Raw genomic sequence first — 57,671 nt, 5'->3', positions numbered from 1 at the left:
ATTTACAATGGCACGATGCTAAAGAATGGGTAAATGGCTTGGACAGGCTTATGTTGCGCATTTATGTAGAACATATTGAAGCCTTATACGACGCTTATAAAACTCAAGAAGTTTTTCATGATAACACATCATTAAAAGAAACACCTTGGGGAACAAAAGAGTTTGCTTTTTATGATTTGTATGGAAATGGCTTAACATTTTCTACGACCGTATAGGATTTAATTGTCGTCATCATATTTATCTTTTATTTTCATCCTAATATACTTGGATACCAATCTAATTCCCAATTTGGCAAACAGGATAATGGCAAAAACCATAACTATATTAAGTCCCGATATAAATCAAATATATTTACTTGATGAGTCGATATTAATTGATAAACGTTACAAATAACTTAACCACCATTTGTCTTTATGATTAGCTTTATACTTCATGTATGCATTACAGATAGGATAGAGAATAATAATAACTAGGAGCCACACCACATAGGTTACCCAAAGATCAAATCCGATAGTTAACAAATAACCAGCTTTGAACCGGTCGACGGTTAATATAAGTTCTTGCCAATGCTCTCCAAGAATTACCAGCCCAATCATTCCGATTACATGTATAACATATAAATGAAGAATGTAATAGAAGAAAGGAACGCGGCCAAATACAATCATAATATTCGTGAATCTGTTTTTAATCGATTCTATTCCGTATAGAAACAAGAGTGCAGGTGCAAGCGTCATCAAAGTGTAGATTAACGATGGTGGATATTTTGTTGTATTAAAAAATGACAAAACTGTATAGGTAAAGCTGTGTTGTGAAGACCATGGTTGTAAATCGCCATAAACATTTAGATACCTTAAAACAATAAATAGGGTTAGTGTTCCAATCCCCAATCTAAGCAACCATATTTTTCTAACTTTTACATTAAAACCGCTTTGATAAAAATGACCAAAGCAATAGCCTAATATCATAATGCCGAGCCACGGCAAAAAAGGATAGGCAATAGCGAGCAAGCTTTGACCATTATTAATGACCTGAAAATTAAATTGATGAATATAATACTACAATAGAGATAAGGGTTCGGTCCCTTGTTGCGTCATTCCATCTAATAAATTATGGCCAAAGACAATAATGAGTCCTAGAGCTAAAAGTAGTTTTTTTGGTAAATAAATTAAAGCAGCTAAAAGTGTCATACAAATACCAATAGCCCAAATGACTTGAAAAATATGTACGTTTAGACCAATATCAAAAGTCCAAGAAAAGTTAACGACGGTTAGCTCAATAAAAACTAGCCAAAGCCCTCTACTAAATAAAAAAATGGCAAGTTCGTTTTTAGATTTCTTTTTACAACCATAGAGAAATGCTGATGTTCCGGCAAGAAAGACAAAAACTGGAGCGCAAAAATGGGTAATCCATCGTGTAAAAAATAAAAAGGGCGTGGTTGTTTCTAAGTTGGTTGGGTCATCAAACATATATCCTGTATATGTATAATCCCTTACATGGTCTAAAGCCATAATGACCATAACTAGACCTCTAAGAATATCTATGGATTCAATTCTGGTTGATTTGATTGATGTCATGAGTCTTAATTGTTGAAATTAAAAGACTTAGGGAGAAGCTAAAGTATTGAAAAAAAAGCTGAACAACTAGATGGATTTGTGTATTAAGGGATCAAATCATGTAATAGTGATAGTTATAAACGATCTTCCGACTGGCTTTCCACAGAACGCCCATATTCTTCTTTATAGATTTTAACCAATGCCATAAAAATACTGATCAGTAAAGGCCCAAAAATTAAGCCGATAAATCCAAAAAGGGGAACACCGACAATAACGCCAATTAAAGTGACCAAAGGATGCACATTGTCCAATTTTTTCAGAACATATAACCGAATGATGTTATCCGTAGATCCAACCACGACAATTCCATAGATTAAGATTCCCCATGCCTGAAAGACATGACCAGTAGATAAGGTTAAGATAAAAACAGGTAGGATACCTACAAAAGTACCAACAAATGGAATCATGGAACCGATGGTGACAATAACAAACCAGAAGAGCGGATCTTCAATTCCAAAAATTATAAAACCAATCAAAGCAATTATACCTTGTGCCAATGCAACGAGAGGAATACCAATGGCATTAGACCTTACCATTGCTTGTATCTCTTTACCGATATCATTGAGGTTATCAGTATCCATGGGAATATAATCGCGTAAAGATTGGCGTAATTCTTTACGATTAGTCAGCATATAATACAACATAAAATACATTAAACCAATGGCGATGAATAGGTTAAAGGTATCGCCAGCCATACTTTGTACTCCGTTCGTTAACCAAGATGTTATACCTTGTGTGTCAATTTGCGAATTGATATCCACGCCAGTTTGGTTTTCAAGACGCCCTATTTGATCCTTAAAAGCATTTATTACTTTTTTACTATTACTTGCGGTATTGGAAATTTTATTGCCCAACATTAACCCGAAACCAGAAAGGGGAACAAGAATAATTATAAACGATCCTAACATCAGCGTTATTGCTGCCAAAGTTGGTTTCCATTGGTGTTTAGTGACCAGTTTTTTCATTAAATTCCTAAGTAAGATATAAAATGTAATGGCACCTAATACGCCACTTAAATAAGGTATCACTTCACGAAAAATCAAACTTCCAATGAGTACGATTAAAAGTAAAACAAAAATTTGACGTATTATTTTAGGCGCAATTTGTTTCATAAGTGTTCAATAAAGCTTCTTCAAAGATAATTGTAAACCTTATTCGAACGTACTTTAATCCAGCAAATAATTAACGCAGTTAGAAATAATTTAAATGGAATTATAAATTCACTTCAACCTGATTATTCATAAATCATAATGAAAAATTCGCGTTTTCTAATAAGATACGCTTTACATTCATTTTATTTTCGAATTGTATTTAGACTATCAATGGATTCTATTCTGTTATTTTTGATTGATGGCATGAGTCTTAAGTTTTGAAAATAAAAGACCTGAGAAATCATCAATATAGATATTTACATTGTAGAGATTCTTAATTTTTAATCTTTAATAATATGAGGTGTAACTAGAACTTTATTGAAAATTTTAAAGCTATCTACTTTTATCCTGTGTTTGGTAAAACTGATAAATTGCATCATAACACCCATTATAAATGGAAGTACAGCTATAAAGAGAAACACCTGGTCCCAACTAAAACTGGTTTTTAATACCCCTAATAATGTTGCTCCTGCCGCTCTTCCCATGTTAGAAATCGCCATATACAACGTGAATTGTGTCGCAGCTACTGTTTTCCAACACAGATGCATCGCTGAAGCAAAAATAGCAATGCATAAAAAGGTATACAAGGTTAAGTAGATTACTATAAATCCGTACATCACAGTAATACTGCTCCATAAATTAGTTGAAAATGCAAATACGGCAATAAGAATGGTTATAAGTGCCAAATAAAGCATTAACATTTTTAGCTTCCCGAAAAAATCTACTAAGTAGCCACCAATAAACATGCCTAAAAAGCCGGCTATAATTGAAGTAATGGAATACACCTGAGAAAAGGAAGTATTGGTCCATCCCAACTCTTGAATCGTGAATATAGGGAGTAGCGTATCCATTAATCCATACATAGTACCGATTATAAAAGAAGCTATGCAAAAAATGATACTGGATCTTAGTTTAACAACGCGATATAAACTTTTCAATATTTGCGACCAACTTCTTAATTGCGTTTGTTTCGATTCTTCAGCGGCCTGTCCTTTTGACCAAGGCATTATTTTTTCGCCAGGCCGTTCAGTAAAGCAAACTGGAACCAGCATAATTAATGCGACGACTATGGATAACGAGGCGATGGCCAATGTAAATCCAATACTGTTTATTAAGGCCGTACCTATTACTAATGATAAGGAAATTCCAATAGTTTTACTTCCCCACATTAATCCGTTGGCCCTAGCTTGTTCAACAGCAGGAATCACATCAACAGCCATGCCGTCTGTGGCAACGTCCTGAAAAGCTCCAAAAAAACTAATTAAAAAACCAGTAATCATAAGACCTGACTGATTATTTAATGGATCAGAAACAAAACCGATACTTAAGAAACTTAATATCAGACCGAGTTGCCCAAAAATCACCCAAGGTCGCTTTCTTCCCATATCGAGAAATGTAAAACGATCCATTAGAGGCGCAATAAATATTTTAAAACTCCAAGGAATACCAATAACACCAACGAAAGCTGCGATTTCTAAAGGCGATTTACCGTTCATGGCCAACCAGGCAGGAATAGCAAAAAAAGTTATACCCTCTGGAATACCTTGTGCTGTATATAGCGCAGAAAATGAAAAATACCGGGTTAAAACATTAGAGGTAAGGCTACTTTTGGCTTTTCGGTTGAACATGAGATTTGTTGATTTAAAATACGTTGTTGAAATTTTGTAGAGTAGGTCTAATGGGCATAAAAGATTCTAATCTTTTATAAAACGTAATATCAAATGGTTTTTAATGTAAGAAGCGCAGATGTTAATATGAAAGCATATGATATGAAATAATAAACAGGCAGATCAGTAATAACGATTTCCCTAATTAATAGCAAAGACTCTAAAACCTTTTAAAGTAATTGTTGTTATTACTGATACTATCTCCACATAGTGCCTGTTTATAAATTTATTGTAATTCTGGCATGTAGCCTAATTGCTGAAAAAGTGTTAGATTATCATAATACGCATCTTCTCTTGATGCTCTGCCATCTTTTTCAATCGTCCAAATGCTTAAGCCATGTGTTTTTATGGGTTTGTTGGTTGATTTGCCTTGAAAAGTTCCTGTGTTAGTGCCAGTACAAGTCCAATTAATAATGGCTTTGTTTCCAATAATTTTATAGTCATCTAATGTTACTTTAAAATCTGGGAAACCAGTAAAGAATACATCCATTAAATTTGAACCGTATTCTGCGGGACTTTTTGCAACTACAGTTCCGTTTGCTGTTCTCACCATATCATCAGTCATTAATGTAGCCATAGTCTTTTGGTCATTTGCATTCCATGCCTTGACTACAGCATCTATTGTAGATTTTATTGTTTTTTCATCTACAGACATCGCTTTTTCCGCTTCAATTTCCTGTAGCCCCAAAATAACTTCGGTAGGATCCCACATACCAACTTGTCTTACAATTTTACCATCAGCAAATCTATAGGTCAAATGTACAGGCATGTCTATAACTTTACCACTACCTTTAAGCGTAGCTTGCCAATCTAACCAAGCATTTACCCAAGTTTCGCCATCGTCAGTAACTACCATTTCGTATTCTGGGTCTTCCCCTGTAAATCCTCTTTTGGAATAATTAGCATCATTGGCTTTATGGTAGGCCACAAGTTCTGTCTTTGACATCGGATTCTTTTTGTTATTGAAAAACGTTTTGCTTGTGTCAGCTATAACATTCATATTATAATCTTTAGAGTTATAGTCTTCAATAACTTTTTTTACCATGTCAATTTCCGGCGAATTCTGTGTATATCGTGTGTCTTTTTGTTCACATGCTGCAAAGAGCAATATAACAAGACCTAATAAAAATAATTTTTTCATCTTTGGCTTTTTTTAATTCGATTATATTCCTAAATCTGGTCGTATATTACCTTCAAGTTCTTCTATTCTTGAGACCTTTTCAAATAATTCTGACATCAACTTTTTTCTTTCGTCACCTAATAGATCGTCATTTGCTGTTGCTTTGGCAGCCATATGGGATTCGTCTTTAGAAGCTACAGAAACCAAATAATATTCAGATTCAGTACCAAATCCACTCTTATAGACCCTGTAATGAAGCTTAGAATCTTTATCTGAATAAAGTTTTTTAACGGCTGTCAACTTTTCCTTTACAATAGTTCTGTTTTCTGGAGTAATATAAATTTTATATTGCTCTCTGTAGTTTTCACCTTCAGGTGTCTGTGTCATACCATTTGGCATATATGAAAGTTCTTCATCTAAGGTAATGATGTAATCTTTTTCAATATCATAGCACTTATCCATTCGGGTCAAAAGTGGTCTTACTTTTTCGGCACCTGCTTTTTTGTAGAGTTGAGCAATAGGTCCCGGTTTATCTAAATCTGCCATTGAACTGACTGGGCTTAAAAAATAATAATGATTATTATTGTTGCGCAGAACTAACAGATTAATATCATCTAGTGGATATTCTTTAATAAGTTCTCCAAATTCTTTTAAAACGGCTTCGTATTCCGCAGTCATAGCTGGTTTTACAACGTCTTCATGCACATGAAACTTTTGTTGTGCCGTCATACTTTTTGGTGCTAATAGCAACACTAGTGCTAGAAGCAGCATAGGTTTAAATATCTTCATAATTATAGCTTTTAAGGAATTATTTTGAACTCATACTCAAGTCAGTTTCTAATGTGTAGGTGTAGCTCCATTGCTCATCAATAACAGTCTTAAATTTTTCTTTTAAATCTTGGGCTTTAGCTTTACCATGTGCATCTTCATACAGTTTCCAAATACCTTCTCTATCGGTATCTAAATCCGCAAAATCCTTAAAAGGTGTAGACACAAAATAATCAGCACCTTCTCCACCCATAACACGATACCAGTAACCACGATTGTCGCCTTCTTTTTTGCTTATTGCAGAGCTCATTTCTTTCACAGCTTCTCTAAAAAGCTCGCCATCATTTACATCAAAATTGGTAACCCAAACAATCGTGTTATCTCCTAATCCCTCTTTACGACTAAACTCTGGCATAGAACGTGTTGTGTTTACCTCGGTACTTTCAATATAAGGTAGTATGAATTCCATAGCCATTGAACGACACGCTTTTCCTGCCGCATCACTTTCATCCATTTCTGCCCAATTTTTTAAACTCGAGGCCAAAACATATACATTACCTTTTCCTTGTAAACGATGCCAAACATTCCAAGTGTTAGTTCCCTCATTGTCTTTGTAACATTTATTCCATTTTTTTACCCCTTCAGTAAATTTTGAATTTTCCCCAAATTTAATAGTGTACTCAGTTAGCTCCATGATGAAACTTTCGTCTTCTTGAGCTTGTGTTGTTGTTGGTAGCAATAGAGCAAAACATGCTACGAACAAAATTGTTTTTAAGATCTTCATAATTAATAGCTTTAAATGATTAGATAAAACGAATTCCTACTTAGGATTCGACACAAGTAAGTGATAATCAATGAGAAATAAAACTGATATAGGACGAGTCTCTATTTATCTTACCCGAATGATACGAATTGTTTACCGAAGCCTATTTTGAAGATATATAGCCAACTAAATGGCTTGTAAATGCATCATAAATAGAAATCACTTTTTCTAAATAACGATAGGAGACGTTGCGATTTCATTGATTTGAGATCCTAAAGAATGAATGAGTAAAATACTCATAAGACATAGTCATTGCAATATTCATTTCTTTCTTATTAATATTTTGGTTTGGGGTTGGTTATGCTGCAGCACCAATTAAAAAGTCAAACTCTAAGAAGGTACCATTTTTATTAAGTTCTATCATTTTTCCGTTGAGTTGTTGGGTCAATAAACTGACTAGTTGGGTGCCAAATCCTGTTCCTTTTGGTACCAGTCCATCAATTTTTCCTATGCCATTATCAGATACTTTCAATTTTAAATGATTATCCTGCGTTTTTTCTAAACTTATAGAAATTAAACCTTTTTTATCGTCTGGGAAGGCATATTTCAATGCGTTGGTCAATAATTCATTTACAATTAAACCTATCGGAACAGCAGTATCCACATCCAAGTCTAAGTTGTTCATAGCACATTCAATTTTCACTTTGTCATCAGCATCAAACGTATCCAAAATGCCTTCGCTAAGGTTTAAGAAATAATCTTTCATTTCTATACTTCCTAAATTTGTGCCTTGATATAATTTCTGATGTATAATTCCCATAGATTGCACTCTGTTTTGACTCGCAATCATAGCATCTCTACTCGCTGAATCCTCCATTTGGGCAGATTGTAATGAGATGAGGCTTTTTACCATTTCGAGATTATTTTTAACACGATGATGAATTTCCTTCAACAACAATTCATTTTCAGCATTCTTTGCTTGAATGATTCTAGTGGCTTTTTTGTTTTTATTGAAGAAATAGAGTAGCGATAAAAGTAATAGTCCCAATAACACTGTTATGGCAATAATTAAATTTTGGGTTTTACTTTTTTGCTCAAGTAAAAGCGCTTGTGAGGCTAATGCTTCATCTTTCTTACCAGTTTCATATTTAATAACGGCTTCAGTTTCAAGATTGGCAACTTTGTCCTCAAGAATTTTTGTCGAATTCATTGTTGCTTTATCCTTATAGCGCATGGCATTTTCAAAATCACCAAGTTTCGCATAGGTGGCAGATAAATCTTCATAGGGTTTTATAATTCCGTCTTGACCTTTTGTTTCGTAAGCTTTCACACCAGCAGAAAGATGATTTAAAGCTTCATTATAGTCAGTGAGATGTAAATATACCTGTCCAATTTCGGTACGGTAAGTGGCGCAACGTTCTTCGCCAATATTAACTTTGCACAGTTCCCAAGCCTTAATGTAATCTTTTAATGCATTGGTGTAATCTTTAACTTTTAGGTAAATGTCCCCTCTGTAAGAATGTGCTCTCACAGGAATAAAGACTTCTTCCGGTACTTTCGTTTTTACAAGTTCTAAACAATAATCGGTGGCTTTATAGGCTTTTTCATAGTCTCCAAGTTCGCCATAACCGAGTATAAGACTAAACTGAGCAATGGCAGTGGCAGCATAATTTTCGGTCTTTTCTAAAATTGGAATGGCTTTGAGGGTGTATGCAATGGATTTTTCAAAATCTTCCGTTACACGATAGAGGACACCCAAAGATCGGTAAGCATTTCCTAAACCTTCTTGGCTTTTTAGTTCTTCGTAAATTGCAATGGATTTAAACAGCACATCTTGTGCTTTGTCTAATGCTTGCACATTCATATAATCTATGGATAGGGTTCTGTAAGTGTCCGCAATTTTAATTTTATCATCGCCTTTTAGGTAGTAGTCTAATGCTTTTTCGGTATGATGCACTACAGAATCTGGCGAAAATGTACCATTATATCCATGCCAATTGGCTAATTCTTCATGTACTTCTGCAATGGTTTTTATGTCTGATTCGTTTCGACTTCGCTTAAGCGTTTGTAATCCTATGCTATGAAAAATATCTAAATCCTTACCTATAAAAGTATTTTGGCGCATCCAAGATAAACAGGAGTCTATAGAAACTGTTTTGAAATCTTCTGAACTTGATATATTTGATTGTGAAAAACTAAGGCATGTTGAAAAACATACAATTAGACATGTGGATATGGTTTTATTCATAAGTCTTTAATGGTTGAATAAAAAGACTTAGGGTAATGCTAAAGGTATAAAAAAAAGCGTTGTGAATTACAACGCTCTGGTTTTTATAAAGATAGTTCCACTTGATTACTTAAAATATCGTCAAAAGTTTCACGTTTTCTAATGAGATGGGCATTGCCTTTATACAGTAAGACTTCTGCAGGTCGGTATCGTGAATTATAATTGCTAGCCATAGAATAACAATAGGCACCAGCATTTTTAAAGCAAAGAATGTCACCTTCGTTTATTTCCGAAATACGTCTGTTGTTTGCAAAGGTGTCTGTTTCACAGATATAACCAACTACTGAGTAAAAACGCTCCCGACCTTTTGGATTGGAAATATTAAGAATGTCGTGCTGAGAACCATATAACATCGGTCTAATTAGATGGTTAAATCCTGAGTCAATTTGTGCAAAAACCGTTGAGGTGGTTTGTTTCACTACATTCACTTTGGCCAAAAACACACCGGCTTCGCTGACTAAAAACTTTCCAGGTTCAAAAGCTAAGGTTAAATCTTTGCCATATTCTTTACAAAATTCATTGAAACGTTGAGATAGTTTTTCGCCCAATTCCTCAATATTAGTTTCAATATCACCTTTTTTATAGGGTACTTTAAATCCAGAACCAAAATCTATAAATTCAAGTGTTTTAAAGTTTTTAGCCGTTTCAAAAAGTATTTCACTTGCATATAAAAAGACATCAATATCGAGAATATCACTTCCCGTATGCATGTGAATTCCGTTGATATTCATTTTTGTATTCTCCACAATACGAAGCAATAAAGGAATCTGATGAATCGAAATCCCAAATTTACTATCAATATGTCCAACGGAAATATTAGTATTTCCACCAGCCATAACGTGCGGATTTATACGAATACAAACAGGAACTTTAGGATGTTTAGTACCAAATTGTTCTAATATGGAAAGATTATCAATATTAATTTGAACACCTAATTTTGCGGCCTCTTCGATCTCTTCAAGCGATACGCCATTTGGTGTAAAAATGATATCTTCTGGTTTAAAACCTGCTTTCAAGCCTAATTTTAATTCCTGAATGGAAACCGTATCAATGCCAGACCCCAATTTGTTAAATAATTTTAAGACTGAAATGTTCGACAATGCCTTTACAGCGTAATTTAGTTTCAACTGCTTTACCTTACTGAATGCTTTATTTAAACGTTTGTACTGAGATTCAATTTTTTCAGCATCGTAGACGTATACAGGACTTCCAAAATCCTTCGCAATTTGTAATAAGGTGTTATCTTTCATCTATTGTAATTCTTGAGATTCGATTTATTTGAAGTGACGAAAGTAAATGTAATCCCAAGAATAAACATAAAAATGATAAAATATTGCTATTTTTGCACAAATTGTTAAATAATTAACAATTTAAACGAGTATTAAAAAGTTGATTTTTTTTTCATGTCATGTATATGGTTAATTTTCCAAAGGGAAAGGTAGCATTTCGTTTTACCCTCAATGAATTTTGTCACGAATACACGAATTCACTCGTTCTTGGAAATTAAGACTAAATAATGGACTATCTATTTCACAAATGAAACAAACTATAGTCTGCTAAAAATTTTACAGACTTTCAGTCTATTACAATTTAAGATTCGTGGATTCGTGGCGAAAAAAACATTCGCTTCAAAATTAGTCATGTACTTATCTATTAAAATTTTAAATCTATGAAAACCATAGCCTCCTGTGTTCAAGATATTATCGTGGCAAGTCCTTTTCTAGAAGAAGGCTTATCACGCGAGATTATTAATTTTTCGGCCTTAGCTAAGGATTTAAATGAACCTATTTCCAAAATGCTGCGCAAACCTGTAAAAGATGGTGCTATTATGATGGCATTACGACGGTATCAACAGCCAGTGAATCTTGAAAATTCAAACAGTGTAAAAAAAGCCTTTAATCAAATAGGCGATATTACGGTGCGTTCCAATTTAAGTGATTTTACATTTCAGAATTCAAAAACACTCATCCACAGCCATTCGCGAATATTAGAAAAGATTAGTGAAAATCATCAAATATTCTATGCTTTTACGCGTGGTATGTTTGAAAGCAACATCATTATTTCAACCTCTGAAAAAGAAAGTATATTAAAAGCATTCAAGAATGAAACGCAAATAGGATTGCAGGAAGAATTGTCTGCCATTAGTATTTATTTACCAAAAGGAAATTCTAAAATAGTAGGTTTATATTATCAAATATTTAAGCGTTTGGCTTGGGAAAATATTACCTTATATGAAGTGGTTTCTACAACCAATGAATTTACGATTGTGGTTGAAGATTACTTGGTGGACAAAGCGTTTTCAGCGATAAAACGTTTAATAGACTGAAAAAACAAATCAATTTTAAAAACAATTGGTAGAAACTTTAAGTATGCTTATTTTTGTCCGACTAATAAACTTGAAGGATTTCCTTTTTCAAGGAAACTTTAAATTGAATATTTAATATGAATTTACACGAATACCAAGGAAAAGAATTATTAAGCAGTTTTGGAGTACGAATCCAACGTGGAATTGTGGCTCAAAGCGCTAAAGATGCTGTGGATGCAGCAAAGCAATTAACAGCGGAAACTGGTACAAGTTGGCATGTTATTAAGGCACAGGTTCATGCTGGTGGACGTGGAAAAGGTGGCGGTGTAAAATTGGCTAAAAACCTTAAAGACGTTGAAGATATTGCAGGACAAATCATAGGTATGGATTTGGTTACACCACAAACCTCTGCGGAAGGAAAACGAGTACACCAAGTTTTGGTCGCAGAAGATGTGTATTATCCAGGCAAAAATGAACCAGACGAATATTATATGTCGGTTTTATTAAATCGTGCTACAGGTAGAAATATGATTGTATATTCTACGGAAGGAGGTATGGACATTGAAACGGTTGCAGAAGAAACACCAGATTTAATTCATAATGAAGAAATCGACCCTGCGACTGGTATTTTGCCTTTTCAAGCACGTAGAATAGCTTTTAACTTAGGTTTATCTGGTACGGCTTTTAAAGAAATGACAAAATTTGTTACCGCATTATATACGGCTTACGATAAATCGGATGCGTCTTTATTTGAAATCAATCCTGTTTTAAAAACCAGTGATGATAAAATAATGGCTGTTGACGCCAAGGTTACTTTAGATGCCAATGCCTTGTATAGACATAGAGATTTAGCACAGTTGCGTGATTTACGTGAGGAAAACCAAATTGAAGTTGAAGCTGGCGCTTTAGGTTTAAATTATGTGGACTTAGACGGAAACGTTGGCTGTATGGTGAATGGTGCAGGTCTTGCCATGGCAACTATGGATTTAATTAAGCAAGCAGGTGGTGAGCCAGCGAACTTTTTAGATGTTGGTGGAACGGCTGATGCGGCTAGAGTAGAAGCGGCTTTTAAAATTATATTGAAAGATCCTGCTGTAAAAGCAATTTTAATCAACATATTTGGTGGTATTGTAAGATGTGACCGTGTTGCGCAAGGTGTTATTGATGCCTATAAAAATATGGGTAACATTTCCGTGCCAATCATTGTACGTCTGCAAGGAACCAATGCAGACATTGCCAAAGACTTAATTGATAACTCTGGATTAGATGTGATGAGTGCAACTGAATTCCAAGAAGCGGCTGATAAAGTTCAGGAGGTTTTATCTTAACGATATTTTCTGTCAGGTTTTCAAAACCTGACAGGTATATATATTATATGAAAGAGCAACAATTATTTGTTGCTCTTTTTTTGTTCTGGCTTATTTGGTTTTTCTCCTTTTTTCGGCATAGGTCCTCTTAAATGAATAATTAATCCATTCAAAAAGTTCCTAAGGATTTGGTCACCACATTCCATATATTTCGGATGGTCTTCTTTTCTAAAGAATGCATTCAGCTCGCTTTTAGAAATTCTGAAATCAACTAGTTCTAAAATTTTTACAATATCATCGTCTCTTAATTTGTGAGCGACTCTTAGTTTTTTGAATATATCGTTGTTTGTCATTGAAAACTTTTTTTTCTATTCCCATGATAATGGGAATCTGTTAATTATTAGTCGTTAAATAGTCATAGGCTTTTCCAAAATGTTCTCCCCAAAATTTTTCGTTATGTTTTCCGCCTTCAATGCTATGCATTTCAAATTGCGATTCATTTACGCCTTTAGATTGCAGTAATTTAATCATTTCTTTTAACTTAGGAATCATAGTTTCCCCTTCATCGGTTCCTGCTAAAAAATAAAACTTTGAAGTTACTGGAATTTCAGTTGATTGTACCAATTCAAAGATTTCGGGATTAATCCAAAAGGCAGGAGAGAACACACCAGCTTTACCAAAAGTTTCGGGATATTTAATAGCTGCGTAAAATGATAATAAACCGCCTAGCGACGAACCGAATATTGTAGTATTTTCTGCTTCAGGTTTTGTTCTGTAGGTGACATCGATATGCGGTTTTAAGGTATTCTTTATAAAAGTTAAATAGGCATCTCCTTTTCCACCACCGTATTTTTCATGTTTATATAGTGTAAGTTCTTCAATTCGTTTTTCGTTTCCGTGTTCTATTCCAATAATTATACTTTCATTATCATTTAACGAATCCATATATTCATCAATTTCCCATTCGCCTACATAAGAGGTTTCAGAATCGAATAAATTTTGAGCATCGTGCATATAAATGACAGGATAATCTTTTTTAGAGTTTTTGTATTTTGTAGGTAAATACACCCAAATAGTTTTAAGTGTATCCAATTGCGGAGCTGCGATAATAAATTTTGTAACTTGCTCTGAAGCAGTGCTTTGGGCTATTGCTTTGTTTAGAATAAATGCTAGAATTAGCCAGTATAAATGCTTAAATTTCATACAGAATAGATGACTCACGTTGATAAACGTTTAAAAAAATCGACTAAATACGTTCAATTTTTCGACAAGATACATTATATCAACGACAATAAAATAAACTACCTCTGTAACTTTACAGTATTAAATAATTCCCTCTCATATATGATAAATCGTGCTGAAAAACTGAGCTTACTTTCCGAGATGATTGCGTTTGCTCAAACAGATGAAAACATAAGATCTATTGAATATAACTTTTTATTCAGTATTGCGAAACAATTGGATATTTCAAAAGAAGACTTCGAATATTTATTTGAACATCCTGTAACCTATGTGCATTTAAAAACACACAGTGAACGTATTGTGCAGTTCCATAGGTTAGTATTACTTATGAATTTAGATCATAAAGTCGCTCCTAAGCAATTGGTGAAAATCCATAATTTTGGATTGCGAATGGGTTTAAGTCATGAATCTATTAATCGTGTTTTGGATTTAATGGATAGTTTCCCAAATAAGATTGTTCCTCCAGATTTTCTGATTGATATATTTAAAGTACAATACAACTAAAAGCCCCTTTGTCCTGCGGACATTCTCCAAGAAGGGGAAAAACGTGAGAGTTAAATAATAGGTTACTCAAAGAAATGATCTTATTATGTCTTTACGACTCTACGACATTGAAAGAGAAAACTACTTTACCTTCAGCTTCTCAAGTTTACTTTGGTAAGCCGTAATCTCATCCCTAAAACGCGCTGCTTCCAAAAAGTCTAAAGCTTTTGCAGCTTGTTCCATAAGTTTACGTCGTTCCCTTATTTTCTTTTCGAGTTCCACTTTTGTTAAATACTCGCTTTCTGGTTCGGCCGCAATCTGTGCGTCCAATTCTGTTCTATAGGTACTCACGGAATTTTTTGCTAAAACACTATCCAAACTTTTATTTAAGGCTTTCGGAACTAAATTATGTTCGGTGTTGTAAGCAATTTGTTTTTCACGACGGTATTCAGTTTCATCAATCGTTTTCTGCATGCTATTGGTAATTTTATCGGCATACATAATCGCTTTTCCGTTCAGGTTTCTGGCAGCTCTACCAACGGTTTGTGTTAGTGAACGATTGGAACGCAAAAACCCTTCTTTGTCGGCATCGAGTATCGCAACAAGTGAAACTTCAGGTAAATCCAGACCTTCTCGTAATAAATTCACACCGACCAAAACATCAAAAATACCTTTTCTTAAATCTTGCATGATCTCAACACGTTCCAAAGTATCCACATCACTATGAATATAGCGACAGCGGATAGAAATTCGGGTTAAGTATTTTACCAACTCTTCTGCCATTCGTTTAGTAAGCGTAGTGACCAAAGTACGTTCGTCTTTTTCAACCCGATTCTGGATTTCCTCTATTAAATCATCAATTTGGTTTAAACTTGGCCTGACTTCAATTACAGGATCCAATAAACCTGTTGGTCTGATGACTTGTTCCACATAAATGCCGTCCGTTTTTTCCATTTCATAATCTGCAGGTGTTGCAGAAACATAGATGACTTGATTTTGAAGGGCTTCAAATTCTTCAAACTTTAAAGGTCTGTTATCCATGGCTGCTGGTAATCGGAAACCATAATCCACTAAATTCACTTTTCGGCTTCTGTCGCCTCCATACATGGCATGGACTTGAGAAATGGTGACATGACTTTCGTCAACCACCATTAAATAATCCTTAGGAAAATAATCCAATAAGCAGAAGGGACGCGTGCCTGGCAGTCTTCCATCTAAATATCTCGAATAATTTTCAATTCCAGAACAATAACCCAATTCCCGAATCATTTCTAGATCGAATTCCGTGCGTTCCTTGAGACGTTTAGCTTCCAAATGTTTTCCTATGTCTTTAAAATAATCGTGTTGTTTAACCAAATCATCTTGAATATCCCTTATGGCACCATTCAACACATCTGGTGACGTCACGAACATATTTGCCGGATAAATATTCAGCCGGTCGTAACGTTCTATGATTTCATTTGTTCTGGCATCAAAAGCTTCAATCTCTTCAATTTCATCTCCAAAAAAGTGAATTCTAAAGGCGTGATCAGCATAGCCAGGAAAGACATCAACCGTATCCCCTTTTATTCTGAAGTTTCCATTTTTGAATTCGGCTTCAGTCCTGGAATACAAACTTTGCACCAATTGATGTAATAATTTGGTACGTGAAATAACTTGATCGCGTTCAATGGAAATCACATTTTTCTGAAATTCCACGGGATTTCCAATACCATATAGACATGACACCGAAGCTACGACAATGACATCACGACGACCAGAAAGTAGAGACGAGGTGGTGCTTAAACGCATCTTTTCAATTTCCTCGTTAATGGATAAATCTTTTTCTATATAAACACCAGAAACAGGAATGTAGGCTTCAGGTTGGTAATAATCGTAATAAGACACAAAATACTCAACCGCATTATCTGGAAAAAATTGTTTAAACTCAGAATAAAGTTGGGCTGCCAATGTTTTATTATGTGCCAAAACCAGAGTTGGTCGCTGGACTTCTTCAATCACGTTGGCCACAGTAAAAGTTTTACCAGAGCCTGTGACACCTAATAGGGTTTGGTATTTGTCTTGGTTTTCAATACCATTTGCCAATTGTTTTATGGCTTGTGGTTGATCTCCTGTGGGTTTAAATTCGGATTTTATTTTGAATCGCATTATTTCAGTGCCTAAAGTTTGGAAGTATTTAAAGTGTCTAAAGTTACAAAGTACTTAAAGTATTTGAAGTTAAAAAGTACTTAAAGTATCAAAAGTAGAAAAGTATATTATAAACTATGGTATGATAAAGCATGAGTCAATCTATGCGTGAAGATGGATTTAAATTATTTTTTTTATCTCGAGTATTTTTATCTCCTTAGTGCAAAATGACCAGTGTAAGTTTCGCCATTAATAAACTGCGTAAAAAACCAATAATCATCACTTGGAAGTGATTTTCCGTTTAGCGTTCCGTCCCAACCACCATTTGTTGTATTTTGCTGTGTAATCAATTTTCCATAGCGATTGAAAATCTGAATGGAAGTTATTTGGTTAAATTGTTCTTCTGTACCAATAACTTGCCATGTAGGATTATCATCATCGCCATTAGGAGTAAAGAATTTTGGAAAGCCTAAAACCGAAATGGTTTTTTCGATAGTGCCACAACCATTCTTGTCTTTTATATAAACGGTATGAAAGCCTGGTGCTACATTGGTAAACACAAAACTATCTTGATAAAATCCATTTTCATCGTCTAGAGCAATTTCATAATTGCTTGCATCAGGAATTTCAATTGTAATTACATTATTCGGTGCTACACCAACAACATTTACACTTTCTATTAATGCTGTTCCAGAAGTTATAACTGTTATTGTTCTGCTAGATGAGCAACCATTTGGATCGGTCACAATGACTTTATAAGAGCCAGGTTCTGTAACCTCATAAAATAATGTCGTGATCGCTGTTGTAGTCCCGTTAAATTGCCATTCGTAATAGTAGTTGTTTGGTAAATCGTTAAGCACGCCTCCAAAGATAGTCAGTGGTTCTGGGAATGTATTTAAACAATAAATAAAAGTTTCATCGTCCTTTAACAAAGGTGTATAAAGCACATTTAAGTTGACGGTTGAAATACTAAAACATTGATTATTGCTACTCACTTTTACGTAAATGGTCTGTGTATCTGCTATCGTGTTTTCAAACGTATTAGAAAGTGGATTAATATCATTAAAGGCATCATCTTCCGTTTCATAATAGCGTACAAAGGCATCCATGGGAATTTGATTTATGATAGAAGCTTCAATTTCGGGTAAATCAAACAACGCGAAACCATCTACAACGTCTCCATCACAACCCTTTAAATCTGGAATGTTTACAATATTATTTGAAGTTTGTAATTCTAAAGCGGCAACATCAGTACAATTGTCTTGATTTAAAATTCGTGCAAAAACGGTTTGAAATGGATAGGTGTTTTCAAAAGCTTGAGGATTAGCAATGGGATCAATGTTAGCAATGGCGTTGGATTCGTCTAAGAAAAAGCGATTAATAGAGTTGTTTTGATTTCCATTGGTGAGATCGGTTGTTGCCTCAAACAAATTATACGTGGTTAGACCATCTTGATTAAGATCACATTCAATCAAAACAGAATCAAATCCAACAGGTAAAGGTGCATATTCAATAATAGCTTCGCCATAAGCGATACAGCCATCATCCAATACAACTTCGACGTTGTAAGTTCCAGGTTCTGTAACGGTAAAAGTCCCACAACCAGTGCAACCAGCTGGATCAGATTGTACTAAAAAATTATCCTTAAACCAATTGTAAGCATTTTGGCCATTTTGGTAAGCATTAAGCTCTAGTATTTCGCCTTCACAGAGTGCATTTCCTGTGGCAATGAGTCTATTAGGTCCTATATCCGAAGACAATTCAAAACTGCCAGCTTCTAAAAAAACGGTAGAATCATATCTGTGATTGAATTCATCCGCAATCACTAATTTTACATGATAAGTTTCATTGGGAACTACATTGGCCGTTGCCGTTAAAATAGAAGTTTGTCCATTAAAATTAATAGGAGAATTGGAGTCGTTGAAGCTACCAAAATAAGTTTCATTTTCAGGAGGACAGCTTCCGGGAACGCCAGGTGTTACTGTTGTAACTTTTACAGGCGTGTTTGTGTTAGGTACTAATGCAATATTTTGATATTGTACTTGCCCAGCAGCAGGACGAATTAAAAATCCAAATAAATCTGAAAATTGACATGTATTGGAATTGTTTTCTTGATATTCTTCTGAAGCAAACAGGTATCTAAAACTTACCTGTGACGCTATAGAGGTAAAATCAAATTCTAAAATTGTGGCATTTGTGGTTCCAGTTTCGTTGAGCGCATTTTCCAAATCTGAATCTCCAACCCAATTATTAGCATTATCATCACTTAAACTGTTGTTTGGTCCAGGTACGTTGTTCAGTCTGCCTGTGCTTAAAACTATACCACTTTGAAAAGGAAAAGAAGTCCCTGTGGCATCAAAATAACCATAACTTTGGTCGGCACCACCAAAATCGCCACCAACTACATTAGTAACGGAAATATTGCTGATACACTCACTATCTATTAAAATATCCTCAACGAGCTGCTGAGGCGTATAGGTTTGACTATCTACTGAAATATTTTGTGCATAATCCAATAGGGAAAATAAAAGGGCAAAAGCTAGTAAGGATCTTTTCATTTTCATTTTAAGGGAATGCAAAGATACGTTTCTAACCACAACATAAAATGTAACAATGTGTTAAAAAAGATAACAGGTTCTTATCATCGACGTAGCGCAAAATGACCCTTAACTTCAAAAGCTATACCGCCTTGTTTTATTTCTGCCAAATACCAATAATCAGAAGCTGGCATATTATAGCCGTTATACTTACCATCCCAACCTTGAGAGTTAGTATTTAATTTTGTTATTAGTTTTCCATAGCGATTAAAGATATAAACCGAACTGCCAGGTAAAGTTTCGATGCCTACAATATGCCATGTTTCATTGATAGTATCTCCATTAGGCGTGAAGAATGGAGGCGCATCTATGACCAAGACTTCTTCGGTAACTTCGGCACAACCGTTAAGGTCAATAATGGTCACTGTATGATAACCTAACGGCACATTTTCAAAAACATTGGATTCTTGTGGGTCGCCATTATCTAATATATAGAGGTAATCTCCAATGCCTTCTTCGATAGTAACCGTAATATTGTTTGGGTCTGAGAAATCAACAGTTTCTACCACGTCAATCGTAGCAGATTCAGATTCCGTTACGTTGAAGGTACTCAGGGTTGAACAGCCAAATTCTGAAGTTACAGTAACTGTATACGTGCCGATTTCAGTGATTTCAATTTCTGGACCGATTTCGTTTGTGGACCATAAATAGGTATCTGTAGCAAAAAAGGTTTCCGCAGATACAGTTAATGGCAAATTATCAATACAAACCACTTGATCAGGAATATTTACATTAGGTTTTCGATGAACAATCAACGAGAAATCGACGAGACTGAAACAACCCGTAATATGGTTTTCTATTCGTGCTATTATAACTTCATGGTCAAACCCAATGTATGATTCACTATCTAACGCATTGATTCCTTCTTCGGCCTCAATAGGATTGTTGAAATAGGTGACATTAAAATTATTTTGGTTTTGATTACCGAGAATTGAAGCATTTTGTTGGCTCAAAGTAAAGTCATAAAGTCCATCAAAATCATCATCGCAACTTATAAGATTATCAGGTTGATTTGCTATTGGTGAAGGATTTACACGAAGTTCAAACGGAAAAATATAATAACAATGTGTGGTGCTGAACTCTACACGAGCATAAATAATATCACTAGTGCTAGTGTAAATGTAATTAGTGTCTAAAGCATTATCATTTGCGACTGCATCTGCTTCAGATGAAAAATAGCTGAAGAGGACATTGAAATTAGTATCGACAATAACTTCGTTCATCGTTGTTAAATCAAAACTATTGGCGTCGTTTTCACAAATATCAAATAGTTCAAATGAATTAGTGGCAGGAGGAAGGTTGACGTTCAATTCCAAGGGTACAAAAGTGAAACAGTCGGCAACCGAATTATATACTTTTATGAAAACCGTTTGCGGATTAGTGGTATTGGTATAATTTTCAGGATTTAAAATTGGATTACTGTCGTTTTCCAATTCTTCCATCGTTTCAAAATAGGAAATTATGTTATCTGGATTAGGTGTTGTAAATAAATCAGTTTCTGCCGCTGTTAAATCGAAGAGTGTGTTGGCATCATAATCGGTATCACACTCTAAAAGTGGTTCTGGGATATTTGGATGCGGGTTTACAATAAGGGAAAAATCAGTTAAACTGAAGCAACCAGTTTCATTATTTTCAATTCTGACGATAATCAATTGATTTGAGCTTATGTGTTCAGAAATGATCGCATTTTCATTTGTTCTAGCTTCGGTAAGATTTAAATGATAGGTTACTGTGAAATCATCTGGATTTTGAGTGCCTAAAACAGTATTGGTTTGCGATTCTAGATCGAAAGACTCTAGCCCATCATTAGTGTCATCATCGCATACTTCAATGTTGTTTGGTTGATTGGCAATAGGAAGCGGATTTACTTGAAGTATAAAATGATATATTAAATAGCATCCTGTTATTGGGTCTTCAATCCGAACAAAAATAATATCATTAATGGATTGGTACGTGTAATCTAAAGCAAATGGATCGGTAAGGTTATCAGCATCATTAAAAGATTCAAAATAGGAAAGATTTGCTTGTGTTTCAGGTTCAATTAATGCCGATTCTATTTCTGTAAGGTCAAAACTACTAGTTGCATTATCACAGGTTTCATAAATTTCAAATTCATTAATTGGTGGAGGCAAATCAGTATTAATTTCTAAAGGAACCGCTGTGTAACAATTGGCATCATTATTAAATACTTTTATATATACCGTTTGTGGATTGCTGATATTTATATAGTTTGTTGGCGATGCAATTCGGTCTGCATTGTCGTCTAACTCTTCGAGTGTTTCGAAATATGAAATGGAAACGTTACTTGGCATGATGGCGTATAATTCGGACTCAGCAGTAGTGAGATCAAAAGAATTTATGCCATCATAATCAGTATCGCAAATCGTAATCGGTGTAACGCTTGATGGTGCTGGATAAACAATGATGTCAAAATCCGTTAGAGAGAAACAGCCTGTATTAGAGTTCGTAACTCTAGCGAAAATTGTTTCATTGTTTTGTGCATTGTAATCTTCCGGTAGGGCATTATCGCCACTCTCTGCATCAATGACTGAATTATGGTAACTCACGTCAAAAATGCTAGAATTTTGCCCTTGTAAAATACTCGAATTCTGAGCTACTAAATTAAATATCTCAAATGTATTATTGGACGTATCATCACAAGTTTCCATATCATTTGGTTGATTGGCTATCGGTAATGGGTTGATAATAAGTTCAAAAGGATAAATAGTATAACAACCTGTTGTACCATTAGCTAATCTTGCCACTATATTATGGGATGTTGCCGAATATATAAAATTAGGATCCAATGGGTTCATATTATCATTAGCATCTGTACTATCTATGTGATAAGTGATTATAATATCTGTAGTATCATCTACGAGCAATTGATCTACTGTAGATAAATCGAAGCTGGTAGTTGGATTGTCACATATCTCAATAGTTTCAAAATTATTAACGAGCGGAGGTAAATTCACAATTAAATCAAGAGGAATATTTACAAAACAATCACTTAATGTATTATTAACCTTAACAAATACGGTTTGTGGGTTTGAAGTGTTGTTATAATTTTCTGGATCTAAAATAGGATTAGTATTGGTTTCTAAATCTTCTATGTTTTCAAAATACGAAACCTCTATATTATCTTGTCTAACATCTAATATTTCTATTTCCGAAAGGGTTAAGTCCCAATTTAAAATGCCGTCATAGTCCGTATCACAGCGCTCAACTGGTGAAGCTGGATAAACTAAAGGAGCAGGAACAATATTAATCTCAAAAGCACTTATACCTTTACAATAATTGCCATTGTCAACTCTTGCAAAAAGCTGTTGAGGGTTTGTGGAATTGGTATAATTTAAGGGAATAGGGTTAAAGTTATTGTTGGCGTCAAATTCTGTGGTATGAAATGTTATGTCTAAGCTTTCTGGGCTTCCTGCAACCATTTCTGCAATAGTTTCGTTTAAATCGACAGTTACAAAACCATCGTTACTAATATCATCACAAACAACGATAGTCTCTGCTGGATTGAAAATTGGAATGGACCCAACTTCTAATTCAAAAGAAGAAGTGCCAAAACAATTTGGATCCGTGTAACTTTCCACTCTAACATATATAGTTTGTGCAACTGATGTGTTTTGATAAGCGGAATATTTATCAATAGGGTTAATGCCAGCTATTGCATCAGCCTCAGTTTCATAGTAAAGAACTTGTTTATCTGGCTGACCATTTAGTATTTCGGTGTCTTTTAAATAAAAATAAAAGTCAGCAACTCCGGCAATATCAGCTTCGCAATTCTCGAAATTTGTAATCGGAATAAACTGTGGAACAGTATTGATATATACATAAAATCCGGAAATACTAAAACAACCTGTGGTTTCATTTTCGACGCGAGCATAGATATATTGCGTTGCAGTCAGATAATCATCTGGTGTAGAAATTTCATTTTCACCGTTTATAGCGGCATAATAATCATTGTAAAACGTAATTTCCAAACCTGTGGTTGAGCTTGTGATTTCTGGAATTTTTGCTTCTAAGTCGACATTAGAAATACCATCATCGTCGTCATCACATACAATTATTGATTCAGGTGTCATTACGGTTGGAGCGTTCACTACGTTTACTTCTAATGTAGAAATTCCGTAACATTCCGTCTGAGCATTGGTAACTCGAATATAGAATAATTGTGGGTTTGAGCTGTTATACACATAATCAGGAAGAATGTTTTCATTGTTTATAGCATCGTCTTCATTGAGATAATATTTTACGTTTGCGGCTGGTACACCTTGGGCTGCAACAGTATTGAACGTATCCATGATCAGGGTAGTAAAACCATCATCGTTGTCGTCACAATAATCGGCAGTTTGAGGTGTCAAAACTACTGCAGGTGCAATAACTAAAGCGACATCTACTAATTCAGTACAGTCACCATCGACAACAATGGCATATATAGTTGTGCCATTATCAGTTACATTAAACGGAATAGATTTATTTATCGGGTTATTCTCATTGGCTCTATCGTCTTCATTGATATAAAAAGTAACTTCAAATTCCTCATAGCCATCTTCAAGCTCAACTTCAACCTCGTTTAAATCAAAATTTTCGATGCCATCATTGGAAGGGTCATCGCAAACAATAATAGATTCTGAGGACAAGGTGTTAAGAATGATGTTGGAATGTAATTCTAAATTCGTAATGGCATAGCAGCCTGTTGCAGGATCTTGAATACGAATATAGATAATCTGATAATTTGGAGTGATGTTTTGATAATCTTCGGGATCTGCAATAGGGTTTAAATTAAATTGAGCATCATAATAAGAGGTGTGATAACTAACATCCATTCCAGTAAGGCCTTGTAGAACATTATCGATAACACTTGTTAAATCAAAATTCTCGAAGCCATCTTCGTCTTGTTCACAGGCGTTGATCCATTGGTCTTCAGAATTAATTGCAAGACTATCTTGTATTTCGACAAAAATACTAGTGGTAGAAAAACAGCCCGTTAAAGCGTCGTAAATCCTAACATATAAGGTTTCCGAAATATTGAAATTCGCATAGGGCGAAAAAATGGGGTTATAACCTAAATCTGCTTCAGGTTCCGAATAGTGATACGAGACAAATAGATTACTGCCTCCATTTAAAATTTGATTGTTGGCAACGTTTAAATCCACAAAAGTATAGCCATCTAATGTCGGATCTATACATGCTATAATCGGATCTGGATCTACATATTCTGGTTTTTCATTAACGACTAAGTTGAACTCAGAATAGGCCAAACAGCCATTTGCAGTATCTTCAATTCTTACAAAGATAGGCTGTGGTGAACTTGTGTTTTGAATAGGTCCCATTATAGGGTTAACATTGTTCTCAGCATCTTCACTAGTATAGTGATAACTAATATTGTAACTTGAAGGAGGCACAGAAGCCAAGACTTCATTATTTTTTAAGGTCAAATCAAAGTTCTCAACACCGTCTCCATTATCATCACAAAAAACAAAATCTGAAATTTGGGTTGCAGCTTGCTCGGTATCTAAAGTAATTTCTACAGTATCTTCAATAATACATGAGGTTTCGTTAAGCTGGATAGTAATTTCAACGCGATAAGTTCCTGAAGAAACCGCTTGTAAAACAGGATCATTTTCATTAGATATGAGTACATCATTTTGAAACCATTGATAGGACGCCTGTGAGTTTTGGATATCACCATTTAACGTGACCGAATCGCCACAACTGGTAATATCTGGCCCTAGCTCTACGTTGGCATTAAAACTATTACCTTCTATAAAAACCGCGGAATCAAAATTTTCGTCATCTTGGTCTGCAATAATAAGTTTTATCTCATAAGCAACATTTGGTTGAATTGTAGCTGTAGCAGAAAGGACTACGGTTCGGCCATTGTAATTGGTGTCGCCAATGTTATAGCCTTCGAAAAATGCTGGATTCTCGGCTGGACACGATTCTGGAATTACATCGTGTATGGTACTTGTGTTTACTGGGATTGAGGTACCCGGAATTATAGCAATGTTTGTATAGGGATCAGAAGAACCTGCTTCTCGTATTAAAAAGGCAAATCCGTCGGAATAAAAACAAGGGTAATCTTGTTGGTACTCTTCCGAAGCTAAAATATAATTGAACTGAATTTGGTTCGCAACAGATACAAAGTTAAATTGAATAGAAGTAGCATTTAGGGTTTCTTCTATATTTAATGCATTTTCCAAATCGATATCCGTGCCCCAAGAAGCATCTCCTTCTCTCAATGGAATTGTGTTGAGCACATTTCCTGCGGAATTTACATTTCCTGTGGTTAATAAGATCCCATTTTCAAAAGGAAAACTGGAAGCTCCACGTTCAAAATATCCAAAGCTATTTATACCATTTATTTCTCCATTAATATTCGACGAAATATTTGAAATTTCAACACAATTTTGTCCTAAATTTTGTTGTATAAGTTGTTCTAATGGTAAGGAATCATCTGTTATAATCTGTTGAGTATAACTAAAGTCAAAAATGAAAAATGCAATTACGAGGGAATATATGTATTTTAATCTCACAGTTTAGTTTTTAAACAAATAGGCTTAGTTTAATTAGGGGCTTCTTTAGATTAATGCAATTTAGGAGAGTAAAAAGTAATAAAAAATCCCCAGTAGTGGGGATTTTATAAGTTAAGTTGCGTATTTAATTGGATGAAAATGATAATTACTTGTAGTTCAGATTTTAAACTTAAATCATTTAAAGTTATATAATTCGCTAAAATGTAATTTTCGGCACCATTTAGTTTTTTCCATTTTAAACTTAAAGACGGGTCAAAATCTATTGCACGCTAGCTACCGTATTGCTTATACTTAATTTGTCTAAACGAGAGTTCAGTAGGGAAAACTTATCGTTTCAGAGTAAAATGTCCTTTGACCTGAAATGCAATAGAACCACGTTGTACATCTGCGACATACCAGTAATCACTGGTTGGCATCATTTCGCCATTGTATTTTCCGTTCCAACCAGAGGAATAAGAATTTAATTGTGTTAGCAATTTTCCGTAGCGATCATATACGTTGATGATGGTGCCAGGCAAGGTTTCTATGCCTACAATATGCCAAGTGTCATTAGTGCCATCACTATTAGGTGTAAAGAATTTTGGAATATCAACCACTAAAACTTCTTTAGTTGTATCGGTACAGCCATTCAAATCAATAATCGTCACGGTATGGTATCCCATGGCAACATTTTGGAAGACGTTGGATTCTTGCGGATCAAAATCGTCTAATTGGTAAAGGTAATCTCCAATGCCGCTTATGGTTACTGTAATATTGTTAGGGTCCGAAAAGTCTATGACTTCTGTCGTTTCTATAGTTGCAGATGTAGATTCTGATACTCCGAAATAATCTGTGATTTCACAACCGAATTCTGAGGTTACTTCTACCCAATAATTACCTACTTCTGTGATTTCGATTTCTGGGGTTATTTCTCCAGTAGACCATAAGTAAGTATCCGTTCCATTATTGGTGTTTGCAGATACCAATAATGGCATATTATCCAAACAAATGACTTGCTCTCCAATATCTACAATCGGAAGCGGGTTCACAATTACAGAGAATTGACCAACGCTGTAGCATCCTGTGCTGTTATTCTCTATACGTGTGTATATCACTTCACCATCAAAAGCCATGTAATCTGACTCTAAAGCCGAATTATTTTCGTTAGCTTGTAGCTCAGTATTATGGTAGCTTACCGTAAATAAATTAGGGTTTTGTCCTCCTAAGATACTAGCGTTTTGTTGAGTTAAATCGAATTCTAATATACCATCAAAATCATCATCACAATCCATTAAATCATTAGGTTGATTAGCAATTGGTAATGGTTCAACTTTTAAATTAAATTGGTAATACGTAGAACAATGTGTAGTACTATATTCAGTTCTTACAAATAAAGTATCAAAATCAGATTGATAGGTATAATTAGTATCTAAAGCATTGGTATTAGCAATGGCATCCGCTTCATTATCAAAGTAGCTAAATAGTACATTGAAATTGACATCTCTCGCCACCTCGTTAATCTCAGTTAGGTCAGCACTATTTGTGTCGTTAGCACAAATGGTATATTCTTCAAAATCATTGATATGTGGCGGTTGATTCACTATCAATTCTATTGGTAGTATCGCATAACAGTTTGATATGGTGTTCGTGACTCTAAAATAAACCGTTTGTGGATTTGAGGTATTTGTGAAACTTTCTGGATTGGATATTTCATTAGTATTGGTTTCTGAATCTTCAAAACTTTCAAAATACGCTATTACAAGATCTTCCTGCCTTACATCCAATATGTTTTCTTCTGCTGCAGTTAAATCAAATTCAAGTGACCCATCCGTATCGTCGTCACATTCTATTAATGGATCTATTGGATCAATTTCTGGAGTGCTAATTATATTAACCACAAATGATGTAATGGACTTACAAATGCCACCATTATCAATTTGTACGTAAATCTGTTGAGGGTTAACCGTATTTGCAAATTGCACAGGTATTTCGTTGTTGCTATTGATAGCATCTTCCTCTGAAGTAAAGAATTTTACCGTTTGAATATCTGGGATACCGGCAGCAACTTCATCTATGACACTTGAAAAATCATGCATCACAGAGCCATCAACTACACTATCGTCACATACAAACCAATCACTCGGATCATTGAAAACAGGGTTTGTGCCCACTTCAATGGTAAATGAAGAGGTTGTATAACAAGATTCGTCAGTAACATTGTCAACTCTCACATAGATTTCCTGTGGATTGCTAATGTTTTCATAGACACTTGTTTTATCTATAGCATTCGTTTTATTGTCCGCATCTGCTTGGTTAAGATAATATGAAACTTCTTTACCAATTTGTCCGCTCAAAGCTTCTAAATCCTTGTTTTCAAAAATAAATTCACCAAAACCGTCTGATTCATCTTCACAAAAAATAAACTCATCTACATAGTTGGTTAAATCACCCACAAAAGGTAATTTATTCACAATAATGTCTAATTCTTCAATGACATAACAGCCTGTGCTAGCGTTTTCGACACGCATATAGACTATTTCAGTTTGGGCGTTGTAATTGGAATTACTATTTATCTGGTTTAGGTTTGATCGTGCATCAGCTAAACTATTGTGAAATGTTACGGAGCGGTCTGGAGTTGCTAATATTGAGTTAGGAATACTATTATTTAAATTTATTGGTGAAAACCCATCTCTATCTGCATCACAAATAATTATATCTTCAGGTTTTTCGCTTTCTGGTGCTGGTAATACAGTTACCTCAAAAGAGTTATAATCAAAACAACCTGTTTCTGAAGACGTAATTCTAGGAAATAAGGTAAACGGATTTGTTACGTTAGTATATAGGTTAGGCAACGCATTTGTATTGTCAATCGCATCTTGTTCCGTTGGAAAATAGGTAACATCAAAACCTTCTACGCCGTTGATTACATCTTGGTTTAATGAGGATAAGTTTGTGGTTGTAAATCCATCTTGATCTGTATCACAAACGATGAGGCTTACGACAGATTCAAATTCAATAATAGGATACAACACTAAATCAAAATCTGCAACTTCGTAACAAGTAGGGCTTTGAATACCAATGAATATTGTCTGAGGGCTACTCTGATTATAATATACGATGTCGGGATTGATAGGGTTTGTTTGATTATCCCTATCTTCTTCAGTTTCGTAGAAAAACACTTCCACGTCGACCAAATCATTGATAATACCTACGGCAATATTTGTAAAATCAAATTCTTCCGTGTCGTCGTCACCAATATCACATAAGCTGACATCTCTAATGTTTGTAGCTGTTAAAAGTAAATTGGAGTGCAATTCAACAGGGGCAATGGAAGCACAACCAGAATTATCATTTTCTACTCTAATATAAACGATTTGTTCTTCTCCTGTAATATTGCCATAATTTGTGTCATCGGCAATAGGGTTTGCTCCAGAAAGTGCATCTTCTGGAGAAACATGAAATGTTACATTAACTCCTGTTAATCCTTGTAACACATCTGGAATAATTGATGTTAAATCAAAATTGGCAAAGCCATCATGATCTGCGTCACAAGCATCTATGTAATGATCTTCCATATTAATTACAGGACTCTCTATCACAGAAATATCTAAAGTAGTTGTACTGATACAACCAGTTTCTGGATTTTTGACACTCACAAATACCTGCTCGCTAACGTTTGTGTTGGTATACGGCATTGGATGCGCATTAACACCATTAGCAGCATCACTTGCAGAGCTATGATAAGTAACCACTAAGTTAGATTGTGCTAAAGTAATCTCATTGTCTTTAAAAGCATTCAAATCCATAGCTGTAATACCGTCTGAAGTTTGGTCATCACAAACGACCAAAGGGGTTGGATCTGAGATTATGGGTAAGTTATTAACTACTAAATTGAAGCTGGAAAATGCCAAACAACCGTTAACCGTATCTTCAATTCTTACATGAATAGGTTGTGGATTACCAGTATTTTGAATTGGGCTCGTAATTGCATTGCTGTTATTTGTAGCATCCGAGTTGGTATAGTGATAAGAAATGGTATAACTTGACGAAGGTACAGAAGCTAGGACTTCAGAATCCTTAGTCGATAAATCAAATATTTCAAGACCATCACCACTTAAATCATCACAAAGTTGAAAATCCGAAAGCGGTTCTGAAGTTTGAGTAGAGCTTAAAGCGACGTTAATATCATCCTCAATAGTACAAGAATTTCCTGCCAGAGGTAAAGTTATTTCTACGCGATAATTTCCGGCTTGTAATGCTGTTAAAGTCGATTGGTTTTGAGAAGGTATCAAAGCGTCATTAAAATACCAACTATAAGTTGCATTTGGATTATCTATATTTCCATCTAAAACAACACTACTTGCACACGTAGAGAAATCTTCACCCAAATCTACAGAAGCATCGAAACTGTTACCTTCTATAAATACGGCAGAATCATAATTTTGATCAGTTTGATCGGCAATAACTAGTTTAATTTGATATTGTACGTTGGGTTGAATTGTTGCGGTTGCTGAAAGCACTGTGGTTCTACCATTATAATTCGTATCTCCAACATTGTAACCATCAAAATATTCGTCGTTTGAAGCAGGACAGAACCCAACAATCTCGTCGTGAACCGTATTTGTGTTTACAGGAATTGTGGTTCCAGGAATTAACGCTATATTGGTATAAGGGTCACTGGTACCAGCTTCTCTAATTAAAAAGGCAAATCCATCTGAATATTCACAAGGAAAATTACCGAAATATTCTTCTGAAGCCAGTATGTAATTAAATTGTATTTGATTTGAAATTGATATAAACTCGAATTCAATGGATGTCGCATTTACAGTTCCAGATATACCCAAAGCCGTTTCAAGATCATTATCCGTTAGCCAAGTAGCATCTCCTTCATTTAAGATGGTGTTGTTTTGTCCATTTCCAGCGGAGTTGGCATTTCCTGTTGTTAATACAATGCCGTTTTCGAAAGGAAAATTTGAGGATGCACGTTCAAAATATCCAAAACTGCCAATTCCTATTGACGTTCCGTTTGAGGGTGATGAAATATTGGAGACTTCGACACAGCCTTGAATAAGTGTGTTTTGAACTAAGTCTTGAGGTGAAACTGAATTATCTACAGAAACTTGTTGTGCAAAAGAAACACTACAAATTAAGCCTATAAATAAGCAGAGGGAGCGGTTGAAATAAGTCATTCGTTTCGGTTAAGTTTAAATTTTTTAGCGTAGATAGATTTGGGTAATCTCCTATATACGATTTAATATGGGCGAAATGTAGAATTAATAAAGATGAAATACAAAAAAATACGTTGAAATACGCAAAATGTTAACATTTCGAAGAAGAATACGCAGTTTGAAACTAAAAAAGACCTCAGAAAGAGGCCTTTCTTCCCAAATTGATTTCAAATATTTCTAAAAATTGGATTAGAAATTGCTTAACCTGAAACTCAATATTATAATATCATGATGGAAAATAGACATAAAATGTTCTAATTTCTCGATTCTAGTTCAATCTGCTTTTGAGGGAAATAATAAAATGAAGAGGGAATTAACAGTAAAATATTGCTAACGCTGATAAAACTAAAGGATGTTATTAAGAATTACAAAAAAATAAGATGAATGGCCGAAAACTTTAACATTAGGTCCGAATTTGGTTTAATAATTCACGTAAACCCAACCCATATAAGGTTCATAATTTGGGTCATTTAAATTCAGGATGTAGAAATAAGTACCAACAGGAACTTTACTTCCCATATTATTAAGACCTTTATTTATTTCACCAAACCAAGGATTAGCATCATTCCCAACAAAGATAAGTTCGCCATAGCGATTATAGATTTGTAATTCGTGTGCTTCAAATATATTGTATAGGCCTTGGATGTTAAACCAATCATTGAAGCTGTCATCGTTTGGAGAGAAACCTTGTGGAATGCGTGGCGGACAATTTTCAATGGTTAAATCGAACTGGAAAATCTCATAGCATGGCGGACTAGCCAATCGCACATAAATAGTCTCAGGATTTGGAATATTATTGTAACTAGAAGGAATAAGTATTGGACTGGATTCTATTTCTAGATCGTCCAATGAATTATAAAACGTAATGTCTTCTTCAATATAATTTACAGTTTGAAGCGCATCAAATAAATCGTAAGTAGCAGTTTGAAAGCCTTCATTACAACCAATAAGATCTGGAAGGATTGTTTTCTCAGGAATAAGGAGTAATTGTATATCTGTAAAAGTACTGTTATTATTTTCATTTGTTTCCGTGACAATGCCATTCATTGTACCAACATCATCTACAATAGCAACAATATTTACATTAGGATCTATACCTTCAGGTAAGTTAATAATAATGGAATTGGTTTCACTAGCATTGATGGCAATGTCGTTTATGGTTTGACTTGCAGCAATAAAATTGCCATTATAGTAAAACGCTATAGGTGTATTGGCTGGTAAAACATCTGTACTGTTAAAATTGTTTACACTATAAAAGAGTTCAACATTGTATGCTCCACAATTCACATTGCGACTATTAATGCTAATTGTGGCATCTGGTAATTGACTGTTTAAGACCGTAATGATATTATTGATCATCACATAATCTTGTCCAGAAGTTAAGGCGATGGTTGCCGAAGTGTCTCCAATGCTTATATTATCTTGAATATTGTAAACATCAATATCCATATTGTACAAATCGGTTGCTCCAGTAAACGAATTTGTTCCATTAAAAGCATTGTTCGCTGGATTCAATGGGAAATTACTAATTACGTTTCCATTAATGGTCAATTGCTCGTTGACCGCTAAAGACCGATCACCTTCCCAAGCGACGAAACCAATTTTAGCATCTTCATTATCTAGAACATTCAGGTTATCTAGCGTTATGCTAAGAGAATCAGGTACACTTTGTAAGCCATCATAAACGTTAAGTTGGTTAAGAGGTAAGCTGTCATCTTGATATATAATGGTAATTGCCCAGCCTCCAAAATTTGTGCCTGTAGAACAATAAGGTAGTATAGTTGTAGTTAAATCAAAATCTGAAATGGTATAAGTACCATCACCTTCGTTTACTACAATATCTGTAACATCTGCAAAAGCGGCAAAGAATACTCGTGTAGCGTCTAAAGCATCATTAAAGTTCCGCTCAGAGGTCACAGGTATTCCATTTAGGGTAATATCTAAATCTCCATTTCCTGAACCAGCCCAATATAAATAGGCGGCAACTACGTTTTGATCTGTATTGAGGTTTAAATCCGCCGATGATGATGTTAAAATCGAGCAAGGACCAGCTACACCGTTTTCTTCAGTGTTCATGGTATTTCCAATGGCCGTATAATCGTATCTCCCATTAAATTGCTGGTATAAGGAAATGTCTTGAGCCATCAATGGAAATAATGGAATCAATAAAAAAAAGCAAATTATATAATATGTGCTTTTCAAAGTATTGGTTTGGTTAGGTCTAAAATACAAATTTTAATTTATCGTTTCAAAGTAAAATGGCTAGTAAACGTTCGTCCATCTTCCAATTTCACCTTAAACCAATAATCGCTAGTAGGCATTTCTACACCGTTATAGGTGCCGTCCCAACCAGAACTCAATGGATTTATTTCGGTTAGAAGTTTTCCATAACGATCAAAAATATAAATAGAGGTATTGGGTTGAAACTGTTCTGAAACACCATAGACTTGCCAATAATCATTAACGTCATCATTGTTTGGCGTAAAGAATTTTGGGAATCCAATGACTGAAACTAAATCTTCTACAATGCCACAATCGTTTTTATCCCGAATATAAACCGTATATAAACCAGGTTGAACGTTGGTAAATGTACTGCTTTCTTGATAAGGGCCGTCAATGTTATCTATGGCATATTCGTAATCGCCTTCGCTGCTTTCATCTGCAAAAATTGAAATAGAATTGTTTTGTGAACCATCTACAACTTCTATGGAGGAAATCGTTGCAATGTTGGAAGGCAAAACTGTAATCGATCTTTCCTTAAAACAGCCATTGGTATTGCTCACTCTTACGTTATAAGTTCCTGGCGCATCAATTTGTATCTCAGATGTGTTTTCGCCTGTGCTCCATTTGTAATAATAGTTGCTTGGGGAATCTCCTATAATTCCGCCATCTAAAGTTATGGTTTCAGGAAATGAATTTAAACAGTATAACGTTTCAAACTCGGTTTCAATATTTGGTAATGCAAAAACCGTGAGTTCAATTTCACTGATACCGTAACAAGCGTTCATGTTTTCTACACGTCCAAAAATAGTTTGATTGTAAGGCATTGTATTGGTAAATGTTGCCCCAAGTGGATTGGTTTCCAACAGTGCATCTTCGTATGTTTCGTAATAAACCAAATCCAAACCAGTAGGAGAAAAAGCTAGAACAATGTCATTAGCTTCCGTTAAGTTAAAGGCCATGAAGCCATCTTCCGTACCATCAGTATCACATAATTCCAGACTTGCATTGTTTGAAACAGTGGTGCTTACTTCTAAGGATATTTGGCTAAAATTAATACAACCTGTACTTGGGTTGGTCACTCTTGTATAGATAATTTGTGGGTTAAAAAAGTTATCAAACGGACTGACATCTATGGCATTGTTTTGGTTTTCTGCATCAAGCATGGAAAGGTAATATTCTATCGTAGAATTAGGATCGGCTCCAGTAACAGCATCTGAAATTTCTGCTAAATTAAAGGTAGTGAACCCTTCGGGAATACCATCTTCATCACATTGTAATAAGGAAACATCATTAGCTATTGGCATGGGATTAACGCTAATATTAAAAGATGTATAACCGATGCAGCCAGAATCCATATCCTGAATTCTAACAAATATTTCTGTCGGTGTAGGAGTTGAATTCGTATAGTTATTAGGAAGCGCAGAAGTTGCATTTTCGGCATTGGCCTGAGTTAGGTAATAACTGATATTATAATTGGCACCTACAATTCCGCTTATGATTTCTTGTGATTTTAAATTAAAGTCGAAAGTAGATAACCCATTTTGATCGTCTCCATCCAAATCATCATCGCAAGTTTCATAATCCGTAGGCGTATTAAATGTTGTGAGGGCAGAAACAGTTAGAGTCATATCATTGATAATGAAACATCCTGTGGTCGTATTTTCAATTCTTACATAAATATCTTGGTTGCTTGCGGTATTAGTGAATACGTTTCCCAAAGCATCAGTATTAATGTTCGCATCACTTTCTGAACTGTGATAGGTCACGACTACATCAGATTCTCCATTGATGATATCTTGGGTTAAGGTGGTGAGATCAAATTCCGTAATGTTATCATTAAATGGTGCTATATTATCACAAACTTCAATACTCGGTAAACTTGTAGAGGATTGATCCGTAATTAACGGATTCGAAGGGGCATCCGGAAAAGTTGCAGTACCTGTCCAAATTATTGAAAATGGACTGTTACCAACAGGTCTGTCTATAACAATAAAATAACTTTCGCCTACGAGCACATCGATTTCACTAACAAAACTATCGCCATCAGTTCCAGGACCTTCTGAGGTTTCTGTAGATGTAGAATTCATTCCTGTTAAATTATTGCCTTGATTCGCAGCGGCAGGATTTGTGGTAGAACACCGAATGGCTTGCCCTATATTACCAGAACTCACATTTGGTCCGAAAATAAAAAAATCATAATCTTCATTAATATTGGTGCTTCCTGGTGTCAGCGTAAAAGCCAATGTGCCTGCTGTTGCAATATTAACTTTTAACCAAATACTATTATTTTCAAAGCTCCCACAAGTATTGGAATTGCTTAATTCTTGTGTCCCAATACCACCAACATTCAGACTAAAATCTGAGTTGCCACAAACAGTTACGGCAAATTGGGCGTCGTTAGGTTGTTGCGCTGTAGCAAGAAGATGGAAGAAGCAGAAGAATAGAGCTGCTGTTAAAGGTTTAAAAATTAGATCAAGGGGTTTGGTCATCGTTTTAATGTAAAATGGTTTGTAAAGGTTCGTCCATCTTCTAGTGTTACTTTAAACCAATAATCGCTGGTAGGCATTTTTTCACCATTGTAATTGCCGTCCCAACCAGAACTCAAGGGGTCGAGTTCCTTTAGTAGTTTGCCGTATCTATCAAATATATAAATCATTGAATGCGCTTGAAATTGTTCTGAAATACCATAAACCTGCCAATAATCATTAACATCATCATTGTTTGGTGTAAAGAATTTAGGAAATCCAATAACAGATATCAAATCATCCACGATGCCACAATCGTTTTTATCGCGTACGTAAACCGTGTACAATCCTGGCTGAACATTGCTAAAGGTATTACTGTCTTGATAAGGGCCGTCAATGTTATCTATGGCATATTCGTAATCGCCTTCGCTGCTTTCATCTACAAAAATTGAAATAGAATTGTTTTGTGAACCATCTACAACTTCTATGGAGGAAATCGTTGCAATGTTGGAAGGCAAAACTGTAATCGATCTTTCCTTAAAACAGCCATTGGTATTGCTCACTCTTACGTTATAAGTTCCTGGCGCATCAATTTCTATCTCAGATGTGTTTTCGCCTGTGTTCCATTCGTAATAATAGTTGCTTGGGGAATCTCCTATAATTCCGCCATCTAAAGTTATGGTTTCAGGAAATGAATTTAAACAATATAACGTTTCAAACTCGGTTTCAATATTTGGTAATGCAAAAACCGTGAGTTCAATTTCACTGATACCGTAACAAGCGTTCATGTTTTCTACACGTCCAAAAATAGTTTGATTGTAAGGTATTGTATTGGTAAATGTTGCCCCAAGTGGATTGGTTTCCAACAGCGCATCTTCGTATGTTTCGTAATAAACCAAATCCAAACCAGTAGGAGAAAAAGCTAGAACAATGTTATTAGCTTCCGTTAAGTTAAAGGCCATGAAGCCATCTTCCGTACCATCAGTATCGCACAATTCCAAACTTGCATTGTTTGAAGCTGTGGTGCTTACTTCTAGGGATATTTCGCTAAAATTAATACAATCAGTTGTTGAATTAGTTACTCTTGCATATACAATTTGAGGATTAAAAAAATTATCAAATGCATTACCATCGATAGCGTTTTCTTGGATTTCTGCATTGCTAAGCGATAAGTAGAATTCAACGGAATTGTTTTCAACATCATCTGTAATAGCTTCTAAATGATTATTGATATTAAAGCGTGTGAAGCCTTCCGGAATACCATCTTCATCACATTGAATAATAGAGATGTCATTGGCTACAGGTGCTGCGTTTACGATGAGTTCAAAATTAGCCGTACTATAGCACGTTGGGTAATTCGTATTCTCTATTCTAATAAAAATATTTTCATTAAATGCTGTGGTATTGGTATAATTAAGGGGTAGAGGGTCTAGGTCATTCTGAGCATCTTCTAATGAGCCATGAAAACTTACTTCGGCATTTTGCTGTTCGCCAGTAATATGAGTTATGAGTTCTGACAAATCTACAGTCGAAATTCCATCCATAATGTCGTCTTCGCGGTCACAAATTTGAAACGGATTGTTCCATTCCACTGTTGGTGTATTATAAACTTGGAGTTCAAAACTATTGACATCGAAACAATTTGGGTTTTGAGAATTTTCTACACGTACATAAATAAGTTGCGGATTACTCGTATTGGTATATGGAAATGTGATTTCGTTAGTACCTAAGTCTGCATCTTCTGCGTTTTCAAAATACCGTACATTATATGCAGCAGCGTCCTGAGTTAATAGCGCCTCTGAATTTTTATCTGTAAAGTCAAAACTGGAAGTACCATCGTTATTAACATCGTCACAAGCTTCAACTTTAGTCAATGGATGTGTCACGGGAATTTCAAAAATGCCAACAACCGCGCTTCCAACTATGGGGCAATCACCATTATTGGGTTCAATATAAACTTCGTAAAAACCTGGCGTATCTACAAATAATTGCGATGACGCTTCTGTTAACGCATTGCCATCAAAAGACCATACATAATCTGCGCCCACAATATCTTCGGCTTGTAAATTATAAGAATCACCAATACATAAAGCCAGTTCAGTTGTACTAATACCATTTTGAATAATATCAATTTCGGAATTAAATAAGGATTGAATAAATGGAGGTAAACCGATTCTACTCAGGTTTTGGTTAAATCCATTGATATCTAAAAGAACCCCTTGAGAATTATAATTGGCAGCCATGCCATCTGCTTCTGGGTTTTCGATCACACCTAGATATCTAGAAATTTCTATATTATTACTAATATTCAATTGCGCTCTATAAATTTTTCGGTCTATTCCCAATTGTAATGCACCAGCAGATATTTGATCAGACGTATGAATCGTATTCCGAGAAGCGAGAATATCGTTACTTTCTAAATCCCATTGAAACACACGACTTGTTCCATTACCAGCAGCACGATCGCTAATTGTAGCATAAACTTTACGGCTTTCGGCAGAGAATTCAACGCCATAAGGACTATCCCCTTCAGACGGACTATAAATTTGTATATGCTGTGAAACCTCACCAGTTTCATTATTGAAATCGAATAAATCAACACTACCTGCAGCATTTCCTCCTGCTGTAGTAGCGTAACCATAGTTCGCAGCAACGATTTTTGTGCCATCTGGAGATGCTTTTAAATAGCCTAAAGCATTTCTTCTATAGCCACTAACAGGAATGGTTGGACCAACAATAGACACTCTTGGATTAGGATTCTCTTCACTATCATCAATTATAATTCCGTTTTCCGTTACTTTTAAGGCATAAAATCTATTGACAAAATGTGTAAGTACCCAAAATGAATTACAGTCTTCGGCTCTGACCGCTGTAATTTTTTCTGAACATTTATATTTTATTTCTTCAGGATCCAGAGGGTTATAAGTTATTAAATGTCTGTTTTTTTCAACCGGATCTACATCGCCTAAACCACCATTAAGTGTCATATCAATTAAAGAGTAGTTGAAGCCATTGTTGAAACCATCATCATCAAAAGGAACAGTGCCAAATGGGTCATAAGTTCCATTGTATTGATTGGGATATGCAGCCGCATTATCATGATGAGGCTCATCTACCGTAAAAAGATAATATTTATTAGGATCATTAGGTTTTGGTACAATCAGTCCTGAAGATGTGCTAGATGGATCACCTAAAAGCCCTGTACCACCAACATAATCTCCGTTAGACATGATCTGATGATTGCTGTTCCAAACCGTTCGGCCATCACTATAAAACAGAAGATTACCGTTTTCATCTGAAATCGAAGTACAACCTTCTAAAGTGTTAATTTGCCCATTAGTTAAAGCAGCAACATTACCAGATTGTGCATTAAATTGCAACCCAGCATTTTGTCCAAAGTACCAAAATGAAGCTTCATTTTGTGCAAATATTTGAACGCTAGTTATTAATAGGATTAAAACGAAGTGGATCTTTTTCATAAGTGCTTTAATGTGTAAACACACCATGGATACAATATAACAACTAGAACATAAAAACTCCTAGTTTTAACATTGTATACTGTTTTTAGCAATTATTCAAAGTTATTATAAATCTCGCTTTTTAAGTAATCGATACGATAAAAAGATGAAAAGTGCTGTCCAAGCCAAGACAATAGCAATCTCATACCAATGTACGCCATAATCGTACATAATATCTGTTTTTTCAGGGAATTTGGTCATAACGATGCGCTGAATAGGCTGATCTATGAGCTTGTACATGGATTCTAACGGCAAAAATCTTTTGATGTTAAACGCTATATCTACAGAATCGGTTTGCCAAGAAATTAGTCCGAAAGCTATCCACTCTACAATATAAAGTATGAACAAAAAACCTAAAGCGAAAGCTGATCTTTTTACCAACATTCCTAAAAATAAACACAAACTAAAGAAACCAACAAGCTTTAAAAAATAGGCGAGTAGAAATTCTACTTCCCTAAAAATAATGGAAGCTTCCGTATAGCTCGAGTAATATAAACCTATTAAAAAAGTGGCCAAACCAATTAGAATGGTTGCGAACAATGAGAAAAAAACAATGGTATAGAATTTTGAAAGAATAAACTCCTTTTTACTTAAACCATCAATTAGGTTTTGCTTTAGGGTTTTGTTACTGTATTCATTTCCAATCATGCTCACAACAACAATGGCAAAAAAGAATTTGAATTGAGCTGCGAAAAAAGTAGTGATATGCCAAATAATTGGAAAGTTGAAAATACCCAACTCACCTAATTCCAACGTAAAAAATCCAAAGAAATTAATTTTAATAGACGACAAAATCAATACCGTAAATGGTAGTATAAAAGAAATAATTATTAAAACTTTACTTGCTTTATTAAGCCAAAGTTTTTGTAATTCGAGTTGTATAAGACGTAACATAGTGATTGGTTGTTTACTTTGTTTTTTAAGGATGCTTTTATGTTAGTTTATCCTGAGCGCAGTAGAAGGGCTCAGCATAACATTGACGTTTATTTAATTTTGCTGGTTGTCTGTAAGTTGTAAAAATTGCTGTTCCAAACTTTCTTTTCGTTTAACGAGATGCGATAGACATATGCCTTTTTCAAACATAACCTTATTAAAATCTGAAGCTGACATGGGTTCGTTTAAAAAAGCGGTTATTAGTTCGCCTTCAACCTTTACTTTTCCAATATTAGGATAGGCTTCTAAAGCAGATAATAATTCGGTATGTTTTTCGGCCTTCAATTCAAAGAAACCATGACTGCTAATCATTTCATCCACACGTCCAGAATATAATTTTTCACCTTTACGCAACACTACCACATGCGAGCAGACCTTTTCCACTTCATCCAAAAGATGTGAAGCTAAAAGTATCGTTGTGCCATTCGCCGCAATGTCCTTGATAATCTGTCGTATTTGATGAATGCCCTGAGGATCTAAACCATTGGTTGGCTCATCTAAAATTAAAATTTCAGGATCGTTGAGTAGGGCAGAAGCAATGGCTAAACGTTGCTTCATACCTAACGAATACGTTCTGAACTTGTGTGTTTTCCGATCTAGAAGACCAACGACTTCGAGCTTTTCATCAATCTTACTTTTATCGACACCTTTTATTCTGCAAACTAATTTTAGGTTTTGTTCAGCCGTCATATATGGATAGAAGTTTGGCCGTTCAATAATAGCACCAACTTGCTTCAGCGCATTGTGTGTTGTGGTGTTGCCGTCAAACCAATGGAAATCGCCCTTGGTCTTATTTACTACATTTAATACGATACCTAAGGTTGTGGATTTTCCACTTCCATTGGGTCCTAAAATGCCGTAAACATTGCCTTTATTGATAGTGAAACTTAAATCTTTAACCGCTGTTAAATAGCCGAATTTCTTCGTGAGATTGGTAATAGTGAGGATGGGTTCCAAAATGATTGGTTTTTGAGATGCTAAAAAGTTTTAGCATCAATTGGTTATAAAGGTAAGACGATTGATGCTTTTTTTTGTTACAGTAATTGTTGTTTTTATAATAAATTAAATTCGAAATAATGCTTAAAATTAGTGACTAAAGCTTCAAAAAATTATTTAAACCAAATTTGAATGTAACTTTTTATATTCATTTAAAAACCCTTAAATTTAGCACATGAGTGACGATTTAAAAATATCAAAACGAAAGCCAACCTATCCTATATCTGATGAATTAGATGCGTATTTGTCAGATTATAGGCGAAATGTTGACCTTCCTATTTTCTATTCGGATTTATTGCGATTTCAAGGCTCAATAGTCGTTTACGATAAAAATGATGAGGATACGCTTTGGGTACGTGTCTATTATAATGATTACGAGCGTGAAGAAATTGATAGAAGTTTAAAGCGGGTCTATTCACATTTACTTTCAGACGGAGGAGAAGGCATATTAAAGTTTTTAAATGTCGATGCCATAGATTTTTGTACGTTCGGAAATTCTAAACCTTTTCGAATAAAAGTGCGGAATATTCTAAATGATAATTACACCTATTTTTATGTGAAAACGGCAGATGCTTCGAGAGTTTATGGATTGGAGCTAGAGCAGATGTTGTCACCATATCAAATTAACTTTTTGGTATGTAGGGACACCTTGATTGAAGAGCACATTGCAGGTATTCCTGGTGATGAATTTATTAAGAATATATTGCCAGATTGTAATCCGTCTGAAAAAGCGCAAATAGCGAAAGAATTTGTAAAATTTAATGAGCGTTGTTTAATTCGACTATTAGGCGATATGCGTTCGTACAATTATGTCATCGTCCCAACTCACGATTTTGACCATGTCGTTTTTAAAATTAGGGCCATTGATTTTGATCAGCAATCTTATGAAGGCAATTTGAAAATTTATAGACCACAATTTTTTAAGGAAAACTATAATATGGTAAAAATGGTGCAAGAAAAAATTCAGGCAGAATCAATATATCAGTACAAAATTGAGGAGCGTTCCATTGTTGCCAAACGAATGATAAGTTACCATACGCGATTAAATGCCTTGTTGGATTGTATGGAAGCTGATGAAATTTCTATTCCAAAGCACATAGATATGCTAAAAGAAGATATCTATAATTATACCCTGGATTTGAATTTTAGAAACAGTAAAAACATGGGTGAGATACTTAAAAACGCACTCGACTTTGTAAAACGTAATTATGAGGATGTGAGTTTGAATCGGTTTTAAGAGCATTCTGTTACAGTTATTAGCTGATGTGGAACATGAGAAATTTTTGCCTTGTTGTATAAAAAAAAAGCATCAAAAGGATGCTTTTTTAATAAAATATATTGGAAATTAGTTTTTAATAAAATGCTTAGAAATAATTGAATTGTTGGAGTAAATCTTTACAATATAAATACCATTTCGTAGGTTTGAAACATCAATAGTTTTTGAGTTTTCTTTAGTTAGTAATTGCTTTCCGGTAAGGTCATATATTAAAATTTCGTCAATGCTCTCATCGATATTTATATTTAAAACACGTTTAGTTGGGTTTGGGTAAATGGTTAGTTTATTATTATTTAGAATTGCTTCCTCATTGCTAAGCGTTATGTCATAAAATTCGCTTGCTGAGGTTATAACAATTGGCGCTGAATCAATCTTTCCGTTTATTGAAACAGTTAAAACATCTTCACCCTCACTTATTCCATCTATAAAACCAATAGCAGTATTCGTTGCATTGTTACTAGAGAATGAATAGGATATGTCTACCATAGATGTAATGTCTCTTTCTACACCATCAGAATAGTTTCCTGTTATTCTGATTGCAGTATCATTGTTCTCGGCAACATAGATTATGTTTTCCTGAATTTTAATACTCTCTAAAATTGCATCTGTTGTCACTATGATGTAAGTAGAGTCATAATCTGCATATCCGTTTTGGTCGAAGCCAGCACATACGATTTCTAATCTTCCAAGAGTATCTTCTGGTAATGTAAATAATACGGTGTCGGTTGTTGTGTTTTCAGATAAATTTGATTGAATAGATGTATCTTGACTTCCAATTGAAGTTAGAATGTTAATAATGCCAGAACTACCATTAGTTTCAATAGATACCACATCACCTGAATTAAACTCTGTATTGTCGATTGGACTAATAATCGTTAGCGTTTCATTTGAAACATAGTTCGCTGATCTTTGGTAGTTTAAATTATACTCTAAATCAGATGGGTAATATCCAAAATTATCAAAGAAAGCAACGTCTTCTGCTTTTTTATTTACTAGTTCTATGGATTTTGCTAAAACACCGGGATTTGGATCACCATTTGAAAGTGGGTCACCTGTGGAGCTATGCCATTGACTTGTATATGCAGAAAATTCTACACCGCCAACTTGACTTGAAAATGGAACCACCAAATCATTTATTTCATCATTAAATAAAAAATGTTTCATAGTAAAATCTACTATTTGTGTTTGGGCAGCCATCGCAAAACCAATGACCTTGGTATATTCGAGACCTAATCCTGTACTAGATTCCGTAGTAACAATAGAATGGAGACCTATATTGTCATAATTAGGAGAATTACTGTTATTGTTAAGTGAATTAATGAATGAACCATTTACTCTTAAATTGTCTATAGCGCCATTGGTAGGGTTGTGATTTAAATCGGTTAAAAATGGTGTTAAAAAATTAAATTCAGGATCAATCAATAAATCGGCCCATTGTGACCCTGAATGAGGTGTATTAAATGTTATTAATTTATTTACATCATTTTCATATTGGTTGCTTTGTATATAAAACCTACTCACCAATCCTCCCATGCTATGTCCAAATAAATCTATTTTTCCTGTAGAGTGATTATTTCTTATACATAAATCTTTCAATTGATTTTTTACATAATTTAATGTTGGAGCGTTTTCAAATACAAAAGCGTCATTAGTGTAGTTGAAGTGCTTGAGTTGGTAATTATGATACATTCCAGTTTCTAATAAAGCCGTTCGCATGTTACCAAATGCATCTGAACCATTAGACCATAAACCATGTACCATTAAAACAGGAGGTTTTACAATATCAATAGAAAATTCAAAATATACATCCTCGTTTAAAGTATCGAAAATTTCACAAGTCACTCTTAGGTTCTGTTCATTATTTGAATCTAAATTTTTTGGATGGTTGTATTGTATTTCGGTAAACTCTGAGGTCGTAGATAGGGTTTCAAAACTGCCATATCTATCAGTATCGTTGTTATTTGGATCTTCTTGAATCCTAAATATATGATTTTCATTACCGGCAAATCCATTCTGGAATATTGTAGCACTTGAGCCATCTGCTGAGACTGATAAGGAAAAGTAATCAAGTTCGGTTCTAACAGGTACGTCAGAACCGTTTTTTTCTATTTCATTAAACACTTTTAATAAAGGATCTTTTTCATATTTTAAAATAACACCTTGGGATCCTACAGCCCAACCTGTATTTTGATTATTAAAGAAAACACTTCTTAAATACGATGTGAAAGGTGTAATTTCTGAATCCCAAAAAATTCCGCCGACAGTACTTGTGATTATTGTTCCGCTTGGTCCAACGGCAATAATATTGTCTTCGGTTATATGATGAATAGATTGCAGAGATTGGTCAGTTGGGGATTCTTCCAAATACCAATTATCGCCTCCATTGTAGGTGTTGTATATTAATCCATTGCTCCCAATAGCTAATCCAATACCATTATTTTCGTTGGAAAAAGATACAGATCTAATACTTCCAAGATTGTTGGAGTTTGTATTATACCATGTGTTTCCACCGTCCGTTGTTTTAATTGCAAATCCATTTCCACCAGTAAAGCCAACTGCTACTCCATTAAGCCCATCGTAAAAATCCACGTCAAAAATAGTGCCTGCGTCTCCCGATGGTGAAGTTTTAGTGTACCATGTATCACCACCATCATTGGTATATTTTATTTGGCCTTCTTGTCCAACAATTACGCCATTGTTCAAATCGGCAAAGTCCATAGACCACCAAGGCAGCGTTCCATTACCAGCAGGATCGGCAGTCCATGTGGTTCCTCCGTCAGTTGTTTTATGTATTCTACCATTAATGCCTGAAGTACTTTTTCCAAATGCCCAGCCTACTGATTCATCTTTGAAGTAAATTCCATAATACCTAACATTAGGTATAGTATTTTTTAGAATCCAATTATCACCACCATCAGTGGTTTTTAAAATAGTGTTATTACCAGCTATCCATCCGATATCATTATTTAGAAAGAAAACATCATAAAGATTCTCTGAAAAGTTTTCGATGCCAACATCAAAGTATGTCCATTGAGAAAAAGAACTTTGACTTGTGAAAATCGCAAGAGTAAAAAAAAGTAGTAATCGTTTCATAATTTAAAGTGTTAATTAATAGCACAGTAAACTTACGAAACTAAATTTTTGACTTCAATACCTAGTAGTGGGTATTTATTGATTCAGGTAGTAATCCGGTTGTTTTATTAGTTCCAATTCTCGTCAAAATCCAAATTGTCATAATCATTGATGTCTAAATCGTCCTCAAACTCATTATAATCGTCTTCATCTTCTTCGGCTTCAAATGTTTTTTCTGGTGCTTCATCAGGAATCTGACCATGTACATACATTAGGTTAGGGTAATCTGTACCTTCAGCTTCTTCTACAATTTCACCGAGTTCCACATAGAATGTCCACATATTCATAAAATCGTACACGTAGATTAATCGTGTTGAGGCTTCATGAATCATATCTTTAATGATGGTTGTGCCCATCATCTTTACTTCATTGCCAGCTTCGCTCATATCCATCATGGCGATTTCCTCACCTTGGTTCCATTGCTCATCACTCATGTAAAACGACGCCATTTCCATGCCTTCAAACCCAAAAGATTGGGTAATAACATTATGAAGATCTTCCATTGTATCGCTTTCACGAATTTCTATATCGCGGAACACATCATCTTCGGTATCGTTATCCAGTATAACTCTAAATCTGTAAATCATGCTGCAAAGATAAGGTTTACATATTTTAAATCCCAAAAACTAAATCCCAAAAAAAACATCGAAAGTATGAATAAACACAAGACACGAATTTCACTAATGAGCACGAATTTTTTTAAATAGGTGTTATTTAAATTCACGCAATTAAATGATGGTTATTCTTTTTGCAATTTTGGATGCGTAGCACCTGTTTTATTAGTGTTAATTCATGAAATTAGTGTCTAAAAAAGATAGGCAAATTTTATTTGATTTTTTTGTCAGTAATACCTGAATTCCAACTTTGAGTACTTTAGGCACTTTAAATACTCTAGGCACTTAAAACTTTAAAAACTTTAGGCACTTTTTCATTTAGAAAACCGATGTAAAGTAAAAGTCATCAAACTTAATAAAATAAACGCACCTACTTGATGTGCTACGCCTAACCAAACAGGAACTGCATAAACAAGTGTTAAAACTCCAAGTAGAAATTGAATGCCTAGCATTATTAAAAGCCCATTAACACCTTTGTTTTGCCAAGAGGTTAATTGTTTTAGTTTCGCTTTATACCAAATAGCTAGGATGAAAATTACCACAACATAGGCCAATGTTCTATGTACAAATTGAACGCCACTTTTACCTTCTATGAAGTTGAGGTAAACCGGATTTTGCTCTATATAAACTGTTTCATGCATCAACTTACCTTCATTCATCAATGGCCAATGATTATGAATCCACCCAGCGTCTAATCCAGCTACAAAAGCCCCATAGATAATTTGAAGGATGAGAACGACTAAACCAATTCTTATGAAATTCCTGAATTTTTTGTCAATTGCCTTTTTATTGGGAAAGATTAAATCCAAAGCCACCCAAAATGTATAAGCGAAAGTTAAAAATGCCGTAGTCAAATGTGCAGCGAGTCGGTAATGACTAACATCTGGACGATCTACTAAACCACTTTTTACCATATACCAACCTAAAAATCCTTGGAAACCTCCCATCAACAGAAGTATAATGGATTTTTTTATGGTGGATTTGGAAAGCCGCTTTTTAATTAGAAAATATATGAAGGGTATTATAAAAACCAAACCAATAAACCGGCCAATAACGCGATGAATCCACTCCCAAAAATAGATGTCCTTAAATTCTTCTAAAGAAAAGTGATTATTGAGTTTTTGGTATTCTGGATATTGTTTGTACAATTCAAAAGCCTCGTTCCATTCTACTTCGTTCATTGGTGGAATGGTGCCGGAAATTAATTTATAGTTGGAAATGGACAGGCCAGAATGGGTTAATCTAGTGATACCACCAACAACAACCATAACGAATATTAGGAAACAACCTGTGAGTAACCAATAGATTACTGTTTTATTATCTTTTTTCATAGTCTTATTTCGTCAGTAGAATTATTTTTCTAAATGAATAGGCAAATCCAAATCCCAAATTCCAAATCATAAATCGTAATGCGTAAATCCTGAATCGTCAATCATCAACTGTCAATCCCAAATCTTTACCTTTCTGTATCATCAATTCAAAAGCTGCCTCATGTTCATTTGGAATCTCTCCTTCTAAAATAGCCTCTTTTATCGCTTCTTTAATTAAGCCAATTTCCCTCGAAGGCTTTAAATTAAAAGTTTCCATGATCTCTTCTCCAGAAACAGGTGGTTGAAAATTTCGAACCTGATCGCGCTCTTCAACTTCAACGATTTTGTCTCTTACTTTCTGGAAATTATGATGGTATTTTTTGAATTTTTTAGGATTTTTAGTCGTAATATCTGCTTCACAGAGTGTCATTAAATCTTCCACATGTTCGCCAGCATCAAACACCAAACGTCTTACGGCAGAATCTGTAACTTCTGAAGCCAAAACAATAGGTCTTGAACTCATTAGTACCATTTTCTGAACGAATTTCATTTTATCATTCAATGGCATTTTAAGACGTTTGAATAATTTGTAAACCATTTTTGAACCTACAAATTCATGGGCATGAAACGTCCAACCGATTTTTTTATGGAATTTTTTGGTTGGTGCCTTTCCAATATCGTGCAATAAGGCAGCCCATCGTAACCATAGGTTATCTGTTGTTTTGGCAATGTTATCAACGACTTCCAACGTATGGAAAAAATTATCTTTATGGCGTTGGCCTTCAACTTCATCGACACCTTTTAGCGCGGTCAATTCAGGAAGAATAAAATCTAAAAGACCAGTTTTTTCTAAATGGATAAAACCGATAGAAGGGGTTTGACTTTCTAAGATTTTATGCAACTCAACAACAATACGTTCTTTGGTGATTATTTTTATGCGTTCCTTATTGTCGCTAATGGCTTTATGGGAAGCGTTTTCAATTTTAAAATTCAATTGCGTTGCAAATCGAATAGCTCGCATCATTCGCAATGGATCATCACTATACGTAATATTAGGATCTAAAGGTGTCCGAATGATGCCTTTGTCTAAATCGCTGAGACCATTAAATGGATCTAAAAGCTCGCCAAGGTTGTTTTCATTCAAGCTCAAGGCTAAAGCATTGATGGTAAAATCGCGTCTGTTTTGGTCGTCCTCTAACGTACCATTTTCAACAATAGGGTTTCTGCTGTCTTCGTTATAACTTTCTTTTCTGGCACCAACAAATTCAATTTCAATGTCCTCATATAGCAACATGGCTGTTCCGTAGGTTTTGAATATTTGTACCTTGGGTTGATTTGGTAAATTTTTAGCGACTTGTTTGGCCAGTTCAATTCCGCTTCCAACAGCAACAATATCAATATCTTTGGCGTCACCACGTTCTAACAAATAATCGCGAACAAATCCACCGATGACGTAACTTTCTACTTGTAGTTCTTCAGCAGATTGGGTTATGTATTTAAATATGTTGTGTTTTAAAGCTTGTTTGTGGTTCATTATTTTTTGCTTCGAATATTGTTTTGTTTTGCCACGAATACACGAATTTTTTTGGTGTTCTACTTTGTTGGCTATTTGCTTGTACGTTAATTTGTTGATTATCTAACTGACGACGAAAATGTTCTTTATAATACTATTCTTTTATGGTCTAAAAAGTCTCTATGGAAATTAATTAAAAGAGCAAGTTTACATTCTGATTCCTTTAGATAATTGATACATTGTGCTAGATGTTTATCGGTTAAAAATTCAACAGTTTTTAATTCGAGTATAATTTTATCAAAAACTACAAAATCGGCATAAAACTTATGCTTCAAGACGATATCTTTATAATTTACCATATAACATTTTTCCCTTTCAAATGGAATATCCCTACACCTGAATTCATATTCTATGGCGTCTTTATAAACAATTTCTGCAAAGCCACTTCCTAAATTATTATATACATCGAAAAGTGCACCAATAATGGCATAGCTTTCATCCTTATAAATTATTTTCGACATATTAAATAAGTGTATTTGTGGCTGAAAAAAAGAATAATATCCGATTGAAACGTGTAAAACTTTTTAGCTTTGCAAAGATACGACAGTGCACTAATCTTTTAAAATGTAAGTCAAGCTTTTTCAGATATAAAAATTATTTTTTCTGCCACGAACACACTATTAGTTCTAATGGATTTGTTGTTTAATTAAGTAGGGTTGAATCAATCATTCGCATATATGATTAGGAAACAAGTATCCATTTCTTCATAAACATTCGTGTATTAGTGGCAGAAAAATCTAAAACTTTAAGTGATTAATATCTTTTTGCGCTTTTTCAAAATCTTCTGGTTTTCCAATATCCAACCAATATCCTGAAATTGAATAAGTGCTAATGTTTTTACCTTTTTCTAAAAGAACTTTAATTAAATCTGTGGCATCAAAAAAGGTGTTTTCAGGAATGAATTCTAGGCACACTCTTTTAAATATATAAATTCCCGCATTCAAATTATATGTGCTGGAATGTTTCACTTTTAAATTGGTCACAATGCCCTCATATGTTTCAACAACATCATGTGGAATATCTACATTATAAGGAACCGTTGCAATTAAGGCATCAGCTTTTTTAGAGAGAAAGTCTTTAAACACAGTATCTAAGTTTACGTTGGTCAACAGATCTGCATTCATAACTAAAATATATTCTTTTTTGAAATGGTCTTCCAGTTTCAAAGCGCCAATTGTTCCCAAAGATTTAGATTCTTCAATAAAATTGAATTCAATTTGATGCTTATTATTCGCTTTGAAATATGAAATAATCTGGTCACTCAGATAATTAACAGCAATATAAATATGTTTAATTCCACAAGAGGCGAGAAGGTCTGTGTTGTATTCTATTATAGGTTTACCGCCAACTTTTAAAAGTGGCTTTGGCGTATTTGCGGTCAATGGCATCAAACGTTTACCTTTCCCACCAGCCATAATTACAACATCTATTTTGCTATGCATCAATTACATTTTGTGATCTAAATATTTACCGGTTTCTTTATGGCTAAAGTTCGGTAATATTTTATGGAATATAGCGACTATTTCCTCTTTTGTCCACCTTTTTTTTGCTCTAAGATGGTTTATGGAATCAGAAAAATTTTCGAGTTGTTCTTTAAGATAAAAATCTCCATCATTTTTTATGATACCAATTGCCTTAAAACGCTCCATGTCTAATTTTTCGTTTTCGGTAAAAAAGATTTCTATATTTTTTTCTCCAGTAGTGTCACTTTCAGTCAATAAATAAGGCCATTTTTGTTGTTCAGCTAAGGTTTTGGCTAATTGCCTTGCTTCATTTTCATCTTTGCACAAATGTGGCTTATAACCCAAACTTTCAATATATTTTATAGCAATATCAGCAAAGCTGGTTAGTTGTAGGTTTTCATTCTGTTTTGGAAAAAATATATCATTATTCGCGCCAAATAGGCAGGACAGTAAACAGAGTTCTCCAGATTCTTTTGCAGTAATGAAATAGCGTTTAATATCGCTTGGCGCAACAATGGGTTGCTGTTTTTTTACGCGTTGCTCAAAGCTATGTAATAATGAACCATCTGAAAATGCCACATTAGCAAAGCGTGCTGTAGAAATGTTGATTGACTTACTTTTTTGAATCAAGTATAGTTCCATAATTCGTTTGGAAGCTCCCATCATATTCACAGGTTCTGTGGCTTTGTCCGTTGATACACAGAAATATTTTTTTACGCCATTTTCGATGGATTGCTGGATGGTTTTTTCAACATTGAAAATATTCACATCGATCATACGCATCAGTGTAAACGGATCCTCCTCGCTTCGCACGTGTTTTAATGCGGATAGATTCAACACATAGTCATATTTTCCGTCAGAAGCTATAAAGGCATCGTATGCAATCGAACCAATATCTAATGCAAAGGTTTTAAAATCACCATTAATATACCCGAAAGAACTTCTGATATCCCTGACCAATTCCACCAAATTATTTTCACTAAGATCTACAACATGAAGTTTAAGAGGGTTGCGCTTAAAAATTGTTTTGGTAACCGCTTGGCCAATTGTGCCAGCACCTCCTAAAATCAAAAATTTTGAATTTGAAATGATGCTGTTTATTTCATTGCCAAAGCTTGTCAAATCATATTCAAATAATTCGTTTTTCCTACCAATTAAGTTTAAAATGTTTTGTGGGATCGCCTGGTTATGATTCATGTAATGAACTCTTAAAATTGAATTTTTTGTTTCTGTTTTAATGATTCAGAGAGATGCACTCCTTTTAATACAAGCGGTAATAGAAACCATTTTTTAGGTTTTACTAAAAAACTAAGGCCATAGTAAAGTCTTAGAAAAACGTATTTAGAATAAGAATAGTTTTTCTTAATCACATAAAAATAGGACAAAAACCCCTCTTTACTGATAATTTTAGATGTCCCTGTACTTGCACCTTGATAGTGTGTAATCTTCGCATCAGGAACCAAAACACTGGTATAATTTAAACTTTGCATTCGATAGCAAATATCCATTTCCTCAAAATAAAGAAAAATGTTAGTATCAAACCCACCAACATCAGCAAAAACGCTACTTCTAAAAAACATAAAAGCGCCATTAACATAATTCACCGTAACAGGTTCTGTATATTCTTTTTTGCGCTTCGGGTGGTTTTTAGAAAAGTTCTTTTCCAAAAAACTACGACCAAAAATTAATTTTCTAATGCCCTTGTTATGGTCAAAGGAAATCACATGTTTGCCATGTTCGTCATAATTCTGTGCTGTAGAGACACCTACTTTTGGATGTGATTCCATATAGTTGAACAATATGTATAAGCAATCGTTTTGAAGAAAAGCGTCGTTGTTCAAAAACAACAAATACTTGGCTTTTGCAAATTGAACGCCCAACATATTTCCACCGCCAAAACCAGTGTTAATAACACTTCGTTTTAAAATGATGTTGTCTTGCCTTGGGAAATTGTTTTTTAAATAATTAAAATCGTCAATAGTAGAATTGTTATCTATAACAATAATGTCATAATTTATTGATTTATCAGTCAACTTTACAACAGAGTCTATGCAATCTAAAGTGTACTTGGATGTGTTGTAGTTAATTACAATTATAGAAATGTCCTTCATAATTACAAAAATAGGTAAACTGTAAAACTAATTTATATGATATAAAATAACATTGTTCAACTTTGTGTAAATTTGACCGTAACTAATAAAAAAATATGTGCGGAATAGTTGGGTATATTAATTTCTCTGAAGCTTTACCTCAGGAAGTTATTTATAACATGACACAAATGCTTCATCATCGTGGACCAGATGATTATGGTGTAAAGTCATTTAAAAATTTTAGTTATGAAGTTGCCCTTGGGCAGAAGCGTCTGTCCATACTGGACGTTAGTGCAGATGGACATCAACCTATGCAATACGAACATTATTGGATTGTCTATAATGGTGAGATATATAATTTTAAAGAGATTAAGGAAAAGCTTGAAAAACTTGGTCATCAATTCGTTTCTAAAAGTGATACTGAAGTTATTCTACATGCATTCAAAGAATGGGGAGAGCAGACCGTAGATCAATTTATAGGCATGTTTGCCTTTATGATTTACAATGAGAAAAAGGAAGAATTTTATATTTATAGAGATAGAGCAGGCGTTAAACCACTATATTATTATGAAAATGATAAAGGGTTTATGTTTGCATCAGAGTTAAAAGCATTTCATAAACATCCAAATTTTAAAAAGGAGATTGATCTGGACGCCATGGCTCAATTTTTTAAATATGAATTTATACACGCACCAAATTCCATATTTAAAAATGTTAAAAAGCTATTACCAGGTCATTTTTTAAAATACGATATTAAATCAAATTCTTTCACAATTCATCAGTATTGGAATGTTTTGGATTTTTACAAAAAACCAAAGCTCAAAGTAACTTATCAAGAAGCGAAAGCGCATCTAAAAGTGTTGATGAAAGATGCCTTTAAGTTGAGAATGGTATCTGATGTGCCAGTTGGTGTGTTTTTAAGTGGAGGATATGATAGTTCTATTGTGACAGCCATAATACAGGAATTAGAATCCCAAAAATTAAAGACATTTACTATTGGGTTTGATGATAAAAAGTACGATGAAAGTAAATATGCAAAGGAAGTTGCAGATTTATTAAACACAGATCATCATTCATTCACATGTACGGATAAGGAAGCATTGAGTATAATTCCTAAGCTTGCGGATTATTTTGACGAGCCTTTTGCAGATCCTTCTTTAATACCGACCATGTTATTAAGCCAGCGTACTGAAGAAAAAGTCAAAGTTTCTTTATCGGCAGATGGAGGGGACGAAATTTTTTACGGCTACAACCGCTACGAAAAAATTTATAAGTATTATTATAAGATGAAACGTTTAGGGCCTTTTACTAAAGTGCTTAGTTTTATAAAAAGAAAAAAGTTTACTGATAAATTTTATGCCGCAAACATAAGTAATAAAAATGCTACGGTTGAAATGCTAGATATACATCATCAAAAGTATAAGGACGCTTTTATTAATGATTTGTTTGTCGAAAAAATCAATAAGCTTCCGAATAATTTTACAAGTAGTGCTTATGACGATATTGACAAATTTCATCGCATTTTAGCCGTGGATTACACTACCTATTTACCAGATAATATTTTGGTAAAAGTAGATAGAGCTACCATGTCTGCGTCCTTGGAAGGTAGAGAGCCATTACTCGATCATAGGATTGTGGAATACGCAGCGCAATTGCCTATAGAATATTTATTTGATGTTAAAACCAAGACCAAAAAGCATATTTTAAGAGATATCTGCCATGATTATTTGCATAAAGATTTAATGAGTAGAAAAAAAACAGGGTTTACTCCTCCTATTGTAACTTGGCTTAGAACTGAGTTAAAGGAATTTGTTGATTGCACTTTGTCCAAGGAGGAATTAAATAAACATGGTTTGTTGAATATTGATCTGATTGAAAAAGCAAAAGAAGATTATTTTGAAGGTAATGATAACTTCTACAATTTAATATGGAATACTCTAGTTTTTCAATTGTGGTATAATAAATGGATGTTAAATGAATAAGAGAATAGTAGTATATACGGCACTTTTTGGAGATTATAGTGGACTTATTGAACAACCAAAATTCGATAATGTAGACTACATTTGTTATACAGATAGAACGGATTATAAATCAAAAACATGGAAAATAATTCATGTCGAACAACCTGTACCTAATGATAATACCCGAAGTAATAGGTATTACAAAATTCTGCCACATAAACATTTATCCAAGTCTTATGATGTAAGTGTTTATATAGACGGAAACATTCTAATATTGAAAGATTTTAGGACATTGGTAAAAGAAAAAATGCAAATAGCGAGTATGGCCTGTTTCGATCATAATCAGAATAAAGCTGATCCACGAGATTGTATTTATGAAGAATATGATGCCATCATGAATATAGTAGAAAATAATAATGTATTAGTGGATGATCCGAAAGTTATGAAGGCACAGATGGACCGATTTAGAGCAGAAGGATATCCTGAACATAATGGTTTAATTACGGCTCCTATTCTAATACGCAAACATTTCAATGAGAATGTCATAGAGCTTATGGAAGCTTGGTGGCATATTGTAAAGACAGAAAGTAAACGAGACCAATTGAGTTTTGATTATGCGAGATGGAAATTGAACTTTACACAATTATCCCTAATCGATGGTGCTGTGCGACGTGGAAATCCTTGGTTTTATACCATTTCCCATAGAGATAACTATAAATTAAAAGTCTTTAAGGTTAAACTAAAACGCTTTTTTGGATTTGAATAATCAATGCCAGAGCGATACGCCAACGTCCTTGCGTCGTAATTGTTTTACGAGTTGTTTTTCAAGCTTTTTGTATTTGTTTTGTTCGTCTTTAAAATACTGACTGTGAAATTCTATATACATATAATCCACATAATCTACCGCTTTAGTTTCTAACATGTTTTTTAGAACTTCATATTCAGCAGATTCAATATCCATTTTAATGATTATTTGACTATAACTATCTTTCTTTTTTATAATTAAATCAGCTAATGAAATTGCTTTTACCTTAGTGCTGTTCTCTTTATCTGCTTCATAAAACGTACTATTGTGAGAATCGATAACAGAGCCACCATCAGTCGTTTCGCCTCTATCATCTTCAACCAAACCAAAGAAGTGTAAATCGTCATAATTTATCCAAGCTGCAGCTTCTATAAATTCAATATTTTCATTCTGAAATTGTTCTTTCAAGATTTTCATACAATGAGGATTTGGCTCTATCATCACGGTATCATAAAACTCAGGTTTGAAAAAATCCTTAAAATAGGTATAACCTTGCCCTAAATTGGAACCACAATCAATAAACAGCCCTTTTTCTTTTGAGGCACTTTTAATTGGAAGGTTAGTTATACTATCATTAAACCTTTTCAATTCTATTTTTTTCTTAATCGACTTTGCTAGTCCCATATGTTAGTTTCTTAATAATTTTTTATAAACTTCAATATACTGTTTTGCAGCTTTATCCCAATTAAAATTTTTTGCGTGTGTAATATACTTTTCTGAAAGCGCTTTCTGGTTGTTTTCATAAGTATTTAAACCATCAATAACTTCCTTGGCCATATATTCTGGTTCATAATGGTTCCAATAAAACGCATCTTTACCACCTATTTCTGGTAATGATGTGTTATTGGATAAAAATACGGGTTTACCAAAACGCATCGCTTCAATTGGTGGAATCCCAAAACCTTCACGCAACGAAGGAAATACAAAAGCCACACAGTTTTTTAAATAATATTGTTTGTCCCGATCACTAATTTTACCTGTAATTATAATACGATCTTTAAGATCCAATTGTGTAATGGTATCGTTAAGTTTTCCATTGGCATAGGCAGTATTGTTGTTTCCAGAAAGTATCAAATCAAAATCTGGAAGGTGTTTTAGCATTGCAACTAAAGTATGAAAATTTTTACGATCCGTGAATTCCCCAATACTGAATAAATACGGACGATTGGTGGTTACTTTTGGCTTATGCGTTTCAGGTAGCGTAATATTGTCGATCGGGTTTCCATTATGGATGACATATTCTGGTACATCAGGTACCTTAAAGTATTGATGTGTAGATTGCTTTGCGTATTCTGAAATGTAGGTAATAGCGTGGCTTCTATTAAGTTTTTTTTGAAATCTCAAATTTACCTCATGGTCTAAATCCTGAGAAACTTCATCAATAAAATTTACGTCATGTACCGTTAACAGATAGGGAATATCATAAAAAGGCTCAATTTTAATATTCTGATTGAGACAGTGCCACACATCATATTTTTTTTTGATTTGAAATAAGCGATGCCTTCTAAGTGAATTATATGTTTTATAATTAAAATAGTCGCCAAATTCGGATTTGAGAGGCTGTATATCTTTCGCATGAAGCGTCATTTTGAAATCTTCAACTTCTGCATTATAAAGTCCTTTAATGAGATGATAATTGAACTGTCCAAAACCAAAATGAAGATTTTTTATATTATGGGATTCAAGAAAGATGTGTTTCATTATGCTGTGGTTTTGTGCAATTCCCGCAATTTAGCATATTTTAAGAAGGTAATGTTGGCGGTTTGGTAACAAATCATAAAACCATTGAAACCATCTAAAAAACCTAATCTTAAAATGTAAGATTTAAAAAATGCCCAAGTCGGATTAAACATAATTTTCCAGATTGTTGCTTTCTTCCCTTTATCAAAATAGGCTTTCGCTGCAATGGTTGAGAAATACTCTGTTTTTTGGTTGAATTCAGAATAAGTCTGATACGTTTGGTGTAAAATATCACCTTTTAAATGGCTGGTTTTTTTAGTAGCATCAAATAGTTGCACATTATCATGCGGATTCATGCCTTGCCAATTTCCTTTCCGTCTATCAAAAATCCGTAATTTCTTATTTGGGTACCAGTCGGAATGTTTGATCCATTGTCCACAAAAATTATTG

The 57,671-nt window shown here is 34.4% G+C and carries 38 protein-coding genes (2 of these 38 running past the window's edge); 7 read left to right on the top strand and 31 right to left on the bottom strand.

Annotation, left to right across the window (positions count from 1 at the left end):
• A protein-coding gene (locus HM990_RS12365; protein ID WP_178989238.1) for a bleomycin resistance protein crosses the window boundary here: on the top strand, positions 1–215 show its 3' portion. 166 nt of this gene lie to the left of the window's left edge; only the last 215 of its 381 coding nucleotides appear in the window; its start codon lies beyond the left edge, outside the window; its stop codon occupies positions 213–215.
• 168 nt (positions 216–383) lie between these two features.
• Here HM990_RS12365 and HM990_RS19865 read toward each other — a convergent pair whose 3' ends face one another.
• The 9 genes from HM990_RS19865 to lysA all read right to left on the bottom strand — a co-directional run bounded on the left by HM990_RS19865 (position 384) and on the right by lysA (position 10,619).
• Entirely contained in the window at positions 384–1,007 is a 624-nt protein-coding gene (locus HM990_RS19865; protein ID WP_229719260.1) for a hypothetical protein, read from the bottom strand.
• Between the two features lie 48 nt (positions 1,008–1,055).
• Positions 1,056–1,574 (bottom strand): DUF1624 domain-containing protein, encoded by a 519-nt coding sequence (locus HM990_RS19860; protein WP_229719259.1) that lies wholly within the window; start codon positions 1,572–1,574, stop codon positions 1,056–1,058.
• Positions 1,575–1,687: 113 nt separating this feature from the next.
• On the bottom strand, positions 1,688–2,725 hold the full coding sequence (locus HM990_RS12355; RefSeq protein WP_178989237.1) for an AI-2E family transporter: 1,038 nt from the start codon (positions 2,723–2,725) through the stop codon (positions 1,688–1,690).
• A gap of 320 nt (positions 2,726–3,045) precedes the next feature.
• On the bottom strand, positions 3,046–4,392 hold the full coding sequence (locus HM990_RS12350) for an MFS transporter (protein WP_178989236.1): 1,347 nt from the start codon (positions 4,390–4,392) through the stop codon (positions 3,046–3,048).
• A 265-nt stretch (positions 4,393–4,657) separates the two neighbouring features.
• Positions 4,658–5,572, bottom strand: coding sequence for a nuclear transport factor 2 family protein (locus HM990_RS12345; protein WP_178989235.1), 915 nt, complete (start codon positions 5,570–5,572; stop codon positions 4,658–4,660).
• 21 nt (positions 5,573–5,593) lie between these two features.
• The gene (locus tag HM990_RS12340; RefSeq protein ID WP_178989234.1) at positions 5,594–6,340 is read right to left on the bottom strand and encodes a hypothetical protein; all 747 of its coding nucleotides are present in this window, start codon (positions 6,338–6,340) and stop codon (positions 5,594–5,596) included.
• Positions 6,341–6,359: 19 nt separating this feature from the next.
• A complete protein-coding gene (locus tag HM990_RS12335; protein WP_178989233.1) occupies positions 6,360–7,103 on the bottom strand; it encodes a hypothetical protein in 744 nt (247 codons plus the stop codon).
• A gap of 337 nt (positions 7,104–7,440) precedes the next feature.
• Positions 7,441–9,330 carry a tetratricopeptide repeat-containing sensor histidine kinase gene (locus HM990_RS12330; protein ID WP_178989232.1) on the bottom strand — a complete coding sequence of 630 codons (1,890 nt, stop codon included), beginning with the start codon at positions 9,328–9,330 and terminating at the stop codon, positions 7,441–7,443.
• Between the two features lie 83 nt (positions 9,331–9,413).
• Entirely contained in the window at positions 9,414–10,619 is a 1,206-nt protein-coding gene (gene lysA, locus HM990_RS12325; RefSeq protein WP_178989231.1) for a diaminopimelate decarboxylase, read from the bottom strand.
• 419 nt (positions 10,620–11,038) lie between these two features.
• On the opposite strand from lysA, the gene HM990_RS12320 reads away from it, so the two are divergent.
• Complete coding sequence (locus HM990_RS12320; RefSeq protein ID WP_178989230.1) at positions 11,039–11,695, top strand: hypothetical protein; 657 nt, start codon at positions 11,039–11,041, stop codon at positions 11,693–11,695.
• Between the two features lie 116 nt (positions 11,696–11,811).
• Entirely contained in the window at positions 11,812–13,002 is a 1,191-nt protein-coding gene (gene sucC, locus HM990_RS12315) for an ADP-forming succinate--CoA ligase subunit beta (RefSeq protein WP_178989229.1), read from the top strand.
• Positions 13,003–13,064: 62 nt separating this feature from the next.
• Here the strand turns inward: sucC and HM990_RS12310 are convergent, their stop codons facing one another.
• Together HM990_RS12310 and HM990_RS12305 are read right to left on the bottom strand one after the other, a co-directional pair.
• Positions 13,065–13,334 carry a DUF1456 family protein gene (locus HM990_RS12310; RefSeq protein WP_178989228.1) on the bottom strand — a complete coding sequence of 90 codons (270 nt, stop codon included), beginning with the start codon at positions 13,332–13,334 and terminating at the stop codon, positions 13,065–13,067.
• A gap of 40 nt (positions 13,335–13,374) precedes the next feature.
• A complete protein-coding gene (locus tag HM990_RS12305; RefSeq protein ID WP_317166911.1) occupies positions 13,375–14,202 on the bottom strand; it encodes an alpha/beta hydrolase in 828 nt (275 codons plus the stop codon).
• Positions 14,203–14,325: 123 nt separating this feature from the next.
• Between HM990_RS12305 and HM990_RS12300 the strand changes: the two genes are divergently transcribed.
• Positions 14,326–14,727: a TerB family tellurite resistance protein gene (locus HM990_RS12300; RefSeq protein WP_178989227.1), complete on the top strand. Its 402-nt coding sequence runs from the start codon at positions 14,326–14,328 to the stop codon at positions 14,725–14,727.
• Positions 14,728–14,847: 120 nt separating this feature from the next.
• Here HM990_RS12300 and uvrB read toward each other — a convergent pair whose 3' ends face one another.
• The 9 genes from uvrB to HM990_RS12255 all read right to left on the bottom strand — a co-directional run bounded on the left by uvrB (position 14,848) and on the right by HM990_RS12255 (position 41,278).
• On the bottom strand, positions 14,848–16,854 hold the full coding sequence (gene uvrB / locus HM990_RS12295) for an excinuclease ABC subunit UvrB (RefSeq protein ID WP_178989226.1): 2,007 nt from the start codon (positions 16,852–16,854) through the stop codon (positions 14,848–14,850).
• 188 nt (positions 16,855–17,042) lie between these two features.
• A complete protein-coding gene (locus HM990_RS12290) occupies positions 17,043–19,391 on the bottom strand; it encodes a choice-of-anchor L domain-containing protein (RefSeq protein ID WP_178989225.1) in 2,349 nt (782 codons plus the stop codon).
• Between the two features lie 83 nt (positions 19,392–19,474).
• Entirely contained in the window at positions 19,475–25,975 is a 6,501-nt protein-coding gene (locus HM990_RS12285; protein WP_178989224.1) for a T9SS type B sorting domain-containing protein, read from the bottom strand.
• 326 nt (positions 25,976–26,301) lie between these two features.
• Positions 26,302–31,143, bottom strand: a complete 4,842-nt coding sequence (locus HM990_RS12280) for a T9SS type B sorting domain-containing protein (protein ID WP_178989223.1) — start codon at positions 31,141–31,143, stop codon at positions 26,302–26,304.
• A gap of 459 nt (positions 31,144–31,602) precedes the next feature.
• Positions 31,603–33,384 carry a T9SS type B sorting domain-containing protein gene (locus HM990_RS12275; protein WP_229719258.1) on the bottom strand — a complete coding sequence of 594 codons (1,782 nt, stop codon included), beginning with the start codon at positions 33,382–33,384 and terminating at the stop codon, positions 31,603–31,605.
• Between the two features lie 38 nt (positions 33,385–33,422).
• The gene (locus HM990_RS12270; RefSeq protein WP_178989222.1) at positions 33,423–35,894 is read right to left on the bottom strand and encodes a T9SS type B sorting domain-containing protein; all 2,472 of its coding nucleotides are present in this window, start codon (positions 35,892–35,894) and stop codon (positions 33,423–33,425) included.
• Positions 35,891–39,349, bottom strand: a complete 3,459-nt coding sequence (locus tag HM990_RS12265) for a T9SS type B sorting domain-containing protein (protein ID WP_178989221.1) — start codon at positions 39,347–39,349, stop codon at positions 35,891–35,893. Before HM990_RS12265 ends, HM990_RS12270 begins: the two co-directional genes overlap by 4 nt.
• 105 nt (positions 39,350–39,454) lie before the next feature.
• Complete coding sequence (locus HM990_RS12260; protein ID WP_178989220.1) at positions 39,455–40,282, bottom strand: ABC transporter permease; 828 nt, start codon at positions 40,280–40,282, stop codon at positions 39,455–39,457.
• A 93-nt stretch (positions 40,283–40,375) separates the two neighbouring features.
• Positions 40,376–41,278, bottom strand: a complete 903-nt coding sequence (locus HM990_RS12255) for an ABC transporter ATP-binding protein (protein WP_178989219.1) — start codon at positions 41,276–41,278, stop codon at positions 40,376–40,378.
• Between the two features lie 214 nt (positions 41,279–41,492).
• Here HM990_RS12255 and HM990_RS12250 point away from each other — a divergent pair, with 214 nt between their 5' ends.
• A complete protein-coding gene (locus HM990_RS12250; protein ID WP_178989218.1) occupies positions 41,493–42,554 on the top strand; it encodes a hypothetical protein in 1,062 nt (353 codons plus the stop codon).
• Positions 42,555–42,662: 108 nt separating this feature from the next.
• Here the strand turns inward: HM990_RS12250 and HM990_RS12245 are convergent, their stop codons facing one another.
• From HM990_RS12245 to HM990_RS12210, 8 genes are all read right to left on the bottom strand, one after another.
• Complete coding sequence (locus tag HM990_RS12245) at positions 42,663–45,686, bottom strand: YCF48-related protein (RefSeq protein WP_178989217.1); 3,024 nt, start codon at positions 45,684–45,686, stop codon at positions 42,663–42,665.
• 107 nt (positions 45,687–45,793) lie between these two features.
• Positions 45,794–46,312: an IS1096 element passenger TnpR family protein gene (locus HM990_RS12240; RefSeq protein WP_178989216.1), complete on the bottom strand. Its 519-nt coding sequence runs from the start codon at positions 46,310–46,312 to the stop codon at positions 45,794–45,796.
• A gap of 341 nt (positions 46,313–46,653) precedes the next feature.
• The gene (locus HM990_RS12235; RefSeq protein ID WP_178989215.1) at positions 46,654–47,670 is read right to left on the bottom strand and encodes a COX15/CtaA family protein; all 1,017 of its coding nucleotides are present in this window, start codon (positions 47,668–47,670) and stop codon (positions 46,654–46,656) included.
• A 97-nt stretch (positions 47,671–47,767) separates the two neighbouring features.
• Positions 47,768–49,183, bottom strand: a complete 1,416-nt coding sequence (locus HM990_RS12230) for a CCA tRNA nucleotidyltransferase (RefSeq protein WP_178989214.1) — start codon at positions 49,181–49,183, stop codon at positions 47,768–47,770.
• Positions 49,184–49,308: 125 nt separating this feature from the next.
• On the bottom strand, positions 49,309–49,683 hold the full coding sequence (locus tag HM990_RS12225; RefSeq protein WP_178989213.1) for a GxxExxY protein: 375 nt from the start codon (positions 49,681–49,683) through the stop codon (positions 49,309–49,311).
• A 276-nt stretch (positions 49,684–49,959) separates the two neighbouring features.
• Positions 49,960–50,664, bottom strand: a complete 705-nt coding sequence (locus HM990_RS12220; protein WP_178989212.1) for a sugar phosphate nucleotidyltransferase — start codon at positions 50,662–50,664, stop codon at positions 49,960–49,962.
• A 3-nt stretch (positions 50,665–50,667) separates the two neighbouring features.
• A complete protein-coding gene (locus HM990_RS12215) occupies positions 50,668–51,882 on the bottom strand; it encodes a UDP-N-acetylglucosamine 4,6-dehydratase (RefSeq protein WP_178989211.1) in 1,215 nt (404 codons plus the stop codon).
• Positions 51,883–51,893: 11 nt separating this feature from the next.
• Positions 51,894–52,796 (bottom strand): glycosyltransferase family 2 protein, encoded by a 903-nt coding sequence (locus HM990_RS12210; RefSeq protein ID WP_178989210.1) that lies wholly within the window; start codon positions 52,794–52,796, stop codon positions 51,894–51,896.
• Positions 52,797–52,891: 95 nt separating this feature from the next.
• Between HM990_RS12210 and asnB the strand changes: the two genes are divergently transcribed.
• Positions 52,892–54,757, top strand: coding sequence for an asparagine synthase (glutamine-hydrolyzing) (asnB, locus tag HM990_RS12205; RefSeq protein ID WP_178989209.1), 1,866 nt, complete (start codon positions 52,892–52,894; stop codon positions 54,755–54,757).
• On the top strand, positions 54,750–55,502 hold the full coding sequence (locus HM990_RS12200) for a glycosyltransferase domain-containing protein (RefSeq protein ID WP_178989208.1): 753 nt from the start codon (positions 54,750–54,752) through the stop codon (positions 55,500–55,502). The genes asnB and HM990_RS12200 overlap by 8 nt, the downstream gene beginning before the upstream one ends.
• Here HM990_RS12200 and HM990_RS12195 read toward each other — a convergent pair whose 3' ends face one another.
• The 3 genes in view from HM990_RS12195 to HM990_RS12185 are tightly spaced (at most 3 nt apart) and all read right to left on the bottom strand, a layout consistent with a single transcriptional unit that may run on beyond the window.
• A complete protein-coding gene (locus HM990_RS12195) occupies positions 55,503–56,165 on the bottom strand; it encodes an FkbM family methyltransferase (RefSeq protein WP_178989207.1) in 663 nt (220 codons plus the stop codon).
• Positions 56,166–56,168: 3 nt separating this feature from the next.
• Positions 56,169–57,242, bottom strand: a complete 1,074-nt coding sequence (locus HM990_RS12190) for a glycosyltransferase family 4 protein (protein WP_178989206.1) — start codon at positions 57,240–57,242, stop codon at positions 56,169–56,171.
• Positions 57,242–57,671, bottom strand: partial view of a glycosyltransferase family 2 protein gene (locus HM990_RS12185; RefSeq protein WP_178989205.1) — the 3' portion only. 332 nt of this gene lie beyond the right edge of the window; the window shows 430 of its 762 coding nt (coding positions 333–762); its start codon lies beyond the right edge, outside the window; the stop codon is at positions 57,242–57,244. The genes HM990_RS12190 and HM990_RS12185 overlap by 1 nt, the downstream gene beginning before the upstream one ends.

It is taken from the genome of Winogradskyella schleiferi (assembly GCF_013394655.1).
Lineage (GTDB): Bacteria > Bacteroidota > Bacteroidia > Flavobacteriales > Flavobacteriaceae > Winogradskyella > Winogradskyella schleiferi.
Note: the sequence above shows the minus strand (reverse complement) of the source record. Positions and strands in the feature narration are given on the sequence as shown.

Bases quoted from the DNA above. Each gene is read 5' to 3' on its own strand.
- HM990_RS19860 (WP_229719259.1), bottom strand. From the start codon at position 1,574: ATGACATCAATCAAATCAACCAGAATTGAATCCATAGATATTCTTAGA.
- HM990_RS12355 (WP_178989237.1), bottom strand. From the start codon at position 2,725: ATGAAACAAATTGCGCCTAAAATAATACGTCAAATTTTTGTTTTACTT.
- HM990_RS12350 (WP_178989236.1), bottom strand. From the start codon at position 4,392: ATGTTCAACCGAAAAGCCAAAAGTAGCCTTACCTCTAATGTTTTAACC.
- HM990_RS12345 (WP_178989235.1), bottom strand. From the start codon at position 5,572: ATGAAAAAATTATTTTTATTAGGTCTTGTTATATTGCTCTTTGCAGCA.
- HM990_RS12340 (WP_178989234.1), bottom strand. From the start codon at position 6,340: ATGAAGATATTTAAACCTATGCTGCTTCTAGCACTAGTGTTGCTATTA.
- HM990_RS12335 (WP_178989233.1), bottom strand. From the start codon at position 7,103: ATGAAGATCTTAAAAACAATTTTGTTCGTAGCATGTTTTGCTCTATTG.
- HM990_RS12330 (WP_178989232.1), bottom strand. From the start codon at position 9,330: ATGAATAAAACCATATCCACATGTCTAATTGTATGTTTTTCAACATGC.
- lysA (WP_178989231.1), bottom strand. From the start codon at position 10,619: ATGAAAGATAACACCTTATTACAAATTGCGAAGGATTTTGGAAGTCCT.
- HM990_RS12320 (WP_178989230.1), top strand. From the start codon at position 11,039: ATGAAAACCATAGCCTCCTGTGTTCAAGATATTATCGTGGCAAGTCCT.
- sucC (WP_178989229.1), top strand. From the start codon at position 11,812: ATGAATTTACACGAATACCAAGGAAAAGAATTATTAAGCAGTTTTGGA.
- HM990_RS12310 (WP_178989228.1), bottom strand. From the start codon at position 13,334: ATGACAAACAACGATATATTCAAAAAACTAAGAGTCGCTCACAAATTA.
- HM990_RS12300 (WP_178989227.1), top strand. From the start codon at position 14,326: ATGATAAATCGTGCTGAAAAACTGAGCTTACTTTCCGAGATGATTGCG.
- uvrB (WP_178989226.1), bottom strand. From the start codon at position 16,854: ATGCGATTCAAAATAAAATCCGAATTTAAACCCACAGGAGATCAACCA.
- HM990_RS12290 (WP_178989225.1), bottom strand. From the start codon at position 19,391: ATGAAAAGATCCTTACTAGCTTTTGCCCTTTTATTTTCCCTATTGGAT.
- HM990_RS12280 (WP_178989223.1), bottom strand. From the start codon at position 31,143: ATGACTTATTTCAACCGCTCCCTCTGCTTATTTATAGGCTTAATTTGT.
- HM990_RS12270 (WP_178989222.1), bottom strand. From the start codon at position 35,894: ATGACCAAACCCCTTGATCTAATTTTTAAACCTTTAACAGCAGCTCTA.
- HM990_RS12265 (WP_178989221.1), bottom strand. From the start codon at position 39,349: ATGAAAAAGATCCACTTCGTTTTAATCCTATTAATAACTAGCGTTCAA.
- HM990_RS12260 (WP_178989220.1), bottom strand. From the start codon at position 40,282: ATGTTACGTCTTATACAACTCGAATTACAAAAACTTTGGCTTAATAAA.
- HM990_RS12250 (WP_178989218.1), top strand. From the start codon at position 41,493: ATGAGTGACGATTTAAAAATATCAAAACGAAAGCCAACCTATCCTATA.
- HM990_RS12245 (WP_178989217.1), bottom strand. From the start codon at position 45,686: ATGAAACGATTACTACTTTTTTTTACTCTTGCGATTTTCACAAGTCAA.
- HM990_RS12240 (WP_178989216.1), bottom strand. From the start codon at position 46,312: ATGATTTACAGATTTAGAGTTATACTGGATAACGATACCGAAGATGAT.
- HM990_RS12235 (WP_178989215.1), bottom strand. From the start codon at position 47,670: ATGAAAAAAGATAATAAAACAGTAATCTATTGGTTACTCACAGGTTGT.
- HM990_RS12230 (WP_178989214.1), bottom strand. From the start codon at position 49,183: ATGAACCACAAACAAGCTTTAAAACACAACATATTTAAATACATAACC.
- HM990_RS12225 (WP_178989213.1), bottom strand. From the start codon at position 49,683: ATGTCGAAAATAATTTATAAGGATGAAAGCTATGCCATTATTGGTGCA.
- HM990_RS12220 (WP_178989212.1), bottom strand. From the start codon at position 50,664: ATGCATAGCAAAATAGATGTTGTAATTATGGCTGGTGGGAAAGGTAAA.
- HM990_RS12215 (WP_178989211.1), bottom strand. From the start codon at position 51,882: ATGAATCATAACCAGGCGATCCCACAAAACATTTTAAACTTAATTGGT.
- HM990_RS12210 (WP_178989210.1), bottom strand. From the start codon at position 52,796: ATGAAGGACATTTCTATAATTGTAATTAACTACAACACATCCAAGTAC.
- asnB (WP_178989209.1), top strand. From the start codon at position 52,892: ATGTGCGGAATAGTTGGGTATATTAATTTCTCTGAAGCTTTACCTCAG.
- HM990_RS12200 (WP_178989208.1), top strand. From the start codon at position 54,750: ATGAATAAGAGAATAGTAGTATATACGGCACTTTTTGGAGATTATAGT.
- HM990_RS12195 (WP_178989207.1), bottom strand. From the start codon at position 56,165: ATGGGACTAGCAAAGTCGATTAAGAAAAAAATAGAATTGAAAAGGTTT.
- HM990_RS12190 (WP_178989206.1), bottom strand. From the start codon at position 57,242: ATGAAACACATCTTTCTTGAATCCCATAATATAAAAAATCTTCATTTT.